Source organism: Candidatus Magnetaquiglobus chichijimensis (assembly GCF_045865675.1).
In the GTDB taxonomy this organism is placed as follows: domain Bacteria; phylum Pseudomonadota; class Magnetococcia; order Magnetococcales; family Magnetaquicoccaceae; genus Magnetaquiglobus; species Magnetaquiglobus chichijimensis.
This window is the reverse complement of record NZ_BAAFGK010000004.1, coordinates 1,038,085-1,089,615: the sequence shown is the minus strand read 5'-3', so window position 1 is coordinate 1,089,615 and position 51,531 is coordinate 1,038,085. Positions and strand designations below refer to the sequence as shown.

Here is a 51,531-nt window from a genome sequence, read left to right as displayed (position 1 = left end):
GCACTGCGGACGGCAAGGATTGCAGCAGGCCGCAATAAACTCTGCTCGAACCAACCTGAAAAGCGTGAGCCGGCCAAACAGGCCGGCTTGCCGCACCTTTAACGTGCACAATTCATACCTAATCCGTGGGCTGCTTCCCAGGCGATTTGGCTTGCGTCGGCGTTCGCAAGCCCCCGCAATCTGATGAGATCGTTTATTTTCCATGACAATTCTGGCCAGTCTGGAACGTTTTGGCAGCCAGTTTGGACGTAGGACATAATCAACGGCTCAAGAAGTTTTCGATACTCGGTTGCACTGTTACGGTGGCTTTGAATGCCATAAAACTCCGCGCCCGTCATGGCGTGGGCTGCGCTTGACGACAAAGTGACACATACGGCTGCAACGGCCAGTAATTTTTTCATGAATCCTCTCTGGAAGTGGTGTGGACGGGTGGTTCACGTCTACATCAGCCCGCCCACACCCGTCAATAGCTATTTTCCAGACAAGATTAGAATGTCCTGCGCACGCTCAAAATCCCGACGCTTGATGTCTTGAATTCGCCGCACGCCAAGATCTTTTTTCACCCGCTCCCACACCGCTTGGCGTGTTGATTTTGTGTTGCTGCTTGCCTCGCCGGCCAGGGCCGAGAGGGTGACGAGCTGTGTCTCGGTGAGTGGCAGGGATTGATAGTGATTCCATGCGACGATTCCGGAGATGATCAGAACGGCGGCTACCGGGGCGGCGATCATGGTGGCACGAAAACAAGATGCAAATCTTTTTTCAAAAGAAAGACTGCGGTGCTGCACGAATTGCTGCGGGTCGAGGCTGTTCAGCATGTGACGCTCCTTTGAAGGGGATGATTGGTTGTAAAACCGACCATCATTCTTCGTGAAGCGGAATGGGAAAGATTAATAGATTGAGAATATTAACCTTATTTTGTTTTAAACTGAAACAATTTCGCTACAGACAGTGGAATCATGAATACCCCTTGTTCAAGCGCCTGTAGCATCAGCCTGCGCTCCTCGGGGGTACTCTCCAGATAGGCGGTGAAAACCATCTCGGCTTTGGGTTTTGGTGGCACATCAGACCCTTCCCCCCTCAGAATGCTCTCGACAACATACAACACCCCCGCCACCTCTTCGGCGACGCGGCGCGGATTGCACTCGCCGGACCTCATGCCTGTCAGGATGTAATTCACATCCACACCGGCTGCCGCAATGGAGGCGAGATAGGTGGCATCAGGGATTCGCGTGTTTTTTTCGTAGGTAAACTGCGTATTCAGAACAACCCCGCCAATAGCAGCGAAATCAGTTTGATTCATTTTCAAACGTTTACGCTCTTCAAGAATCCGATCTCCAATATTTTCACTCATTTGCTTAAATTTCCATTGACTGATTAATGCGAACGCTTTAATCTAATACCCATGTCGAACACAGACAACAAACGCAGACACGAGAACAGGACAATGCGCAAACCCCAAAATTGGCCACGCTCGAAAATCAAAATGCACCTGGAGGATGCCGGTTGGAGCCTGCGTCGTCTCAGCCTGGCGCACGGTTTTTCGGCGCGCGTTGGCTCCAAGGCGCTTGATGGCCCGCTCATCCCCCGGATGGAGCTGATCATCGCCGAGGTCATCGGCGTGGAGCCACAGGTGATTTGGCCCCTCTACTACCCGGACGGCAAGCGCGCCCCCAGGAGCGCTCTGGAAAAGCATATCACGCCGCGTCGCAGACGCACAAATGGAGATGCCTTATGAACGCAGCAGGGACAGAGATTGGAGCGCGAACGGGTGCGCTGACCTTTGTCGGGTACGTCGAGGACGGCGATGACCGCTTGGCCGTTTATCAAGAAATCGTGCATGAGCAGCCCAGAACTTACCCTATCCGCTGGCCCGACCGCAACGATGTGATGAGCGGTTTTGGGGCGAATCAACCGCGTCGCAGACGCACAGACAAACAGGAGATCAACGCATGAAAGCGAAAGAGATGCAATTCATCTTGCCGCTGCTCGATCCGCCGAGCATGGAGCGGGAGTTGCCGGGGTTTTTGGATCTGGACTCCCAGATCCGCCACATCATCGGTGAGATGATCGTCAGCAGCCGCAAGGATCGCTACATCCTGGCTGCCGAGATGACGCGCGACACCGGGAAGGATATCTCCCATCACATGCTGTATGCCTGGACCAGCAGCAAGGAGAGTCAGCGGTTTCCGCTGGCCTACCTGGTTGCCTTCGAGAAGGCGTGCGGATCGTATGATCTGCTGGAATTTCTGGCGGCCAAGCGCGGGTGCGCCCTGTTGATCGGTGATCAGACCGAGGCGGCCAACCTGGGGCGCATCCAGATGCTGAAACAGGATCTGGATCGTGAAGAGGAGAAAATCCAGTCGCGCATCGAGCGCAAACGGCGGTTGGCTGAGTTGCAGGGGGTGCGGTGATGGAAAACGAAACCGGGGAGATCGAAGAGATGGCAATCGAGGGTGAGGTGATCCCGCCTCCGGCGGATGTGGCGACCACGGGGAGTGCGCGTGGCGTGGACTATTTTGCGAATTGGGTCAGTCAGTCCTGGCGCGATTCGATGGAGGGGATTTTCGAGACCGGGCGTCGGCTCTCCGAGGCCAGGAAGGCGCTTGGCAACGAATTTGAGACTCTGCTCAACAGGTTGCCGTTCGGCAGGGTGACCGCGTTGCGGCTTCGGCGGGTTGCCGAGAGCCCGCGTTTTGCAAACTGTTCACCGGTGAACAACCTGCCAAGCTCTTACTCCATTTTGCATGAGTTGCTCACCCTGCCTCAAGAGGTGTTCGACGACTTGCTTGACAAAGGGTTGATCAACAAAGACACGACCCGGCAGGAAATCGTTGATATCAAGACAGCTCTGAAAACCGGCCAGCACACCCATTCGGCGAAAACGACCGGCGGCACCACCACCTCGAGCGGCAAGGATGGTGGTGAGTCCGGCGGGCTTCCCACGCAACGCACCATCGACTATCCGAAGCGGGTCAAGCTGATTCTGACTGTCCCGGAAGCAACAATGCTTCAGGAGATGTTCGAATCAGCCAGCAAGATCGGCATGGTCACGCAGTGGATCAACAAGAATTTCACGGCCAAAGACAAGGAGCGTCCGGACCCGGACAAGCTGGCGAAGAAATTCGCCGACCTGAATTTGCCTGAAATTTTCTTCGCTACGAGGTAAGCGATGCTCGCCGCGCTTTCATCCTGGGCTGTTGCCTCCGAGCTGGCCGGGCTTCCCGGCCTGCCGGGCACGGTGCGCGGCATCTTGATGCGGGCCGAGCGTGACGGGTGGCTGAAACGGAAACTGCCGGTCGGCAAGGGGTTCGAGTTCCATATCGGCAGTTTGTCTGACGAGGCGCGCGCGGAGTTGAATAAACGGCGCGCGGCAGGGGTGAACGAAGAGCCGGACCCGGACCATGACTTGCCGGTGTTGGCGGATCCGATCGAAACGCAGTTGGCGGCGCGCTGGGATGTGCCGGAAACGCAGGGTTTGAAACAGTGGCAGAGGGAGATCATGGACGCCAGGGCGGTCATTTTGCGGGAGGTGGCGCGATGGGAAAACGAGATGCCCCTGGTTGAGGCGGTCCAGGTGGTCATGGCGCTGGCCAAGGATGGCACGCTCCCCCCTGATGTTCAGGCCGCCATCCCGTTTGCCCTGGCCAAAACCGGAAAAGGCAAGGAGTTGCTCTCGGCCAGCACCATTCACCGCTGGCGCGCCGCTGCCAAGCTGGGCGCGGGCGCCCTGGCCCCGGCGGCCATGGACGCGGGCGAAACGCCGGTCTGGGCCAATCCGTTCTTGAAATATTACCGCACCGCGAATCGCCTGACGGTCCCGGCGGTGATTGCCAAGATGCAGCGCGAAGGAGTGGATCCGGCCTGGATCCCATCTTACAGCCAGGCGCGGCGCTATCTGGCGCGGATCGGCGAGGTGGAGGCGAACCGGGGGCGGGTTTCTCGGCTGCAACTGACCGCGATGAAGCCCTTCACCCGGCGCGACACCTCGAAGCTTTACCCATTCGATATCGTCAATGGCGACGGGCATTTGTCCTACATGCTGGTCGAGCACCCCAACACCGGCAAGCCGACCAGGCTGGAGCTGACCGAGTTGTTCGACGTTGCCACCCGCATGCATGTCGGCTGGTCGATCAACTACGCGGAGAGCACCAAGGCTGTCATGGATGCCTTGAGGATGGCGGTGGAGTTTGGCGGGGTGCCCAAGGTGGTGCATTGGGACAACGGCTCCGGTGCGAAGAACAAGAACCTGCAAGACGAAGTGAGCGGCCTTAAAAAACGGCTCGGCTTCGAGTTTTATCACCAGACCGCTGGCAATCCCCAGGCAGGCGGCATCGTGGAGCGGGGTCATCAGCAGGTGTTCATCCCGGCGGCGCGCACGTTCGAGAGCTATGTCGGGCGGCGCGACAAGGATGACGGCCTGCTTCGGGTCCGGATGAAGGCGATTCGCGAGGGAAAGATTCGTCTGCCGACGATACCGGAGGTGGTGCGGGTGATCGATGCGCTGCGCGAGGAGTACAACAACCGCCCGCATCGCTCCCTGCCCAAGACCATCGACAAGATCACCGGCAAGGAGCGGCACGAAACCCCGGTTGAGGCGTGGAAGCGGCATGTGGATGCCGGGTGGAAGCCGGTCAAGGTGGTGGACAGCCTGGAGGAGTTTCGGCTGGAGGAGGTGCGGCATGTCATTCGCGGCGAGATTCGCTTCCACAAGATGTTTTACGCCAATAACGCGGAGTTGGCCGGGATGACGGGTCAGGTGCGGGTGCGGTTCGATCCTCGCGACGGCAGCAGGGTGTGGGTTTACAGCCTGGACAAGCACGACAGATTTATCTGCGAGGCGCTGCGGGACGGGAACAGGAAAGACTATCTCGTGGACAGCGTGCTCGATCATGCCGAGCAGATCCGGCTGCGTGGCCAACTGGCCCGCCTGGACCGCAAGAAGCTGGAAAAACAAGAGGAGTCGCGCCGGACTTTGGAGCTGGTCCGCGAGCCGGAGCGGCTCACGGTCGAGCAACAGGAGACTGCCAATCGCATGTCTGGTCTGCCGGTCGCCGAGGCCGCCGACTACACCGAGATGCTGGCGGTGCGTGATGAGCAGTTTTCGGACGGTCAGTCCGGGGGTCGCCCCATCTTTTCCGGTCCCTTCGCCGAGCGTGATTGGGGAGTGTGGGCGATGGGGCACATCGAAGAGCTGGACGAAGAGGAGTTGGATCGGCTGGAGGCCAGCCTGGAGGATCCGCGATTCCGGATGCTGGTCGGGGTTGACGGGGCGGACGCAGGCATAAAAAGAAAGGCCGGATCCGTGGCATGATCCGGCCCCGCAAAACACCAAAAGCAAGGGGAATATAGCATGAAAAACGTGTTGGTACAGACAGAAAATGTGCACCGTTTTTTAAGCGGTGTCGGGGAGCTGGAAAAGCGCGGGGCCCGCGAGGCGTCGATCATGCTGCTGATCGGCGATCCGGGTTTCGGGAAAACCGAGTGCGTGGAGCGCTGGGCGGACCAGGAAGACGCGGTTTATCTGTGCGGCTATCCCCGCGTCACTGCGCAGATGGTGCTGGGAGACCTGGTGCGCGAGCTGGGCGGGATCCCGGACGGGCGGTACGAGACGCGGCGGCAGCAGGCGGACCGGCTGTTGCGGAGCAGCCTGAACGACAAAGGCATGCCGCGCCCGATCATTCTGGATGAGGCGCAATTTTATCTGGAAAACAAGGCCGAGGCTCTTGAAGTGATTCGCAGCCTGACCGACCGGCACGAGAACTCTCTGGTGTTGGTCTCGATGGACGACATTCAAAAGCAGATCGCCAAGTACGACCAGATTTCGTCGCGGATCGCCAGCGTGGTGAAGATGCACCCCGCAAACATCGCGGATGTCGAAAAGCTCTGCGACGGGTTGAGCGAGGTGAAAATCTCCCAGCGGCTCGCCGAGGAGATTTTGCATCACACCGGAGGGCGGCATCGGGATGTGGTCAAATCCATCGCCCTGGCCGAGACGTTCGGCAAGCGAAACCGGAAAGAGTTGGTCAACTGCGTGATGATGAGCGGGGAGGTGATCGCGTATGACTGGCGCGACGAGACCCCGCGCAAAGTCCGCGAGGCCATGGCCGCGCGCGAGGCGCGGGAGATGAAGAAGCAGCAAGAGGAGTGCGCGAGGTCGGCGGCATGAGCGCGCGCTGGATCGCGGGCATCGTGCTGGACGAGTTGCGCAACGGGTCCGGAACGCGGGTTGAGCTGGCGGCGCGCATCCCGGATCTGAATCCGGAACAGATCAGCAACGCCTTGTGCACCCTGCAAAAGAATGAAATGGCGATCGTGATCGACCGGCGCAGGTGGTACATCACGGCGCACGGTGCGAGCTACGACGGTCAGGGATTTTTGTCCGGTGGAGCCGGTCAGGAGCGGGCCCGCAAAACACCGAAAAAGCGCACCCTGCGGCAGCGCGCCTGGGCTGCGCTGCGCCGCAAAAGGGGTGGCAAGGCGACCATCCCGGAGCTGATGAAGAGTTTGGGCACGGATCGGGAGATGGATGCCAACAACATCGGCTGCTATTTCCGGAGATTGGCCGATGTTGGCCTGCTGATCAATCCGGGCCGGCGCGTGACCGGGAGCGGACCGAACAGCCCTGGATTCCTGTTGTGGACCATTCCACTCGATGTCGGACCGAAAGCGCCGATCTGGCAGACCGCCAAGAACCAGGTCTACGACCCGAATACCGGCGAGACCTACAAATTGCCACCCAAAAAACAAGGAGTCACCCCATGAGCTGCGCCATTTTTATCAACAGCCGGGAAGAGCTTAAGGTCAGGCAAAACCGGCGGCGGGCGCGCGGGCATCATCAGCAGCCGACGCTGCGGTGTGACGCCATCCTGCTGCTGACGGTGCAGCACCGCTTTCGGCGCTTTGATCGCGGCTGCCCTGTGACGCAGAAAGCCTTGAAAGCGGCAAAACAGGAGATCCTGCGCATCCTTGTGGCTCGTCCTGGTCATAGGATCGTCGAGGGCGAGTTGCGCACGATGATGCATCACACCCCGCGCCAGGTGGTAACCGAGGCGCTGAAATCCCTGTCCCGTCTCGGGCGTATCATCCACGGCGGTACCTTGCGCATCAACGGCCAGCTGCATCCGTGCAGTGTGGTTCTTGTCAACCCTATTCGTTCAACCGATGGAATTTTGGAGAAAGATCATGTCTAGCAGCAGCAACATCGTCATTCCGGACGGCTTCTGGCAAGACCCGCAGGGGCGGCTGATTCCGGCGAGCATGGTCAAGCCGATTGACCAGCTCCGCGATCAGACCGTGCGCAAGCTGGTTCAGGCGGCCATGGATTTGAACGAGGACATGGCCGAGTTCAAATCCATGGCGTTCGATGAGGTGAGCGCGTTCATCGCCATCTCGGCATCGGATCACGGGGTGAGTGTCGGCGGCCTCAAGGGTAACGTTACGTTGACCACCTATGACGGTCAGTACCGTGTTCAGAGGGCGTTTTCGGCGGTTCTGGTCTTCGATGAGCAGGTGCAGATCGCCAAATCCCTGGTCGATGAGTGCATCAAGGGGTGGACCTCGGCTTCTCACCCGGCGGTCCAGGCGTTAATCAATGAGGTTTTTCGCGCGGACGCCCAGGGAGAGTTGCCGGTCAACAAGGTCTATGAGCTGCGCCGGCTACAGATCGACGATGAAAAGTGGCAGAAGGCCATGCAGATCCTGACCGACTCGATCCGCGTCGATCATACCCGCTCCTATCTGCGCTTTTACCAGCGCACGGATGAGGGAGAGTTCGTGCCGATTCCGCTCGATTTGGCGACTGTCCGGGTGGGACGGCTGGAAGAGAAAGTGCCACAGGAGATCATCTGATGGACGAGCAGCAGAAAGAAAAAATCGTTCGCGGGCTTCATGTTGCGATTCATGCGTGCAACGAAGCCATCGATCGAGTCAATGATGTGTTTGTAGATCTGGATGGTGATGAAGACCTTTCCGTGCAAGATTCCGAGGATCACTGGAACTTGCACGAAAAACTTCTAGAAGAGGCTGATAAGATCGTCGGACTCTGCGAATCGCTTCTGAAGAAATACACCAACAAGGGGTGACCGGTGGACCGCTCAACGCTTGAATTCTTCGCCAGGGCCACGGTCGAGGCGCGTTTCGTTCAGGGCTTCATGACCACCCGTCGAGGTTGGATGCCGTTTCTGGATGACCGTGGCGTGCTTTCGCGATTTACCGGCAAGGACGGGCTTTTTTCCGGCAAGGCGGAAGCGGAGCAGGCTGGGGAGCGGTTCAAGCGGGAGTGCCGGGAGAAGCTGGAAAATCAACAGCAAGACCAGGGCGCGCCGGTGTGGCGCGCAAGGGGTGCGTGATGTATACGACCGAGAAAGAGGCGGCTGAAAAATGGTGTTGTCAGGCGCGGCACGAGGCGGTAGCGCAGGCGGACCGCAAGATTATGGTGCCGTGCATCGGCTCTGGATGCATGGCGTGGCGGTGGAATTTTTCAGCGCTTGAAGAAGTCGATTTGAGCAAGCGACGCGGCTATTGCGGTTTGGCCGGAAGATTGGAGTGGTGACGATGAAACGCATCCAGTCACCCTCCGGATTCTGTCATAGCCGCCGCCTTTCGCTCTGGTGGCTGGTGTTGGCCGGCCTGGCGCTGGGCGTGTCGATCCCGGCGGCGGCCTGGATGGCGTATGAGTGGGTGGCGCGTGTGTGATCCGGTTTTCAAGCGCGTGATCATCCCACGCAATGCCAGGATCTGCTGGCACTGCCGGTACTGGGAGCGCCACGGCAAGTTCGGCACCGGCTGGTGCCGGGCTGGCGCTTTGCAAATCACCACGCTGGGCTGGGATTGTGCGCAGTTCGAGCGCAAAAGGGAGGATGCAAAATGAGTATGCGTGCCACAAAACTGATCGCAAAAATCCACATCGCCAAGGTGCAGCTCGGGCTGGATGACAACGCCTACCGCGCCCTGCTCGAATCCTGCACCGGCAAGGCGAGCTGCAAAGAGATGACGGATAGGGAGTTGCGCGGGGTGTTGCGGGAGTTCGAGCGGCGTGGCTGGAAACCGGCCCCGCCCAAGCCCGAGGCCCCGCCGGTTGGCATCGAGATCCCGCCGGGATCGCGCTGGATGGCGCGCCCTTCGAACTGGGATGACCCGGAAAAACGCGGGATGTACGCGAAGATCTACGCCATGATCTGCGCCAATAAAATCCATGATTGGAGCTGGGGTTATGTGCGTGGAACAGCGAAAAAGATGTTCGAGAAGACGCGCGGCGATGTGGTGCTGGAGTTTTTGTCGGTGGCCGAGCTGCACAAGCTGACCAGCGCCCTGGCGATCCACTCGTGGCGGCTCAAGCAGAGGCCGGCATGAGCGGTCTGGCCGAGGCCGATTTCGCGCTCTGCGAGCTGCCGCCGATGCTGCGGGAGCTGGTCGATGTGGCTGGTTTTGCGGCAACCGTTGCCCTGGCCGAGCGGTTCGGTGGCACCGAAATCGTTGTCCCGGCGCGCGAGCCGGGGCCGGAGTGGATCGTCTGGCAATGCGCCGGTGGCGAGGCTGCCGGCAAGATCTGGCGGCGTTATCAAGGGTTGCGGGTCTATATCCCGAAGGGCGATCGCGCGTTGCGCTGCGTGCGCAACCGGCAGATCGTCGAGGCGTATCGTGGTGATGCCACGGCGAACAGGCTGGCGCGCGAGTTCGGGCTTTCGTCGCGCCGGGTGAGCGATATTTTGAACAACCCGGATTCTGGTGGTGCTGGCGATGGTCGCCGGCGGCGGGATCCGAGACAGCTGGCGATGGAGATTTAGGGATGAACGGTGTGACGATCAGGATTGAGAGCAGCAACAATCAATTCACGGTAACGGTATATTTCGACAGAGGTTTCGACACAGCATCATCGGCGTATCGGGCAGCCATGGTTGCGGTGCAGGCAATGACTGATCTGGGAGAAACGGAAGTCAGCCTGGTCAAGAGGCCGACATGAAAGATGAGATGAAAATCTGGGTGTGGATCGGTGCGCTGTTTTTCGTGTGCGGGGTTGGATGGGCTGGGGTTATCGATTTGATTGATCGCCGCGATAAGCGTGTGATGCAGGAGACGCTGGATCGGATCAGGGCGGATACGAAAGGAACCGGCATCTATCATATCAAGGGCGGCGAGGTGAGTTGCGCCTGGGTCGGGGGCATAAATGTCGGTTCCTGTTGGCCGCATCAGTTGGAGCTGTGCCCGCGCCTGGAGCCGCTGGAATGAACGTCCCGTTCAAAAATGAAGCGGTCCATGTTCTGTCTGTCTCGGGAGGGAAGGACTCGACTGCGATGTACTTGCTTGCGCTTGAAAGTGGCGTGCCATTTCGGGCGGTTTTCGCGGACACAGGCAACGAGAACCAGATCACCTTGGACTATATCCGCGACTTACAATCGAAGACAGGAGGCCCGGAAATCGAATGGGTGAAAGCAGATTTCTCCGGTGATTTTAAGCGTAAAGCCGAGTTCATTCGTCAGAAGTGGCCGGAAGACGGCGTGTCGCCAGAGCGTGTTGAACAAGCGGCGTCGATGATGCATCCGCACGGTTCGGCATTTCTCGACTGCTGTCTGATGCATGGGTTGTTTCCCGGCAACAAGAAAATGCGGTTTTGCTCGTCCGATCTGAAATATTATCCGATTGACGCGCTCATTGATGAAATTCTGAACGCTGGGAATCGTGTTGTGTCGTGGGTTGGCGTTCGGGCGGAAGAGTCTCCATCTCGCGCAAAACTTCCAGAAGTAGAGCATGAACAAGACAGGGGATTGACCATCTTTCGACCACTGTTGAGATGGCATCTGCAAGATGTTATCGCGATTCATGCCCGTCATGGGATCGAATTAAACCCGCTTTACCAGCTCGGAATGCTTCGCGTCGGTTGCATGCCGTGCATCAACAGCTCGAAAGGCGAACTGCGGGTTATTGCGAAACGATTTCCGGAGCGGATTGAGATGGTGAAAAAATGGGAGGATGAGGTGCAGAAGGTCAGCAAGAGCGGCAAGATGATGCATTTTTTTCGTGTGGATAAAACACCTCTTGGCGAAAAAACAGGAGATCCATCCGTAGCGACGATCGATCACGTTGTGGCTTGGGCGAATAGTGGACCGGGCGGTGATCCGCGCCAGGGCACTTTTGATCTTGATGATCACTCGTGCATGTCGGCGCTGGGGGTGTGTGAATGAACCTCACCTGCCCATCATGTGGCGCCGAGGCGGCTGCGGAGGCTTGGCAGAACGATGCGGAGGCGCGCGCGGCATTCGCGACCCTGGCGGGTCTGCCCGCCGAGGTGCAGCGCGAGGCGATCCGTTATCTCGCTCTGTTCCGCCCGGCCAGGTCGCGGCTTTCGTGGGCGCGGGCGGGGCGCATCCTGGCCGAGCTGCATGCGCTGACGACAGCGGGCGTGGTGAAGCATGACCGGCAGGAGCGGCCCTGCTCGCCGGCGGTCTGGGGGGCGGCGATGGCGCAGATGATGGCACGCCGAGAGAGTATCAAGCGGCCTTTGGGCAATCACAACTACCTGGCCGCCGTGGCCTTCGAGCTGGCCGGTCAGGGCGGGACGGAGCGGGAATCGGCGCTGCCGGCGCCGGTGCGGCAGGTGTCTGGCGCGCCATCTAAAATGGCGCAAACCTTGACCACGCTTGCGGAGTTTGTGCGCGATGGGTGATGAGATGATGTGGTTGCGCCGCGAGATCGCGGTGGGGCTGGGCAGGCTGGCCACGCTGCGGCTGGCCGGGTTTCCGGCGGCGGACGACATTCAATACGTGGTTCGTTCGTGGTACGAGACGCTCCTGACCGAGCCAATCCAATGGGACGAGTCGCTTGATCAGGCCAGGATCCGCCACAGCTTCATGATGCTGGCCCGCGTCTGCGACCGGTGGCCAGCGCCGAAAACGTTTCTCGACCACCTTCCGCCGCGCCCGGCGCGTCCGAGCCTTCCGGAGCCGCCGATGCCGAAGGAGAAGGTGGCCCAGAACGTCGGGAAAATTCAAGAGCTTTTGAGATGGTTCAAGGGAAACCGGGAGTCGCAGAATGGATGATCTCGAAGCTGGCGGCGTGGTGTGCTGGGGGTTGGAATGGGGTCTGGACGACTGCCAACACATCGTGCCGCTGAACGACATGCGTCCGCATGACCGCACCGAAACATGCTGGTGCAGGCCGGTGGCAGACGATGACGGCCTGGTCGTCATCTGGGCACACAACAGCGCCGATGGCCGGGAGGATTTTGAAACCGGCAGGCGCAAGCCTTCGTAATACGGGAGATTTTCTAATGAACGATGAGGTTGAGATTTACGCAGAAGCGCTCGCGATCTACGGACCGACGGCGCAGATCATGATGATGCTGGAGGAGATGGCAGAGCTGCAAATCGCTCTGCTGGACCGGATTCGCGGGCGTGGTGATCTTGATCTTTGCCGACGCCAGATCGTGGAGGAGTTGGCCGATGTGAGCATCATGATCGGACAGATGCGTCACATGTTTTGCTCTGAAGCCGAGTTCGACAGACAGAAGAAGCTGAAGATTGATCGTCTGGGTGAGCGCATCAAAGCCAGGATGGCTAAACTGAAAGCTGAAACCGAATTGCTTGAGACGAGGTGATGCATGATGTTTTTCAGACACATCAAGACCGGACACATTTACCGTCTGCTGGCGCACGCCACCTACGAGACGAGCGCGCGGGCTGTGGAGGGGGTTGTGGTTTATTGCCCGCTCGACATCGAGCATGCGGTTTACGTGCGGGAGGAGCGGGATTTTGAAATGACGTTCGAGATGGTGACGAGCAAGGATAACGCCAGATTGAATCTGTAAACATCATTGCGCGGAGCATGTTCCCAATAGATAATACGCTAACAGTATCAATTTGATAGTTAGCCATACAGCAAATGGAGAGCTAAAATGCAAGATTGTAAACCAGATTTTCAAGATCCACCGCTGATGGAGGTCCTTGTTGATGGGAAACCAAAAATGAGGCGATATTCGATCCAGTGTGGCCCTATTTTCAATGGCCCCCTTGATCGTAAGGATTTTTCAGAAAAGATGGTTCCGGAAACCTTCGAGGGTGAAGAGGTTGTTTATCCGCTGAATGGCGGCGCCCCTATGATTTTTAAAGTTCGTTAAGAAAATGAAATCCTCTGTCTGCCCCAGAAAAAGCCAGTCTACCGCACGCCTCGCCGCCTGATCCAAACCACGGAGGGCCGCGCGCCCTCCGGTTCTTCCGCGATCCGGAAGCCCTTCCTGCATATTTTATCCCCCGCCTCATGCTTTCATGCGTCATCGTCTACTTTTTACAGAGACGCATGAAATGTTCGATCGCTTTCATGCGTCATCATCCACTCTCGCGGAGACGCATGAAATGTTCAATCGTCAACAAATCGAAAACGAAGTCATCGCCAAGGCGTGCCAGATCCTCGACATGGACTCCCCGGCGGCGCGTGCGCTGCTGTTGGGCACCATGGCCCAGGAGTCAGTCTTTGGCACCTACGTGCGCCAGATGGGTGGCGGTCCGGCCCTGGGGGTGTTCCAGATGGAGCCGGCCACCTTCCACGACATCCTGCACAACTGGCTGAATTACCAGCCGAACATCGCGGCCCGCTTGCGCGCGGTGTGGCCGGAGCTGCCCGGGCCCGAACGCCTGGTGACCGATCTGTTGTTCGCGGCGGTCATGTGCCGGCTGCACTACCGCCGCAAAACCGATCCTCTCCCCGCCGCCGACGACATCCCCGGCCTGGCCCGCTACTGGAAACTGCACTACAACACCCTGCTCGGCAAAGGCACCGAGGATGAGTTCGTCGCCAGCTTCAACCGTTACGTGAAGGGCGAGGTGAAGAAATGAGCGACAGCGACAAGCTCGACGAGGTGGCGCGCGTGATCGGGCGTTTGGAGGCTCGGCAAGAGCAGATGCACGAGACGATCAAGGAAAATGCCAGTCTGCTCATGGATCTGGACCGACGCACGGGCAAGCTGGAAAGCTCGGTGAAAGTGGGTTCGGCGGTGATCGGCGGCATCTCGGCGATGGTGATGTCGGTCGGGGTGGATCTCGCCAAGTCGATCCTGAAGGGCTGAAAAAAATGGCCCACTCGCCCACCACCCGCACCCTTGTTCGCGAAGCGTATGCCGCCGGGGCCGCGCTGGTGATCGCCTGCGAGCGACACAAGGTCCCGGAGGCTACGGCCAGGGCATGGAAGCAGCGCGACGCTGGCACCGATCTCGATTGGGACAAGTTGCGCGCCGCTCATGCCCTGGCCAATGGCGGTCATGTTGAGGTGGTGCAGCGCATCCTGACCGATTTTCTCGAAGCTCATGCCGAGGCGATCCGTCAGGTCAAAGAGGCGGAAATCGCGCCGGCGGATCGTGTCGAGCTGCTTTCGCGTCTGACCGATGCCCTCTCCAAAACTATGGCGGCTTTGAGCCGTGCGGCCCCGAAACTGTCGGAGCTCGGGGTGGCTATGGAGATCCTGACCCTGCTCGCCGAGTTCGTGCGCACCCGACACCCCAAAAGCGCGCCGGCCATTCTCGACATTCTCGAACCCTTTGGTGCGGAGTTGGTGAAAAAATATGGCTGAACAGACCAGCAAACGCGAGTTCCTGACCCGCCTTTCGGCGTTTGCCGACAGCTACCGGCGGCGCGTCGAAGCCGAGGTGGACGGGTTTGACCCGGACCCGGAAGCCTCGGCCAGGCGCGCCAAACGCGCCATGAAAGATTTCGGCTTTTTCGTCAAGACCTACTTCCCGCACCTGGCTATCGCCTCGCGGAGTGTGCTGCACCAGTACCTCTTCGAGCGCCTGCCAGAACTGGCGTCCGGCAAGGGCGCGCATGTGGCGGTTGCCGCCCCGCGCGGGGAGGCCAAATCCACCCTCGTTTCGCAAATTTTCACGGTGTGGCGCGTGATGACCGGTCGGAGTCATTACGTCTGTCTGATCATGGACGCCTACGACCAGGCGGCGATGATGCTGGAGGCGATCAAGGTGGAGTTGGAATCGAATCAACGCCTTGCCATGGATTTTCCCCAGGCCTTCGGCGCGGGGAGGTTGTGGCAGGAGGGCGTGATCCTGACGCGGGGCGGCGCAAAGATTCAGGTTTTCGGCTCGGGCAAGCGCATGCGCGGTCTGCGCCACGGCTCGTATCGTCCGGATCTGGTGATCTGCGACGATCTGGAGAACGATGAGAACGTCCGCTCCCGCTCGCAGCGCGACAAGCTGGAGAGTTGGTTCAAGAAGACCGTCTTGAAACTCGGGCCCCCGGACGACTCGATGCACGCGGTGGTGATCGGCACGGTGCTGCACCACGATTCCCTGCTTTCCCGGCTGCTGCGCGACCCGTTATGGGAGTCGCAACGCTTCTCGGCGATCATTCAATGGCCGGATCGCATGGATCTTTGGGAGCGGTGGGAGGGGATCTTGCGGGCGGACGGGGAGGAGGCGGCGGACCGGTTTTTTGCCGGGCAGAAAAAGGCCATGGAATCCGGCGCTGTCGTCTCCTGGCCGGCGATGCGGCCCCTGGTGACCCTCATGAAAATCAGGGCCCGCGATGGTCGGGACGCTTTTGATTCCGAGCTGCAGAACGCCCCCATGGCCGAGAATGCCACCTTTGCTGCGCTCCATTTCTGGCGCGAGACCCCACCCAACATGCTCTTTTTCGGGGCGGTGGATCCATCGCTGGGGCGGCTTGGCGGGCGCGGCGATCCGTCGGCGATTCTGGTGGGCGGGCTGGATCGGGAGACCGGCAAGCTCTACGTGATCGAAGCGGACATCCAGCGCCGCACCCCGGACAAGATCATCGAGCGGGTGGTGCAACTGCAAAAGGAGTTTCGCTGTGGCTTGTGGATCGTGGAGGCTGTGCAGTTCCAGGAGTATTTCAAAAACGAGCTGATACGCCAGTCCGCGCAAGCGGGTCTGCCGGTCCCGGCGCGTGGGGTGAAACCCTCGACCGACAAGGACTTGCGCATTCGCTCGCTGCAACCGCACATCGCCAACGGCCTGATTCTGATCCACCAAAGCCAGACCACGCTCGTGGAGCAGTTGCAGCACTACGGCGAATCGGACGCCCACGACGACGGCCCGGACGCTCTGCACATGCTCTGGGCGGCGGCGCTCGAAGGGCAACAGCGCATCGAGTTCATGTCCGGCGGGCGGCGGTTTGCGGCGGGCATGCCGGGCATGAATCCCGGCGGGCGCGGTTCGGCCACGGGTGCCGGGTTTGGCACGGTGTCTGGCGGTCTTGGCTGGATGAGAGGGTTCTGACGTGGCGACAACTCCGAAAAAAAACACCCCGCCCGATTTCAGTCTGATCGCCGCATCCCGCGACGGGCGCGACATCACCAAGGGTTTTCTCGATCCCTTGCTGCTGCAACCCAATCGCGACTCGATCTTGCTCGACTTCGGGGCGACGCTGGAGGTTTACGAGGAGGTGTTGCGCGATGACCAGGTGGCTGCGGTTTTTCAGCAGCGACGCCTGGCGGTCACGTCGGCGGAATGGAACGTGGCGCCAGGGGGTGCGGATCGGCAGTCGGTCATGGCGACTGATTTCGTTCGCGAGCAGTTGCATCACATCGGCTGGGACGCGGTGACCGACAAGATGCTTTACGGCGTCTTTTACGGCTACGCGGTGGCCGAATGCCTGTGGGCGCGCGACGGAGGCCGGATCGTGCTCGATGGGTTGCCGGTGCGTCGCCAGCGCCGGTTTGGGTTTGACGGCGAGGGGCGTATCCGGCTGTTGACCATGCAAACCCCGATGGGCGAGCTATTGCCGGAGCGCAAGTTCTGGCACTTCTCGACCGGGGCCGACAACGACGACGAGCCTTACGGGCTGGGCCTGGCCCACTGGCTTTACTGGCCGGTTTTGTTCAAGCGCGGCGGGCTGAAAATGTGGGCGACCTTGCTGGAAAAATTCGGCACGCCCACGGCCAAGGGGAGTTATCCGGCCAACGCCACGCGCGAGGAGCGCGATCGCCTGCTCCAGACCTTGATGGCCATTCAGTCGGATTCGGCGATCTGCGTGCCGGACACGATGCAGGTCGAGCTGATCGAGGCCACCCGCGGCGGAACGCCGGGGCATGGGGATTTTCTGGCGCGCATGGATGGCGCCATCGCCAAGGTGGTGCTCTCGCAGATCATGACCAGCGAGGCCGCCGGCGGCCAGAACAAGGCCAACGTGCAAAAGGAGGTGCGCAACGAGGTGGTGCGCGCCGACGCGGATCTGATCAACGAGACCTTCAACCGGTCAGTCGTGCGCTGGCTGACCGAGTGGAACTTTCCCAACGCCACCCCGCCGCGCGTGACCCGCGACACGCAAGAGCCGGAAGATTTATTGGCACGCAGCCAGCGCGACAAGAATCTCTACGACATGGGGCTTCGGCCCTCACAGGAGCTTGTAGACGAGATTTACGGCAAAGGATGGACCATCGCCCCAGAACCACCCCAAAACGCGCCCGTGGGGCTTCCCACGCGCCGGAATAACGATATCCAGGGTGCGACCTTTGCCGAGGCGACGCCCGACACCCCGATTGACAGGTATCTGGCCGAGGCGTTGCGGCGCTTCGGGCCGATTTTGCGCGAGATGTTGCGATCGGTTCGCGAGCTTGCGGAGCGCTCCGAAGGGTTGGAGGGTCTGCGCGACAAGATTTTCGATCTCTATCCCGTGATCGACTCCGGGCCGCTGGCCACTCTGATCCAGAACGCCACCCTGGTTGCGCACCTAGCCGGGCGGTACGAGGTGCTGCGCGAGATCGGGATGACCGGCGCGGAGCACGCCGAAAAATCTCCTTACGACGGCGTGACCTCATTCTCCCTGCCGTTCAAAGAGGCGATCGATCACTTTCGCGGCAAAGTGTCGGTTTCGACCGAGCACTGGGACGACCTGATGAACGAGCAGCACGATGTCGGTTTCATGGTGGCCGGGGCCACCAAGGCCGATGTGCTGGATGATCTGCGCGAGGCGGTGGACAAAGCGATTGCCGAGGGGACGACGTTGAAGGAGTTTCGCGAGGATTTTGATAAAACCGTGGCCGAGCATGGCTGGGACTATTTCGGCGGGCGCGACTGGCGCACACGCCTGATCTTCGAGACCAATTTGTTCAACGCCTATCAGGCGGGACGCTATCGGCAGATGAGCGATCCTGATGTGTTGGAGATGCGCCCTTTTTGGCAGTACAAGCACTATCCGCAGCCGCATCCGCGCGAGCAGCACGCGGCCTGGAATGGCCTGGTTTTGCCCGCGAAAGACCCCTGGTGGTCCACCCACTACCCGCCGAACGGTTTTCGCTGTCACTGCACGGTTTTTTCGCTCTCGGAAAGCGATGTCGAGCGCGAGGGGTTGAAGGTGAGCGGTGCGCCGTTTGATGCCGGCGGGGTGGACAAGGGCTTTGCCTACGCTCCCGGTGCGACCGGCATGAAAACCCAGGGGGCGATCGAGGAGAAGCTGAAGATTCTGCCGGCCTATCTGGCCGAGCTGGTCAAAAAAGAGCTGGGGATGGCGTGAGATGGGCGGGGTTAAACTGACAGTCGAGCGACAGAGTTTTCCGGCGTTGATGACTGCGCTCAATCGCCTGGAAGCGCGCACCAAGGATCTCACCCCGGCTTTCAAGAGCATGGGCCAACACCTGTTGCGCACCATCGATCAGCGGTTCGATGAACAAAAATCCCCGCACGGCCAGCCGTGGCAAGACATCTCGGAGTTCACGAAAGAGAAAAAAAGAGGGACGTTCGGACAGGATAAAATCCTGACCGACACCGGACGCATGCGCCGTTCGATCACTTATATCGCCAGCAGCGAGCGACTTGAGATCGGCACGAACGTGGTCTATGCCAAGAAGCACCAGTTCGGCGGAAAGACCGATATTCGCGGCCATTTTTTCATTCTGGCGGCGCGTCCGTTTCTCGGGCTTTCGACTGAAGAGCGGGAGGCGATCACGCGTATCGTTCTTGAATACCTGGCCAAGGCCGTTTCCGGAAGATCCGGAAGCCCTTCCTGAAGATCTCACAAGCGCACCGATCTAAAATCGCTGCATCGTCCCGCATGGTGCGGGGTGAAGCGATTTTAGATGAGGTGCCGCATGCCCGATTCCACCCGCAAGATCCGCATTTTCCGCGCTGGCCGGCACACCGACGGCGCCGGGGTGACGCGCGAATTTTCGACCTCCGATCTCGACACCATCGTCTCCGGCTACAGCGCCAAAGACCACCAGGCACCCCTGGTCATCGGTCATCCGGCCACCGACGCCCCGGCTTACGGCTGGGTGCAAAAGCTCTCGCGCACTGGGGATGAGCTTTACGCGCATCTCGAACAGCTCTCATCGGATGTGATCGAGATGGTCCAGAACGGCCATTTCAAGCACGTTTCCGCCGCTTTTTATCCCCCCGGATCACCCGGCAATCCCCAAACCTCTGGCTTCGCTTTGCGTCATGTCGGCCTGCTCGGCGCGCAACCCCCGGCGGTCAAGGGGTTGGGCGCGGTCAAGTTCGGCGACGGCGATGATGCCGTGGTGATCGAGAGCCGGGGTGATGCCGTTATCGCCTTTCACGAATCACAACCCCAAAAAAAGGAAAATCAGCCCATGCCCGATCAAGACCAGACCGCCGCATTCGCGGAGATGGACAAGCGCCAGAAAGATCTTGCCGCCCGCGAGGCGGACCTCGCGGCGCGTGAGAAAAAGATGCAGGACGACGAGCGCGACCGCCTGCGCCGCGCCCACGTCGAGTTCGCCGAAGCCCAGGCCAAGGAGGGACGCATCCTGCCGCGCGACAAGAGTGGCATCGTGGCCACGCTCACGGCCCTGGACAGTCTGGCCGCCGTGGAGTTCGCCGAGGGGGATGCGACGATCAAGAAAAGCCCGGTGGAGATTCTGAAAGGGTTCATCGCCGAGCTGCCGGCGCGCGTCGATTTTTCCGAGCGCTCCGCTCCCGACAAGACGCCGCCCGCGACCGGCTCTTATCGGGCCCCGTCCGGATTCAGCGTGGATCTGGCCCGTGCGGCGCTGCATCAGCGTGCCACGGCCTACGCCGCCGCCCACAACACCGACTACCTCACCGCCGTGCTGGTCATGGAGGGTTCCCGATGAGCCAACAGCACATCGCCCTGCTCACCCTCACCGCCGTGGCCGCCGGCAACATCGCCGCCGCCCGCGCCGTGGGTTTCGACAGCCAGCAAATCGCGACCCAGGGCGCCAAGCCGCTCGGGATCGCCCAAACCGCGTCCAGCATTGGCCAGGCTTTCCCGGTGATCACCCACGGCACCGCCATCGCCGAGACCGGCGCCGCGATCAATGCGGGCGCCGCGCTGATCGCGGACAGCCAGGGGCGCGTCATCCCGTCCACCGGCAACCTGGCCGTGGCCGCCGGGGCCACGGCGGTCACCAGCTCTGCGGCCAACGGGGCCATTCTCACCGGCGGCGACTCCCCGGAGTTCGTCATCGGCGATGCCTTGGCGAGCGCCACCGGGGCCGGCCAGTTCATCGAAATCCTTCTTCGTCGCTAAGGAGCGCATCACATGCCCATGAATTTGCAGCAAGTCCGGGTCGTCGATCCGGTTTTGGCCAACCTCGCCCAGGGGTATGTTCACCCGGAGCATGTCGGCCACAAGCTCTTTCCCGCCGTGCCGGTGCAGGTGTCGGGCGGTCAGGTGCTGGAGTTCGGACGCGAGTCGTTCAAGCTCTACAACGTCCGACGCGCGCCGGGGGCGGCGACCAAGCGGATCAGTTTCGGCTATCTCGGCAAGGCCTTCGCGCTCACGCAACACTCGATCGAGGTACCGGTGCCGCGCGAGCATCAGCGCGACGCCAGCCGTGTTCCGGGGGTCGATCTCGGTCAACGCGCCGTGAATCTCGGTATGCGCTCCCTCGCGTTGAATCTGGAGCACGAGCAGGCGCAGCTGGCCACCACTGCCGGGAACTACGACAGCAACCACAAGCTGGCCCTCACCGGGACCGACAAATGGAGCGACGGCGCGCACTCGAATCCCGGCGCGAACATCGAGGCCGGGCGCGAGGCGATCCGCGCCTCGGTGGGTATCTACCCCAACACCCTGCTGCTCTCCGCGTCGGCCTTTGCGGCGCTCAAATATCACCCCCAGGTGATCGAGCGCATCAAGTACACCGGACGCGATTCGGTCACTCCGGAGATGATCGGCACGCTGTGGGACATCCCGACCGTGGCGGTCGGCAAGGCCGTCGTCACCGACGACGCCGGCGTCAACACCGACGTTTGGGGCAACAACGCCATCCTCGCCTACGTTCCCGCCGCGCCCTCCGGCATGGAAGAGCCCTCCTACGGCTACACCTACACCATGGAGGGCCATCCGCTGGTGGAACAGCCCTACTACGAGAACAACGCCAAGAGCTGGATCTATCCGGTCACTTACGAGCGGGCGCCGGTGTTGAGCGGCATCCTCTCGGGCTACTTGATCCAGACCCCGGCGTGACGATGCGCTACCTCGACGCACAACAGATGATCGACAGCTACGGTCTGGAGGCCATCACCGACCTCACAGATCGCAGCGATCCGCCGCGCGGACAGATCGACATGGATCGACTGGTCGGGGCGATCGAGGCGGCGGAAGAGTTGGCAGAGGGATATCTCTTCCCGCGCTACACGCTTCCTTTGCCCGTTGCCCCGAAGAACTTCACGGCTCATGTGCGGGCCGTGGCGTTCTACAACCTGCACCGCAACCGCGCCTGTGGCATCGCCGATGAGGTGCGCTGGGCGCGGGATGAGGCCGAGGAGTTCTTCAAGCGCGCCGGCTCCGGGGTGATCGCGCTCAACATGCAGACCGGGCAAGGCTCACAGGAGATGGGCGCGGCCAGCACGCCGCCCCCGGTCTCTTTCGCCCCTCCTTCGGTTTTCGGCGCTCTGCTGGGGAGGTTTTGACGATGATCGGCCACGGTGAGATCGAGGACGCCATTCGCGAAGCGCTCATGCCGCTGCATCGCGACCAGGGCGGGCCGCTGCAAACGCTCTCGACAGCCGATATTTTCACCGTCGAGGAGGCGGTTGCTGCCGCCAAAAATACCCCGTCCCCGTCCTGTTCGGTGGTGGCCAGCTCGGCGGATTTCTCGGAGCTGCGTGCGAACGGTTATCACGATGCCGTGCATACGGTCGTGCTGCTGATCTCCGCGCGGTCTTACAAATCGCGCGGTGCGGCGGCGCGCGGGGGGGAGGATCGGGCCGGGGTTTATGATCTGCTGAAACAGACAAAACAGGCGCTGCTCGGGCGCGAGGTGCTCTCCGGGCATGGCTCGGAGTTGCGCATCGTGCGCGAGTGGCTGCTCGATACCGATCAAAATCTGATCATCTGGGCGCAGGAGTGGAAACTCCGCGTCTATCATGCGGGAGTGCAATAATGTCCGGATCGATTTCAACTTTGCGACAGATGCTGATCGCCAAGCGCGCGACGACTTACAAAGTCGTGCCTTCCAGTATGCTCGGCACCGGTTTTTTAAACTTTCAAAAACTTGACATCAAATTCGATCCCATGCGGATCGACAAGAACAACCAGGCGCGCCGCGTCTTCGGCAACACCAAGCCGCAATTCGATCCGGCGGGATCGGGACAGACCGTTTCGTTCGAAACCTCGCTCTATCGTGTCACGTCGCCCGGATCCCTGCCGACCGTGTCCGAGCTTTTGTGGGCATGCGGACTCAAAGAGACGGTCACCGGCGGGGTGAATGTCCAGTACACCCCGCAGACCGCAATCGATGTGATGCTCGCCCAGTCGTCGTATCTCGAAGTGCACAAGTCCGGGCACAACTACGTCATGAATGGTGCGCGCGGCACCTTCACGCTGACCGGCAATCCCAAGGATGGCCTGGTTTTCAAATTCGAGCTGCATGCCGGCTACACCGACCCGGTCGTCGATGCCGATTCGCAACCGCGCGTGGGTCCGCCCATGCTGCAACTGCCGTTTACCACCGGCACCCTGGTGACGCAGGCCGGATACGCGATCGATATCAGTTCGTTCGAGTTCAACTACGGCGGGAAAATCGACAAGGCCATCTCCAGCGGCGGCATGCATATTTTGCTGACGGATATCAAGCCGACCCTGAAAATCGATCCGCTCGCCCTGGCCACCCAGGCGGATGTTCAGCAGCTCATGGCGGCCACCGAGGTCTCGTTCAACCTCTCGGTCGGGAGCGGCGCATTCATTCTTCAGGCGGTCAAGTGCGTGCGCACCCAGACCGAGTTCAAGGAGCGCGAGGGCCGGTTCGCCAACGCCCAGACTTTCGAAATCATCGACAACGCCCCCAACGGCGACGACTGTTTCACCATGACCTTTGCATAAATAGGGAGAAAAAACATGGCTCGCTTTGCTTTCGACGGCGATCTTGAGTACATCCTGCAAGAAGATCGCGACAATCCAACCCCGACCGTTTTTGTCATCAAGACCTTCACGCTGCGCGACCAGGCCGCTTTTTCGAGCATCGCCAAGGAGATCCCCGCCGCGCTCGAGCGCGGCGATTATGGGGCGGCCATCGATTCGATGGTTGAGACTGTCAAGCTCGGCGTGAAAGCGGTGCGCGGTCCCGACATCCCGGAAACACTGACCGCGCCCGAGATCATCGATGCCGTCACGGATCGCGAGACGATCGCCGAGCTGGCAAACGTCATCATCAAGCACAATCGCATGAGTCCGGAGCAGGAAAAAAACTCGTCCGGGCGGTCCGCGCCGCCCACTCCGGACGCGATTGCGATCTCTGCTCCCGGCACCACCGTCGTCCCGACGGCTGCCGCGAAGAAGAAGAAACCGAGTGGATCGCGGGGGTAGAGCCGTCGCACGACTGCCCGATGCGGCTGATCCCGGATTTTGACCCGGTTTTTCGCGTCTGGCATCACCATCAAAAGGGACATCTTCCGGGGGTGGGCGGCATTCTCGATCAGCCGGCGATTTTGATGGATCAACTGGAGCTGATCGGTCGCACTTTGGAAGCGGTCAGACAAGAGAAAGAGCAGGCAAGTCATGAGCAGCAATGAACTCGATGTCGCGCTGGTGATCCGGGGTCAGAATGAAACAGGCCCGATGTTCGGCTCGCTCTCCGACGCTTTGAAAGCCGCCATGGCCGCCCTGGTGGCTTTTGGGGCGGCGAGCGTGGCCATGGCGGCGACGGCGGCCAAGGAGTTTGCGGAGTTCGAGCAGGGACTCTTGAATGTCCAGGCGGCCAGCGAGGGTACCAGGCGTGATTTCGAGCAGTTCAAGAAGGCCGCCCTGGAGGCCTCGGCGGCTTCGAAATTCAACCCCAAGGAGACGGTGGGCGCGCTCTACGATCTTTCGTCCGCCGGCCTGAAATCCTCGGAGGCCATCAAAGCCTTGGCCCCGGTCATGACCCTGGCCTCGGCGAGCAACGCATCCCTGGCGCGCTCGTCGGAGAATGTGGTGCAGGTCATGGGAATGTTCGGGCTGGGCGCGGAGAAGGCCGGGGCCATCGCCGACACCATGACCGCCGCCATTCAGGGTTCGACCATGGATGCGGACCGGCTTGCCGTGGCGTTTCGCAACTCCGGGGCCACGGCCAACGCCATGGGGCAGAGTTTTGAGACCACCACGGCGGTGTTGGCTGTGCTCACCAACTCGTTCATGAGCGGTGAGGCGTCGGGCACCGGATTGAAATCGCTGTTCGGCGAGCTGAACCAAAAATCATCCGCGCTCGGCATCAATATGCGCGATCTTTCCGGCAAAATGAAGCCTCTGCCGGAGATCGTCGAGGATCTGGCGCGCGCTGGATGGACGGCTGACAAAGCGGTGAGCGAGTTCGGCGCGGACGCCGGCCCGGCCCTCGCGGTGCTGCTCACGCAGGGTGCGGATGCGATCCGCGACATGGAGCGAAAGGTCCAGTCCAACGGCCAGGCCGCCAAAGCGGCGGCGATCCAGAACAGCGGCCTCAAGGGGGCGCTGTCGGAACTCTCGTCTGCCTACGATGTGCTCAAGCTCAAAATGGGCGAGGCGGTGGCTCCCGGCGAGCAGCTCGCCGCCAGGCAGCTCGCCTGGTTTCTGCAACTCCCCGGCGTGGTGCGCGCCGCCGAAGGGTTGGGATCGGCGGTCGGAAGCATGGGCCAATACGTCGTGCCGATTCTCTACTCGATCGGCGAGGCGGGCTATTGGGTCTATGGCAAGCTTCAGGAGTTCGGCAACACTCCTGGCATCCAGAAGCTTGGCTATATTTTGGGTTGGCTCTGGGGTGTCGCATCGATGGCGTTCAATGCCATCACGGAGGAGGCCGGCAAGACCGGCGGGATTTTCAATTCCGTCGTCCATGCTGTCGGCGGTGTCGTCGCTGAGATCGGCGGTTTCTTCGCGGAGATGATCGCGGGCGCGGTCGGCTGGGAGACGAGCAGTTACGATCTGGTCAAAGGCTCGGTCAGCGCTTACAGAATCATCCGGGATGCGGTTTTGGATATGTGGGATGGAGCACGCGGGGTTTTTGGCGCGTTCAAGGAGACCCTGAACGCCAACGGCGTCACCGCCCGCTCGACCGGCGAGGTGATCGGCGCCGCCTTCCGCTGGATTTTGCAGATGGCCGGCGAGCTGTGGAAGGGGGGCGAGAAAGCCCTGGGCGGCCTGGGCCAGGCGGCGGAAAAGAATGGTATCACGGTCCGGTCGGTCACGCAGAAGATCGTGGATGCCGTCAAGTGGGTCATCGCGGCTTTCAAGGGGGATAACGCGCAGGTCAACGGCTGGGTCGCGAGCATCGGTTCGGCGTTCTCCGAAGTAAGCGGTTTTGCGGGCACGTTATGGGAAGGGATCAAGGGCGGCGCAAAGCTGGTCTGGGAGTCGATCAAGCAGACCTTTGGCATGATGAAGCAGGAGTTTCTTGGCGTCACCGCGTCAGCCGACACGATCTCGCTTGAGCAGCTCATCACCCAGCTGAAGAACGTCAAGGCCGAGGATATCGCCAGCTGGATCAAAAAGCAGTTTGACGACTTCATCGCCACGATCAAGGAGACCTACAAGGAATGGAGCGAGAAAGCCAAGGCGTTCAAAGAAGGCTACGAGCAGATCAAGCAGACGCTGTCGGATGTCGGCGAGTGGATCGCCAGTCTGGATCCGCTGCTCACGGTGCTCAAATGGCTGGCGATCGCTGCCGGATTTTTTGTGGTGGCCTTCGTTACAGGCCTGAACGGAGTGATCAAAACCGGTTTTGTTCTGGCTGAAAAGATCGGCGAAGCGTTCGGCAAGATCAAGGCGTACTTCAAAACCCTGGCCCCCGCGTTCGAGGATGTCAAAAAAGGCCTGTCCGGCATCGCCGACGGCATCGTCGGTATCTTCAACAGCATGTACGACAAAGTCGCGGGCGTGGTGCAGTCGATTGTCAACGCCTGGAACCGGGTCACCGGCGGCGGAGGTGCGACCGTCGGAGCCGGTGGCGGCGCGAGCGGTGTTGCAGATGATGGCTGGCGCGATCCTTTCGGCGGCACCGATCCGTTTTTTCGGACTCCAGCTTTCAGCGGCGGCGATATGCCGGTCCAGGGTTACGCCACCGGCACCACCTACATCCCGCGCGACGGCCTGTACCGACTGCACCAGGGCGAGCAGGTCGTCTCCAACAGCTCCACCACCACCTTCGGGAATATCAGCCTGAACCTCGGCGGCAACGCGCCGCCCATTTCCCAAGCCGAATGGCGGCGTATCGTGCGCACCATCATCGCGCCGGAGCTGGTCTTGATGGGGAGGGCGGGTTGATGTCGATCCTGCTGGCTTACCCTTCCGTTGCCGCGCCTACCGCGCAAGTGATGTTGCCGGACGTTGAGCAGTTGCCCGCCTCGCGCCCGGTGCGCATGCGCCAGACCGCGCTGGAAACCGACTCCGGGGTCGTTTCTGTCTATTCGATCGGCAACCCGGCCATCGGTGTGTTCAACCTGCATCTCTACCCGCTCACTCTGTCCCAAGCCGCCGCCATCGTCAGCTTCTTTCGCTACGATATCGCCAACGTGGGTGTGGGCGGGCGTTCGAAAGTGTGGCAGCTGCAAGACACCAGCGGCACAGTTTACAACGTCCGGTTCGCCCAGGATACGCTTGAACCGATGCAACAGACGCCAACAACCTGGTCCGTCACCCTGACGCTGCGCCAGGAGGTGAGTTGATGCGCACCTTCTCAACCACCCTCGCCAGCTTTTTGCAGCGCACCGACGGGGCCGAATTTCGCGTGGTGCTGGCATTCGCCCCTTTCACGCCACCCTACACCACGACAGAGCTTCCCGGTTATTTCGCCAGCACGGCGGTTTTTTTGATCCCGACCCCTGACGATCCGCCTGGATTCACCTACGTGACCGATGCAGCCGTACTCTCTGTCTTAGGGTGTGATGAGAGCGTCGATCGGCTTGGCGATGTGAAAGTCGAGATGGTGGATTCCGCGCTTACCCTGCAACAGATTCATCTGAAACGCCGGGTTGCGATCTATCTGCGTCCTGTCTCGGGATCCTACCTGCTCGATCCGGCGGATATCGTGTTTCTGGGCGATATCGCCAACCCCATCGATCGCGCCCAGGGGAAAATCACTTTTGATCTCGCTTCGGCGGGCTATGCGCATAACCGGACTGTCCGGCATTTGATCCTGCAAAGCGCTTTCCCGGATATCGATCCGACGCTGGTCGGCGGAAATCTGCCAACCATCTACGGCACCGTGCCAAAGGTGCCGTGCGTTCTGGAAAATGCGGATATCAATGGGTTTATCGGTGAAGACTTAAGCGCGTCCGCCACCCAGGTGATTGCAATTTTCGAGAGAGCAATCCCAACTTCCGGCTATGTCAGAATTGGCGGTGAGTTGATCGGATACACAGACTGGGATGGGTTTCGGCTTAAAAATCTTCAGCGCGGTTTTGCTCCAAGTATCAGTCCGCCTCCCTCCGAACATAAGGGTGAGACGGAGGTGGTGCGCGTTTCTCAACAGCTTGTTTTTCGATTGGCATCGCACTGGGTCAAAAGCGTGACCAATGTGCGCTACGGGGGGGTATCGTATGGGTTCAGCCACAATCATGCGGGCCCTTTGTTAACCGTCACTCCCGCAAGCAACACGCTGCAACCCGCCAAAGACCTGGTGGCGGATATCTCCGGGCTGGAAGACGACGCCACGGGATCGATCACCGGCACCCCTTACGCTCTGATCGAGCGTCCGGACCACGTCGTCCGGCATCTGTTGCGCACCTACGGCGGCGCAACGAGCGCCGAGACGCGCGCCGAGGATTTCGATGCGTTTACTGACGAAGCCTTGGGAATCTATCTTCCCGACGAATTCCGGGTGTTCGATGTGCTGGCCGAGATTGCCCGGCAATGCAGCGCCGTCATCACTTATTCCGGCACGCGCTGGATCATGCGCAGGCAGCGCGTGATCAATATGATCGCCAGCGCAGGATTCACCGACGCATCAACCCTGCGCAATGAAGACGGCACCAGCAGTCTAGCCTTCTCGCATCGGGATATCAGCCTGATCAGCAACCGGACTTTGTATCGCTACGGGGCCATTCCGGATGGGTCCTGGGTGCAAATTCAGGAGCAGGAAGACCTGGAGAGTCAGGCGGTTTACGGGGTGCGCAGCGCGACTTTTGACTTCTCGTACTTCTACATGCCCGGTCAGGCCGCCCAAATCCTGTCCGATCTCAACAACCGGCGCACCGGCGGTTTCGGCTCTCTCGTCACGCTCTCCACGACGATCGCAAAACTCGCTGTCGAGATCGGCGATACCGTGACCGTTGCTCATTCCGGATTCGGACTCACGTTTCGCGGGTTCGTGACCTCGATCAAAAAAGATTTGACCGGGCGGATGTTTGGTGTTGTCCAGGTTGGCATTACAGGAAAGATCGCATGAAAAACCGCATCCAGCTTTCTGCCGGCGACAGCTTCCTCTCTCTGACCTTCACGCTGCGCGATCGGTTTGTTGCCCGGCCAGGGTTCCGGCTCGACCCCTACGACCCTTCGAGCATGCTGCCTGTCGATCTTGACAAGATCGAGACGGTGACTGTCTCCATCCGCAAGCGCCAGGCGGTTCTGGATCCAGCGATCCACGTCCAGGCGATCCGCTTGAGGCCGCGCGATGCGGGGGTGTGCGTGCTGCCGTGGACGCCCGATACTTTTGCGACACCGGGGGTCTACGAAGGCGAAATCACGTTGACAGATGCTGTTGGGGCAGTCGAAACCGTTGTCGAGAAGCTTGTTTTTGAAGTTCGGGAGCGACTGACATGACCGCGCCATCGCTTTCGCGCATCGTCATCACCGATGTACGGCTTGCGCTTTATCGGATCGTTCAGACCACGGATCATCTCGCCCTGGCCGACGAGGCGTCGATTACGCTGACCTCTGCCGCCTCGGATCAGCTCGCCCTGACCGACGATCTGACCTTCTCGCTGATCGCCGCCGCCACGGATCCGCTCGCCCTGACCGACGATCTGACCTTCTCGCTGATCGCCGCCGCGTCGGATCAGCTCGCCCTGGCCGACGATATAACCGTCTCTCTGACCTCTGCCGCCCTGGATCATCTCGCCATCACCGACACCCTGGATATCGAGCTGCGCGGCAGCAGCGTGCCGGGGGCCGCCCTGATCGGCGATGTCGTCATCGGATAACCCACGAAAAATGGAGAAAGAGCATGCCTGTCTTGAAAGAGAAAATCAAAATCTGTGACCGTCTGGAGATCTTCAAAAATGGCGCTTTGATCGATACCATCGATGATCTGATCACCACCGCCGGTCTGGACTGGATCATCTCCCGCCTGCGCGGCCTGTCCAGCGCCGCCAGTCATGTGGCGGTCGGATCCGGACAGACCGCGCCCGCTCTCGCCGATGAGGCTCTGCAAAGCGAGCTGGCCCGCGTGCCGCTCTCGATTCCTGGCGGGCAGCAGACCGGCAACGTCATCGTCTTCGAGGCCGATTTCCCTGCCGGGGTGGGCACAGGCACAATTTACGAAGTCGGCCTGTTCACGGCTGATACCGGTGGCATCCTGATCGCGCGCAACGCCAAGGGCCCTTACAAGAAAGACCCTGCCGACGCGATCACGACCCGTCTGACGATCACGATCAGCAACGCGGAGTAAGGCTATGTCCCTGAAAATTTCCGACAACTTTGCCACAACGCTCACGCTCGCCTGCGGTGCGTCGGATACCGCGATCGAGGTGGCCAGCACCGCCAACGCCCCGATTCTCGCTGTCGGAGAGTATACGGTGCTGACGATCCTGGGCCAGAACAGGCGCGAGATCGTCAAGGCTACCGCGATCTCCGGCACGACGATCACGGTCGAGCGCGGCTACGACGGCACCACGCCACAGGCGTTCAGCTTCGGAGATCGGGTCGAACTGCGTTTCTGTCGAGCGATCGTTCAGGAGTTGCGCGGCCCCCAGGGCGCAACCGGTCCGCAGGGTCTCGTCGGCCCTCAAGGTCTCGTCGGCCCCCAGGGAGCAACCGGCGCAACCGGCGCAACCGGTCCGCAGGGTCCGACGGGCGCAACCGGCCCGCAGGGTCCGACGGGCGCAACCGGCCCGCAAGGCATTCCGGGCCCGGCGCGCTGGTATAACGGCCCCGGCGTCCCGTCCGATGCGGTGGGCGGACATTATGATCTCTATCTGCGTCTCGACACCGGCCACATTTATGAAAAAGGCGTCTCGGCATGGAGCGATACCGGGCAAAGCATCATGGGGTCAGGGGCGCGCTGGCTCTATGGCGCCGGCGCTCCGTCGGATGTCTCCGGATCGCAGAATGACCTCTATCTGCGCGGCGACAACGGCCAGGTCTATATCAAAGGCGTTTCCGCCTGGAGCGACACCGGGATCAACATCAAGGGGCCGACCGGCATTGGATCCGGTGGGGTGAACAATCTGACGTCGGGTGGCGTGGTTTTCGGCGCGCCGGACGGCTTGATTGCGCAGGCTCCCACCACTCTGTATTACGATGCCGCGAATAAGCGGCTCGGATTCGGAACGGATGATGTTCAGGGTGTCATGCGTTTTCGGGTTCCGAACGCAACGGTTACTTATGAAGATGTTACCGCTCAAGCCAACGATGTGAATAAAATTGGGTCATTCGACACGGCGCCGACATTGGCCATGTTGAGAGACGGCAATACTCTGACGTATCTCGGTATAAACATATACAGTCAAAACATGGCGTTTGGTTACAATTTCCCGGTTTCAAAATTTGTTCGCACCGTTCATTTGCGGACATACAACTTGATGTCCAGTGTGAAGTTCAAGGTACAACGCTATTCTGGCGCATGGATTGATGTTCCCATCATCGCGTGGAACGAAGGCTGTGTACAATACAACACCACAGAAGCCCAAACGGTCAACACCACTTACGACATTACTGTCACGCTTTCCGGAACCGTATCGGCCAGCCAGTGGCGGGTCTATTTTCCAGCACAAAGCCAGGGGTATGTTTTTTTCAGCGCTCTGGACATGACGGCTGTCTCTGCCGGCTTGGGTGCCGATATCCTGGCCGCCGATTTGAATGGCAATATCGCGACAGGTCGCGTTGCGCCCACGGCTCGGTTCGATATTTTCAACCCGCACGATACGTTGAGTCTACTCGCGCATCGCTCCGGTACGACAGCCACCGATCCGATTGCCGAGTTCTCTTCGGATGTGACGGCGTTGGCATCGGTCAAATGCAGGATTCTCAACAATGGAAATCTGCTGAATACAAACAACAGCTATGGAGCCATCTCTGACGAGAAATTCAAGGAGAACATTGCCGATACCACGCCGAAATTGGCCGATCTCATGGCTGTGCGGGTGCGGAATTTCAAGCTCATCGGCGATCCTCTCCGTCAAATCGGGGTGATCGCCCAGGAATTGGAAGCGATCTTTCCCGGCCTGGTCGAAACCGTCGATGACTACGTGTTGATTCCGGATCCGGAGTGGATCTCCGGCGAGGGACAGACCGAGGCGGATCGTCCGCATGTCAAGCAGTACACGGGAACGCAGACAAAATCCGTGAAATACTCGGTCTTCGTGCCGATCCTGATCAAGGCGTTGCAGGAGTCGCACGGGCAGGTGATGGTGCTGGCAACGGCGCTGGAGACTCTGACCGGGCGCGTGGCGGCGCTGGAGAGTGGGTCATGAAGCAACTCGGTGATGTGCGGTTGCCGGACGGCACGACGTGGAATTTCGGGTTCAATCTCAAACCCAAGGTCGGCGATGTGATTGACCTGCGTATTGATGACGCTGATGCAATCGGTTTCGAGCAGATCTCTCGTCTGGCGCTGATGACCGTTCTGACAGACCTAACCTTCCCGCTCATCTTTAAAGAGTGGCACGGGACTGTGGTTTTCGCCACGCATCGCCGGCCAATTTTGGCGCGAGAGGTCTATCCGTGGTTCAGGCGATACACGGTTCAAATCTACCTCGAAGTGGTCTGAAATGGTGGCGTGATGAAAATTGAAAACATGTTCGGCGCTTTCTTGGCCTTCTGGATGCTGTGCTGCCTTGTCGCTCTCTTTTTGGCGGCTGCGGGTCAGTGGCCGCGTCTTGGTCCCATCGAAGGTGTAGGTTTTGTGTTTTTTAGCCGTCTCGGGCTCGATCTGATTACAGGGCTTCTTGATATGATGATCGATAACCACTGCTGGACACGCTCTGGAGGGAGGGAGTGGTGATGAGCTTTTCTATTTCTGATTTCGCTCCGACGCTCGCGAAGATCGTTGTGGGGGCTGTTCCCGGCGGTGATCTTGCGCTTAAAGGGGTGCGGGCTGTCATGAATGCGTTCGGGGTTTCGTCTCCGGAGCAGGTCAATTTGGACGATCTGTCGCGCCAGCTGGACAATCCAGAAATCCAGCTGAAATTCAAAGAGGCCGAGCGTCTGCTGAACAAGGATCTATTAGAACACGCGCGCGAGATGCGAGCGCTCGGCTTGGAGGAGTATAAAACCCAAACCGCCGATCTGGCCGACGTTCGGGCGATGATCCGCGAGACGCACGATCGCACCCCCGCCATCCTGGCCTACGCCTCGCTCGGCGGGTATATCGCGCTCGCGGCGGCCCAGCTTTTCATGATGTCGCATGGATTGGTGCCTCAAGATCCGAATCTGGCGATGCTGATGGGGCAGATGATGGGTGATGTCCGGGGATACGTGAGCCAGACCTTGGCGGTTTTCTGCGGCGCGGTACCCCCGGCACAGACGACCCGGAAGGCGGCGTAGCGCATCCTGTGGCGTCTTATTATAATGAGAACAATAAGTTTGTCGCATCATGGTTGCGTGAGCTGATGAGACGCGACCTGATTCCGCATGGAGATGTCGATGAACGGTCCATCGAAGATGTCCACCCTGACGACCTGCAAGGATATCACCAGCACCATTTCTTTGCCGGAATCGGAGGGTGGCCCTACGCATTGCGGATCGCCGGCTGGTCAGACGACAGGCCGGTCTGGACCGGCTCTTGTCCGTGCCAACCTTTCTCCCAGGCAGGCCAAAGAGCAGGGTTTGCTGACCAGCGGCACCTCTGGCCAGCCTGGCATTGGCTCGTTGAGCAGTGTCGTCCTGACACAATCTTTGGCGAGCAGGTTGGCCGCCGACTTGGGGCGGAATGGCTCGATCTTGTATTCAGCGACCTGGAAGTACTTGGTTACGCCTGCGGGGCGACGGCTCTTCCGGCTTGCAGTGTCGGTGCCCCGCACATCCGGGAAAGGCTGTTCTGGGTGGCCAATGTCCGGGTGGAGCACCCCGGCAGCCAGAGATTATCGCCATGCCAACAGGATGTCCTATCAAGATCGTGGGGGCGGCAGGAAAGGGGAACAGCTCAACAACCAGGCGGTTCATGCATCTGGGAACCATGCGAATGGATCGTTTGCCGAGACGGAAGAAGCAGGCCAGTTGAACCCGGAATTCGTCCGCTGGCTCATGGGATACCCTGCCGAGTGGGGACGCTGCGCGGGTATGGTAACGCCATTGTCCCCAACTCGCGGCGCGGTTCATAGCAGCGATGGGGGTGTGATGCTGGAAAGATGCCATTCTCAAGAGGGGCGAAATTTTTTACTATTCGGCCCTGCAATTCTCAAGAGAGTCGTTACTTGTTGTCAAGAGAGCCGTCATTTTACAAACTTGGCTGGGACAGGATCCGCGCAAGTACTGGAAGTGCCGGCGGAAATAGTATAACTTTGATTTCAGCCTGATGGAGGATAGGGCAATGCGGGGACGCAACCTGAGCGCTGGTCAGGGGCCGAAGCAGGAACTGGGCGGTCGTAAGACTTCCCGGTTCTGCCTTTTCTTTCTGTTTTGGCCAGTAAAACGAAAAATCCCAGGGGTGCGGGGACAGAGTCCCCGCGATTGTGAGGTCATTTGTATCGAATGAAAATCTTCAAAAACTCTATGTTTCGCTTAACCAATAAAAGTTACGATTACAAGAAAATTATCACTTCTATCCAAGATTTTAGTCATTTTATACAAAAAAAGCCGCCTGGAAAGGGCAGTTTTTGCGCTGAGAAAACCTGATAAAATTTTTATGGTGAGCCGTACAGGAGTCGAACCTGTGACCCGCAGATTAAAAGTCTGCTGCTCTACCAACTGAGCTAACGGCCCATCCCGCTTCGCGCCGAGGGGGATTCTGTCGGGGGACAGAATTGAAAAGGTTTCGGCGGAATCAAGAAACCATCATGATAGCACACGCTCGGGGGCATGTGAACCGGAAATGTGTGTTGCGGGCGATTTTTTTTCAGGCGTTCTCCAGATCGGGCGGTCGTGCATGCGGCGTGATCCGTGTTGCAACGGGACCGCATGGTTACATCTCGTCCATCCAGGCCATCTGTATCGCTTCCAGGATCTTTTCGTTGCACCGCTCCGGCGGCACGTCGATCAGTATGGCAGACCGTCGCGGTCCCTTGCCGGACGCAAGGTTACATCTCGTCCATCCATGCCATCTGTATCGCTTCCAGGATCTTTTCGTTGCACCGCTCCGGCGGCACGTCGATCAGTATGGCAGACCGTCGCGGTCCCTTGCCGGACGCATGGTTACATCTCGTCCATCCATGCCATCTGTATCGCTTCCAGGATTTTTTCGTTGCACCGCTCCGGCGTGTCGTGGAAGCCGGGCAGCTCCATCACCCATCCCATCAGCTCCGTGAAACGCACCGCCATCGGATCCTGGTCCGGCATCGAGTCGGCCAGCGCGATGGCGATCTCATGGGTATCGGTCCACTTCATGAACGGGCTCCCTTCTTGTCCACGCTGATGTTCACCGAATAGGGCGGTATGGTCACCACCAGACCGTCCAACGTCTCGTCCAACACGATCTGACATCCCAGACGACTGGTGGCGGTCAGACCGAACGCCTTGTCGAGCATGTCCTCCTCGCGTTCATCCGCCGGGTCCAGACGGTCGATCCACTCCGGGGCCACGATCACATGACAGGTCGAACAGGCCAACGCCCCCTCGCAGGCTCCCTCAAGGGGGATGTGGTGGTTGTGGGCCACCTCCAGCAACGTGTCGCCAGCTTCGGCCTCCACGGTGCGGTTGTCGGGAAGAAAGGTTACATGGATCATCGGTTCACCTCGCTCGTTCATGAAAAATCATCCGCCTCGCGACCGGTCAACATCGGACGACCGTATCCGCAATCATCCGCCTCGCGACCGGTCAACATCGGACGACCGTATCCGCAATCATCCGCCTCGCGACCGGTCAACATCGGACGACCGTATCCGCAATCATCCGCCTTGCGACCGGTCATCGTCGGACGACCTCATCCGAAGTCATCCACCTTGCGACCGGTCATCGCTTTCTGCAAGCTCCGATCCATCCGCCGTTGGGCAAAAAAGCGCGTCTGGACATCCATTCGGCTTACCCGTTCGTTGATGGCATCCGCCGATTCACCCTGAGTCGCTTCCCAAAGCGTCAGCATTGCCGTTTTCACCTGATGGGTCTCCGTTTCGTTCAACAGATCCCCATCCTCGCGCAGCGCCGCCTCCGCAGCGGCCAGCACCCGGTTCGCCTCCACCCGCGCCTCGTTGAGCAGACGGGCGAGCATGTCCGCTTCGCCATGGCGCATCGCATCCCGCAACATGTCGGCGATCTCGTCGTCCGTCAGGCCATAAGAGGGCTTCACCGCGATCGACTGCTCCACCCCGGTGGTCTCCTCGCGGGCCGAGACCGTCAGCAGTCCATCCGCGTCCACCTGATAGGTGACCCGGATCCGTGCCGCGCCGGCGGTCATGGGCGGAATGCCGCGCAATTCGAAACGGGCCAGCGAGCGGCACTGACTGGCCAACTCCCGCTCCCCCTGCACCACATGCACCGCCATCGCGGTCTGGCCATCCTTGAAGGTGGTGAACTCCTGGGCGCGGGCGGTGGGAATCGGCGTGTTGCGCGGCACGATCTTCTCCACCAGATCGCCCATGGTTTCGATGCCGAGCGACAAGGGGGTCACATCCAGCAGCAGCATTTCGGCGGGCTCGTTGCCGGCCAACACCTCGGCCTGATGGGCCGCGCCCAACGCCACCACCTGATCCGGATCCAGATCCACCAGAGGTTCGCGGGCGAAGAACTCCGCCACCATGCGCCGCACCAACGGCACCCGTGTCGATCCGCCCACCAGCACCACCCCTTGCAGGGCATCCGGGGCGACTCCGGCATCCTTCAACACCCGCCGGCAGATCGGAATCGTGCGCCACACCAGATCGCGGACGCCCTCCTCGAACGTCGCGCGGGTCAATGTTCTGTTTGGGATGGGGTGTGCGGGGTCGGGAAGCTCGAAGGTGACCTCGGTTTCGCTGGAGAGACGCTCCTTGATCTCCCGAGCCAGCTTGCGACACTTCTGGATCAGGGTGGGATCCGGATGGGTGATCTCCATTCCGGCGAGCAGCCGATCGACGATCCACTGATCCAGATCATCGCCGCCCAGAGCCGAATCCCCGCCTGTGGCCATCACCTGGAACAGCCCTTTTTCCAGTTTCAGCAACGAGATGTCGAAGGTGCCCCCTCCCAGGTCATAGATGGCGTAGAGTCCCTCGTGTCCCTTGTCCAGGCCGTAGGCCAGCGCGGCGGCGGTTGGTTCGTTGAGCAGACGCAGCACCTCCAGACCGGCCACGCGGGCGGCATCCTTGGTGGCCTGGCGTTGCGCGTCGTCGAAATAGGCCGGTACGGTGATCACCACACCCTGGAGTTTGCCACCCAGGGCCTCCTCGGCGCGGTACTTGAGCTGTTTGAGAATCTCCGCCGACACCTCCACCGGCGAAACCCTGGCCTCTCCCGCCAGGATGCGCACCATGCCACCTTCACCCGCTTCCAGGGTGTGGGGCAGGGCGCCGGAGCGGTTGAGGATCTCCTCCACCCCGCGTCCCATGTACCGTTTTACCGAGGCGATGGTGGATTCCGGGTGTTGGACCAGCCGTTCCCGGGCCGGCCAGCCGACGAGCACGCTGCCCTTGGGGCCGTAGTGGACCACCGAGGGGATGGCCTGGTCCCCGTTTTCGTCCGGGATGCACGACGGGTTGCCATCGATGCCGATGGCGGCCACCAGCGAGAAGGTGGTACCCAGGTCGATGCCGACCACCCGCTTGCGGCTGCCTGGTCCGCTTTCGTGGGGGAGCGGGGATTGGCCCGGTTCCATGATGTCCAGCAGAATGTCCATGGGTGTTTCGTTGCCTGCTCGTGACAAGGGTGACAACCGATCGGGGAGGGGGCGGGCGCGGTTGGCGTTCCCGACTTCCGGCGCGTGGATCCGCGACTACGGATCGAACGCCCGATCCTCCAGACGATCCAACTCCTCCAGATAGCGCCGATGATAGCGCATGCGATCCACATGACGGACGATTTCGGCCAGGGATGACTCCCCGTTGCCTCGGAACAGGTCCGCCACCCGCACCACTTCCGCATCCAGACGCCGCCGGGCATCGCTTTTCAGGGTGGCCAGGCGGGGGATGGCGTCGGCGGCGCGGGGGTCCACCGACTCCAGGGCCTCGCGCAGCTCCATCACCTCTTCGAGAAACGCCGGATCCACCGACGGACGCTCCGCATGCCAGCCGGCCAGCCGCAACAGGTAGCCGGCGCGTGCCACCGGATCGCTCAGGGTCTGCCAGGCTTCGTTGATGCGGGTGGTCCACTCCAGCGAGAGACGCCGTTCCGTGCCGGAGCGATGGGCGAAGAAGTCCGGATGGAGCTGTTTTTGCAAGTCGCGGTAACGCCGTTCCAGAGCGGAAAGATCCGGCTCGAAGCTGGGAGAGATGTCAAACAGCTGAAAAAAATCCTCGCCCGCCACGGGTGGCAGAATCGTCCGGCAGGTGGCGCAAAAGAGCCCCGCCGGGGTCGGACCCCGGCAGGACCAGCAGATCATGGGCGCGTTGGCGATCATCACACCTTGAAGGATTCGCCGCAGCCGCAGCGTTCCTTCTCCTTGGGATTGCTGAACTTGAAGCCGGACTTGAACGGCGTGGATTCGAAATCCACCAGCGTGCCGTCGAGGATCACCGCCGACTTGCCGTCGATCACCACCTTTACCCCGAACGATTCGTACACCTGATCGGATTCGGCCATCTGATCGGCATACTCCAGTTTGTAGGAGAATCCCGAGCAGCCCGCAGTGGAGGTGCCGATGCGGATCGCCGCATCCGGCGTGCCGCGTTTGGCCAGCATGGCCTTGGCCTGCCGGGCGGCCCGTTCGGTCAAAGAAACGCCTTCTTGTGTGGTGGTCATGGCATCATGCTCCTTTCTGTTTGCTCCGGTAGTCGGCCACCGCGGATTTGATGGCATCCTCGGCCAGCACCGAACAGTGGATCTTGACCGGTGGCAGGGCCAGTTCATCGGCGATGTCCTTGTTTTTGATCGCCAGCGCCTCGTCGATGCTTTTGCCCTTGACCCATTCGGTGACCAGCGAGGAGGCGGCGATCGCCGATCCGCAGCCAAAGGTCTTGAATTTGGCGTCATCGATGATCCCGTCCTCGTTGACGCGGATCTGGAGTTTCATCACATCGCCGCAGGCCGGCGCGCCCACCATGCCGGTACCTACCTGGGCATCGCCCTTGTCGAGGCTGCCGACGTTGCGGGGATTTTCGTAATGATCGAGCACTTTTTCATTGTATGCCATCTTGGTCTCTCCAATCGTCCCTTGTGAATGCCAGACGGTCAAATGATCACGATTAATGCGATGCCCACTGCAAGGTTTTCAGGTCCACGCCATCCTGGACCATCTCCCACAGCGGGGACATTTCGCGCAGTTTGTTCACGGCGCCGACCACGATGCCGATCACGTGTTCCACCTCCTCGGCGGTGGTGAAACGGCCCAGGCCGAAGCGGATCGAGGTGTGGGCCAGCTCCTCGTCCACCCCCATGGCGCGCAGCACATAGGAGGGTTCCAGCGATGCCGAGGTGCAGGCCGATCCCGAGGAGACCGCCACCTCCTTGATGGCCATCATCAAGGACTCTCCCTCGACGTAGGAGAACGAAATGTTCAGATTGCCGGCCACCCGTTGCACCGGGTCGCCGTTGAGGGCCACATGGGTCAACTGGCCCATGATCCCCTCTCGGAGTCGTTCGCGCAGGAGCAGCAGCCGTGTCGTTTCGCGGGTCATCTCCTCGTTCGCCAGACGGCAGGCTTCGCCGAGTCCCACCAGCAGCGGGGTGGGGAGGGTGCCGGAACGCATGCCGCGTTCGTGTCCGCCGCCATGCATGAACGGCTTGATGCGCACCCGAGGCTGACGGCGCACGTACAGGGCGCCGATCCCCTTGGGACCGTAGATCTTGTGGGCCGAGATCGACAGGAGATCGATGTTCATGGCATTGACATCGATCGGGATCTTGCCGACCCCCTGGGCCGCGTCGCAGTGAAAGAAGATTTTCTTCATCCGGCAGAGACGACCGATCTCCGCGATGGGTTGGATGACGCCCACTTCGTTGTTGACCGCCATGACCGAGACCAGAATGGTTTTCGGGGTGATGGCGGCCTCCAGGGTGGCCAGGTCGATCAGCCCGTTGGTGCCGACCGGCAGGTAGGTCACCTCGAACCCTTCGGACTCCAGATGGCGGCAGGTGTCGAGCACCGCCTTGTGTTCGGTGGTGGGGGTGATGATGTGGTTGCCCTTGTCGCGGTAGAACTGCGCCACGCCCCAGATGGCCAGGTTGTCCGACTCCGTGGCTCCGGAGGTGAAGACGATCTCGCGATGGTCGGCGCCGATGATCCCGGCGACCTGTTTTCGGGCGGTGGTCACCGCCTCGTCGGCCTCCCAGCCGTAGGCATGGGAGCGCGAGGCCGGATTCCCGAACTTCTCCACGAACCAGGGCAGCATGGCGGCCAGCACCCGTGGATCCACCGGGGTGGTGGCCTGATAATCCATGTAGATGGGTTGTTTCATGCGAATGCACTCCCTTTGCGCAGGCGGTCCACGGACCGCTGAAAGGCTGAAATGAAGGAATCCACCATCGTCCCGGTGGTCTCCCAGCCGAGACTGACGCGCACCATGCTCCGTGTCGCTTCCGGCGTCCATCCCATGGCCAGGGGGACATGGGATGGGTTGTTCTTGCCCGATGAGCAGGCCGCGCCGCTGCTGATGGCGAAGCCGGCCAGATCGAGGGTCATCACCAGGGTTTCGCCGTCCACGCCGGGGATGAGCATGGCGGTGGTATTGGGCAGACGCTCGGCGTCGGAGCCCAGGATGATCGCATCCGGCACGCTTTTCAACAGTTCTCTTTCCATTTTCTTTTGCAACGCCATGATGCGTTGGGATTCGTCTTCGATCTGTCCCGCCAGTTGGCCGGCCAGGAGGCCAAAGCCGGCGATGCCGGGGAGATTTTCGGTGCCGGAGCGGCGTCCGCGTTCCTGGCCGCCCCCCAGCAGGAGCGGGGCCAGAGGAAGCGCGGCGCCGGCGATCAGCGCTCCGCACCCCTTGGGACCACCGGACTTGTGGGCCGACAGGGTGATCAGTTCCGCGCCGATGGCATCCACCCCCAGGGGGAGCTTGCCGAACCACTGGGTGGCATCGCAGTGAAACGGCACCTTGGCCGTCCGACACAAGGCGCCGATGGCGGCGATCGGTTGCAGCACCCCGGTTTCGTTGTTGGCCGCCATGATCGACACCAGCCGGGTATCCGGCGTGAGCGCCCGTTCCACGTCCTGGGCATCGACCCGTCCCATGGCATCCACCGGCAGTTTGATCACCCGCATGCCGCGCGCCTGGAGTCGTTCCAGGGGGTTGAGCACCGAGGGGTGTTCGATGGCGCTGGTGAGGATGGTTCCACGGTGATCCGCCGCCTCGGCGAGACCGAGGAGGGCCAGATGGTTGGACTCGGTGCCGCCGCTGGTGAAGATCACCCGGCTCTCATGCACCCCCACCAGCCGCGCCACGGCGCGTCGCGCGTCGTCCAGGATTTGGCGGGCGCGCCGTCCCGGTCCGTGCACGGAGGAGGGGTTGCCATACGTGGCCGTCATGGCGGCCAGCATCGCCTCGGCGACCCCCGGACGGGGAGGGGAGGTGGCGTTGTGATCGAGGTAGATCATGCCGGGAATCCGTGTTCGGCGGCAGGTCTCAGGGTGCCGGAACGGATCTCCTCGATCAGGGTGTCCAGATGGATCGACTCCAGATAGCTGTTGATGTGGATGCCGACCCGCTCCCAGAGGTGATGGGTGATGCAGCGGGTCGATTTGCGGCACCCTTCCGGATCGTTCTCATCGCAGGAGGTGGCCTTGATCGGCTCGTCCACGGCGCGGATGATGTCGGCCACGCTGATGGTCGAGGGGGGCGCCATCAGCAGATAGCCCCCGCCCGGTCCGCGCACGCTGCGTACCAGTCCGCGCCGTCGCAATTTGGCGAAGAGCTGTTCCAGGTAGGAGAGGGAGATCTCCTGGCGCTTGGAGATGTCGATCAGCGCGACCGGGGTGTGGGCATCCTGGCAGCACAGATCCAGCATGGCGGTGACCGCGTAACGTCCCTTGGTGGTGAGTTTCATGGCGTCCCCCTTAGTTTTTTTCATCTGGCATGGTCTGGTGGCGTTCCATCAAAAGTTTCTTCTCGTGTTCGAGTTGCTTGACCCGCTCGTCCAGGTGGCGCACCTGATCCAGAAGGCAGGTGACCGCCTTGCCCACCGGATCGACCACCGCGCCGCTGTTCTGGCCGTAGGAGGAGAAGGAGTCGTTGGTCGCGGCGGTTTTGAATTTCGACATCACCAGCCGTCCCGGCACGCCCACCACGGTGGTGTCGGCGGGCACGTCGCTCACCACCACCGCGTTGGAGCCGACCCGCGCATTGGCGCCGATGGTGATCGGGCCAAGGATCTTGGCGCCCGCCCCGACCACCACGCCGTTGCCGAGGGTAGGGTGACGCTTGCCGACGTTCCAGCTCGTTCCTCCCAGGGTGACCCCGTGGTAGAGGGTGACGTCATCGCCGATGTGGGTGGTTTCGCCGATCACCACGCCCATGCCGTGATCGATGAAGAAGCGCTGACCGATCCTGGCCGCCGGATGGATCTCGATTCCGGTCAGAAGCCGGGTGAGATGCGCCAGAAAGCGGGCAGACAGTCGGAAGTTCCGATTCCACAGCCAATGGCACAGCCGATAGCCGAGTATGGCATGCAGACCCGGATAACAGAGCATGACCTCCCAGACCCCGGTGGCGGCTGGGTCCCGCTGGAAGATCACCTCAATATCCTGTTTGATTCGTTGAAACATGGGTGGATATCCCGCGGGCTTGGTGGTTCGGTTAGGAATCCAAATGCGGCTTATATGCGAAAATGCTCATACTCGGCGCGCGGGAGATTTTGTTAAATCCGATCCTTTCTGTCAAGTATTAGTTCCCCAATTGCACAAAAAAAAACCTGGACAAAAAGGTGGACAGCCGGGTGAAGGGTGTGATAGCCATATTTCGCAAAACGATAATGGAGATCGAAAAATCAACCAATCATACATAGAAACCATGTCAACGACTCAACATTCAGACAGGCAAACCGGGGGCAGAAGTATGGACGCCTTGCGCAAAGCAGGTAATAATGTTATTCTTTATTTGGAGTTTCTGCTTAACAAAGGATTTGAGAACCGGTTGAACCCGTTCTATCACCTCGGATCCTTGACATTCTTTTTCTTTTGGATCGTCCTGATTTCCGGCATCTACGTCTTCATCTTCTTCGAGACCAACGTTGCCGGGGCCTATCCGTCGGTGGAGTACATCACCCACGAGCAGTGGTGGCTGGCCGGCATCATGCGCAGCCTGCACCGCTACGCCTCGGACGCGGCGGTGATCTCCATCTTCATCCACATGTTCCGGGAGCTGTTTCGGGATCGTTACCGCGGGGTGCGCTGGTTTTCGTGGTTCACCGGCGTGCCGACCCTGTGGCTGGTGGTGGTGCTCGGGATCACCGGTTACTGGCTGGTGTGGGATCAGTTGGCCCAATACGTGGCCCTGGCCACCGCCGAAATGATGGACTGGATCCCGTTGATTCCGAGCGCCATGGTGTTCAACTTCCTGGATGGGCAGATCACCGACCGGTTTTTCACCCTGATGGCTTTCCTGCATCTGTTGGGTCTGCCGATCGCCCTGGTTTTTCTGCTCTGGACCCATGTCAGCCGCATCAGCCAGATCGATTTCAATCCGCCCCGCGCTCTGGCCACCGGCGCCTTTTTGACCCTGCTGGCCCTCTCCATCCTCAAACCGGCGGTCAGCCATGCCCCGGTGCAGGCCGGTCACGCGCCGGTGGTGCTGCATCTGGACTGGTTCTATCTCAACATCTATCCGTTGGTGGATGTGCTGGGGCCGGGCTGGGCCTGGTCGATCGCCACCGGCGTCACCGTTCTGCTGATGATGTTGCCGTGGCTCCCCTCCAAAAAGGAGAAACCCTGCGCCGAGGTGGAACTCACCCAATGTCACGGGTGCGGTCAGTGCGCCAAGGACTGCCCGTATGGCTCCATCACCATGCAGCCGCGCTCCGATGGCAAGAAGTTCCCGTTCGAGCCTACGGTCAATCCCACCTTGTGTACCGCCTGCGGCATCTGTAGCGGTTCGTGCGTCTCCTCGAGCCCCTTCCGTATGGCCAACACCACCTTGAAATCCGGCATCGAGATGCCCTGGTTCACGGTCGATTCCCTGCGCGAGGAGGTCAAAACCAAACTGGCCGCGTTGACCGGGGAGAATCGGGTGATTCTGTTCGGATGCGAGCATGGGGCCGATGTCACCACCATGGGAGCCTCGGGGGTGGCGGTGGTCAACCTGCCGTGCAGCGGCATGCTGCCGCCGTCGATGGTGGATTATGTGTTGAAGAACGGCGCGGATGGCGTGTTCATCACCGGGTGTCGCAACGGGGATTGCTATCACCGCATCGGGAACACCTGGACCGAGCAGCGTCTGGCCGGCGAGCGCGAACCGAAGCTGCTGAAACGGGTGGAGAAGAGTCGGGTGACCGAATTCCGCGTCTCCAACTCTTCGGGTGAGCGCGCCGAATTGGCGCGTCGGTTGGAAGCGTTCCGTCGCTCCCTGCAACCCTCGGCCTGAACCTTTTCACTGCGGAGCGTCCCGACATGCCCAAGACTTTTTCGGCTTTCATGGTGCAGTTCATCGCCTATGCCTGTTTTTTCGGCGTAATTTTCGTGCTCTCCACCTCGCCGGCTTACGAATATCTCAAGCCGGGCCAGGCCGAGGTGAAGCTGGCCTTCAAGCACACCTCCCAGCGCGAGGAGCCTTGCCAGGAGATTACCCCCGAGGAGTTGCAGAAACTCCCGCCCAACATGCGCAAACCCAAGAACTGTCCGCGCAAGCGTGCGCCGATCTACATCGAGCTGTTGCTCGACGACAATTTTCTGGCCACCCGCACCTTCATTCCGCCCGGCGTCAGCCAGGACATGTCCACCTTCGTGTATGCCAAGTTCAGTCTGCCCGCCGGCGAACACAAGCTGACGGTGCGCATGCGCGACAGTGCGCGCACGGACAACGGCTTTGATTTCATCGAGGAGACCCGGCGCGACTGGCGTCCGGGGCAGGGGATCCGCATCGAGTTCGACGAGAGCGTGGACCGGTTCGTGATCAACTGACGCCGCTCTTTACGGGTTTGATCCAGAATCCGGTTTGGTTCCAGAACCCTCTTGATCGCGCGCGGTCAAGAGGGTTCGCCCGTCCGCATCCCCCCCGACCTGCTCCGATCGGTCCGCCCCGGCGGCGACCGGAACCCCTATCCTTGCCAAAAATCGTTCCCACCTCACAAACGAAGTGTTGAATGTCCGGGCGACTCTGTTTCAGAATATCTTCAGAGGCTGTTTGGTGCGTCCATCCATGGAATCACCCAAGGCGCACGATTCAAAATTTTTTGAACCGTGCTTGATCAGATTGCTTCGCAATTTGGCGGACCATCCATGGCCCGCGTCGGCTGTTTGGCAAGTGCCAAACAACCTCGCAAGCCCCATGGACGGTTTCAGTCGGTCGGACCGTCTCCGGATCTCATGTCCGGAGCCGGTCGTGACCACGGCCTCTGTCGGCTCCGGGATTCTCAATTCAGAAGGTGGCCGATCATGTTATGGCGCATTCGCGACAGGATGAGTCGTTCGATCCGGCACGGGGTCGAGCCGTGGTTTCAACCTTGGCTGCGCCGTTCGCTACGCCGGGAACTCCTGGATCAGGAACTGGAAACCCTGAAACCGCTCATGACCGGGCGGGTGTTGGAGATCGGAGCCGGTCGCATCCGGCGACGGGGCGATTTCTTGCCGCCGGTGGAGTCGGTGTCGGCCTGGGTTCTGGTGGACATCTCCAGCGTCACCCGACCGCATCTGTGCGCGGATGTTGGATGCCTGCCCTTCGGGGCCGGGGCGTTCGACACGGTGATCTGCCTGGAGATGTTGGAATACGTCCCCGATCCGGTCGGGGCGCTGCGTGAGATGCGTCGCATCCTGCGTCCTGGTGGTCGATTGATCCTCGCCACCCCGTTCTTGCATCGTTGGGATACCCCCACCGATCTGTGGCGCTTCACGGCTCCAGGGCTGGTGCGGATCGTCACCCTGGCGGGATGGCGCGTCGAGACCCTGCGTGTCCAGGGCGGCATACTGGCCGTGTTGAACAACATCGTCCGCCATCTGCTGGTCAAGCATGCCAAAGGGTGGCGTTGGTGGCTGATGGCCCTGATCTTCACCCCGCTGCAACGCTGGTTGATACGCATGGATCCGATCGTCACCGCCCGTTCCCCGACCTTTGCCACCTTCACGACCGGACTGATTCTGGTCGCGGACAATCCCCTTGCAAACCTGACCCGTGATGATGACTTGTAGAAGGGCTTACCCATGAGAATAGCATTCATCGTTCCGTTGGAGCTTGGCGCCGTGGGGTGCCGTCTCCTCTCCAGCCATCTGCGCGCCCACGGTCATGAAACCCGCCTGATTTTCATTCCCGATCTGGTCACCTCCCTGGCGGAAAAGGCGAACCTTTCGGGCAATCCCGACCCCGGACCGGAACTCTGTCCGCTCCCGGTCAAGGAGCGGATTCTGGCGATGGTCTCCGATTGCGATCTGATCGGATTTCATGTCTTGAGTTTGTTTTTCAGTCCGTTGGCCGAGATATCCGCCTATCTGAGGGCGCATGCCGGGATACCGGTGATCTGGGGTGGCGTGCATGCGACCATGGCCGTGGATCTGTGCATGCCCTATACGGATTTTGCCTGCATCGGGGATGGTGAAGCGTTGTTGCTGGAACTTCTGGAGCGTCTTGCCAGCGATCAGACGTACACCGCCATCCAGGGGTTGGTCTATTGGGATCAGGGGGTCGTGCGGCATAATCCGCATCGAGCCGGTCAGGACAACCTGGATGCCTACCCGTTTCCGGATTATTCGTTTCAGGAGCACTATCTTCTTTTCGCGCATACGGACGGGGAACCGCGCGCCATCCCGGTCACACCGGACAATTACGGCCAGTATCAGAAGAGGTATCCATCCCTCGAGGGTGGGGTGACCCTGGTTCCCTACAAGACGGTCAGCACGCGCGGATGTCCGTTTGTCTGCACCTATTGCTCCATGGGCACGCAGGGCGGAGAGCAATACCCTTTCCGTACCCGCTCACCGGAGAATATCGTCGATGAACTCGTGGAGGTTCTGAACCGTTTCGGCGACAAGATCGACGTGATCAGCATCAGCGACGACACGTTCTTGTCCCATTCTCAAACGTGGCTGAAACGATTTGCCGCCGAATACAAGCGACGCGTCAAGAAACCGTTCCGAATCCTCGGTTTCCCCCTGAACATTCACCGCGAGGCGATCGAGGATCTGGTGGAGGCCGGCTGCATGCATATCGGGGTTGGCGTGGAGAGTCTGAGCAGGCGAATCCTGTTCGATGTCTACAAACGCAGAACCAAACCGGAGAGCGTGATCGAGGCGGCCAATGTTCTGGTGGAAATATCCAGACGTCATGGAGTTTTGCCGCCGACCTTCGATGTGATCTACTCGAATCCCTACGAGACTCTGGAAGACATGCTCGCGTCGATACGCGGGATGTCACGCATACGGCACCCGTTCAAGATCGTCCTGTTCAAGCTCTCGTTCTTCCCGAACACGGAACTGTTCCAAATGGCGGTGCGGGATGGCTATATACGCCCGGATGATCCGGCATGTTACAATCAATGGGTGGGTGAGATGGATGGGAATCAGACCTTTGTCCCCATTCTCTACGAAACGATCTGGAAAGGTCAGGCGTCCGAACGGTTCGTGGCGTTCTTCATCCGTCCCGCGGTATTCACCGCCCTGAACAAACAGTGCAATCAACATCCGCGTTTCCAGCGATGGCTGCGGTCGTTCCTGCCCGGTTTGGCGCGCGCCGTGACACATCGCTATGTGTTTTGGTTCCTGCGCCAGGAAATCCTCAAATCTTTCCGAAGATGATCATGTCGAAACTTAAACGCATCCTGTTGATTGCCGGACGTTACCGGGCAGAAAACCCGTACATCGATCTGGGCGTCAAACGACGATTCGAAGCCCTGGGGATTCGGGTGATCCTGGCCCTTCCCATGCGATCGTTTCATGAGGCCGGATTCCGTCCGGAGGATCTGGCTGATCCGGTTTTCGTGCGCGAAGGGGCTATTCCGCTGCAAGATCAACAAGATTTCATGCGCGCCCTGCGCGGTTGTCAGGTCGTGGTGTTCAGTTCCTGGAAAAAACAGATGCAACTGGCGGAAGTGGCGCGTCGATACGGCAAGGTTTCGGTGGATTTCAATGCGTCCGTCGGTTTTGACCACTTTTTCAGCGGTCACGATCTCTCTCTGGTGAAAAGCGATATCGTTCTGAGAATGTTTACGCAAGAACCGCGGCGCATGACGAGATTTTTTCTGACCCCCAATAAAATGATCGTGACCGGATCCGTGCTTTACGAAGACCCGGAAGATCTTGTTGCCCAGGATGGCATGGATAAGCGGGAACGGTTTTGCCGCTTTTACGGCTTTGATCCCGACCGACCTGTGGCCGTGCTGTTTCCCAAGGCGATTCTGGGCTTTCGGAAAAAGGCCCGACTCTGGTTTTCCGACTGGAGCGACGCGCAGGTGGATGACTACTGTCAGCGACTGCGGGATCTGCAAATCGCCATCTGCGAGAAGGTTCGTGACAGCGGCTGCAATCTGTTGGTGAAACTCCATCCCTCCAGCTACGCATCCTACTGGAGCAAGGTTGAGGATGAATATGAATATTGGAATCAATTCCCTTGGATCAAAATTCTCGTCAACACCCATACGCAGGCCATGTTCCGCCATCTGGATGTCGGTTTGGGCATCAACAGCCACTCGGCCATGGATACGGCCTATTTCGGAAAACCGTTCATCTATGTGGATTCCGATCTGATTCCACCCCCTCCCTTGCCTGGATTCCATGCCAGTGACCAGAGTTGCCTCCTGCCGCGCGGTCCGTCGAGCCACTGGGATCAGAACCTGTCAACCTATCCCAACCCCTGGTTTGCCTCCTGGATCGGGTGGTTTGCCCGGCAGGAGGAGCTGTCCGCGCTGTTGAAGGATCCCGCCACCTATCGCGTCGATCCGGAACAGCTTCAACGGTACATCGACGAATTCTGGCTGCACAACGACGGTCTCACCTCCCGGCGCGTTGTCGATCTGGTGCGGTCGGAATACGAACAGATCGCCGCGCACCGATCCGAGTGGGCTTCTCTGGCCAGATGGCGGGGACGGTATCAGGATTTCCTGGGACTGTTTTCGAGACGGGTCGGGGCCAAACCGTTTCACCACGCTTGAATCGTCGCTTCCGATCCGTTGGCGCGGCGTATCGTTTGCGCCTCCCGGCTTGAGTCGCTCAGGGCGATTTGGGCGGGGTGGGTTGGGGGGCTTCCGGCTGGAGTGGCCGGCTTTTCTCCATTCCGGCTTCTTCGGGCGCGTCGGTCAGAAAACGGATCGCCGAGAAGGTGCCCATGGAGAGGGAAAAGATGATCGCGAAGAAGATCACCGACCGATAGGGGAGCAACGCCCCGCGCGCCTGTTCGATGCGACTCAAGATGCGCTCCGAGATCAGATAGAGCGCCCCGCCGATGACCGTGAAGTAGATCAATTCCATGTTTTTCGTCCATGTTGTTTCATATTGAAGGCTGATTGTGTGGGTAGGCGTTGCCGCGTCGTGCCAGCGGCCCGTCGATCTGCATGTCGGTTCGGGTATCCGCTCCCCATGTCCGCGCGCTTGATCGCGGTATCTATACGATTATTCAATCGGTTTCTTCTAGTCCAAATCCGCGACCAGATAAATTGATTAAGGTCAATTTATTAAAATTTCTTTATCAAGCTCAAAAAAAATCGTCAAACTTGATCAAGGTCAAGTCATTATGTGGACGACATCGCTACAGTCCACGCTGACCACCTGGATGAATGTCGAACGGAGTGCCTGGAATGAAGACTCCGAACACGCGCAAGGCTAACGTGGATGCCCGGGATTCGGGAATCCACCAGGATGTGGACTCCAAACCTCAATCGGGAAAGATTCCCACATGGGAAACCAAGAAAATCAACAAAATCAGCCTCGTTCCTACGGACTTCAGACTCCGGGCAGCAAGGGCGTCAAGGGCAAGAAACGCTATGCCATGGTCATCGACCTGCGCAAATGCATCGGCTGCATGTCCTGTTCGATCGCCTGCAAGGCCGAATACGGTCTGCCTCTGGGGGTCTGGCGCACCTGGGTGAAGGTGGTGGACAAGGGGATCTACCCCACCACCAAGCGCATCTTCATGCCGCGCCTGTGCAACCACTGCGACTACCCGGTCTGCGTGCGCAACTGTCCGACCCAGGCCACCTACAAGCATGAGGACGGCTTTGTCCTGCAACGCTACAACCGTTGCATCGGCTGTCGCACCTGCATGGTCGCCTGCCCCTACAACGCGCGTCACCTGCTTCCGGAAAAACGGACCGATGGCAACCTGCCGCGCATGGTGGTGGATAAATGCACCTTCTGCATCCACCGCGTGAAGAAGGGGTTGGTTCCCTCCTGCGTGCAGGCCTGCGTGGGTGGGGCGCGCCTTTTCGGCGACATGAACGATCCGCAGAGCGAGGTTTCGCGTCTGATCGCCACCGAAACCGTCACCGTGCTCAAGCCCGAACTGGGCACCAGTCCCACCGTCTACTACATCGGCGCCGACTGGGAGATCATGGACGAACCCCACAGCTACACCAACCGGACCCGCCAGGTCGTGGAAGAGTTCAACGACTTCAAGCGCAATCACAAGGGCGACGCCTTCGCCGACATCATCGAGGGTGAACCCTTGATGACCGAGGTCGGCAAGAACTGGATCGGCTATCTCAAGACGATCCCCCATAAGGCCAAAGAGACCTTGAACGCCTTCAAGATCTTTCTCTTCGACTAAAGGATCCGCGCATGGAAGAGAGCATCGTCACCTTCAATGCCTTTCACCACGTCGCGTGGGGCACGACCATTTCGGTCTATTTCTGGTTGGTGGGCGCCAGTGCCGGATCGTTCGTGATCTCGAGCTTCGGCTGGGTGTTCGGCATCAAGCGCTACAAACCGCTGACCATGACCGCCTCGGTCACGGCCATCATCATGCTGCTGCTGGTTCCCTTCCTGTTGACCTGGGACCTGGGAAAACCGATCCGTTTCATCTATCTGCTGATTCCCGGCTACTGGCACAGCACCGGTCCCATGGCCTGGGGCACGCTGCTGATCTGTCTGTATCCGATGTCGATGATGGTCTACAGCTACTTCGTGCTCAAGCACGACCAGACCTTCGCGCGGATTTTCGGCATCGTGGCCATCGTGCTGGCTCTCTCCACCCACTGGTACACCGGTGTGGTGATGGAGTTGAATCCGGGGCGTTTCCTCAACCATACCGCGCTGGCGCCGTTGTTGTTCCTGACCGGCGCCTTCATTTCCGGCATCGGGCTGATGAACGTCATCGTCTTCATCCGCAACGGGTTGGTGCGCGCCGAGAACCGCTACGACTGGGCCTTGGTCCACGAGATGGCGCAATTCATGATGTATGGAATCGTTTTCGACATCTTTCTGTTGTTTCTCGACTTCATGCAGACCACCTATGGAAATCAGAACGAGGTGATGGGCCATACGGTCGTGTTGATGCAGGTTTTCAGATTTCCCTATCTCTGGCTTGAGCTGGTGATTGGACTTGTTATTCCACTGGTCATTCTTGTCTCACCGCTGAAACATACAAAGTTAGGCGCTTTCGTGGCTTCCGTGTTGGTCATCGTC

Annotated in this window: 74 protein-coding genes, 1 tRNA gene and 1 pseudogene (2 of these 76 cut by a window edge); 58 read left to right on the top strand and 18 right to left on the bottom strand. The window is 60.1% G+C overall.

Annotated elements, in window-relative coordinates; all coding sequences use genetic code 11:
- Positions 1-38, top strand: partial view of a hypothetical protein gene (locus ACOY6C_RS09055; protein WP_420905147.1) — the end only. 502 nt of this gene lie to the left of the window's left edge; only the last 38 of its 540 coding nucleotides appear in the window; the start codon falls outside the window, past its left edge; its stop codon occupies positions 36-38.
- A 60-nt stretch (positions 39-98) separates the two neighbouring features.
- On the opposite strand, the gene ACOY6C_RS09050 is transcribed toward ACOY6C_RS09055, so the two are convergent.
- From ACOY6C_RS09050 to ACOY6C_RS09040, 3 genes are all read right to left on the bottom strand, one after another.
- Positions 99-401, bottom strand: a complete 303-nt coding sequence (locus ACOY6C_RS09050) for a hypothetical protein (RefSeq protein ID WP_420905146.1) — start codon at positions 399-401, stop codon at positions 99-101.
- Positions 402-470: 69 nt separating this feature from the next.
- Positions 471-815, bottom strand: a complete 345-nt coding sequence (locus ACOY6C_RS09045; protein WP_420905145.1) for a hypothetical protein — start codon at positions 813-815, stop codon at positions 471-473.
- A gap of 95 nt (positions 816-910) precedes the next feature.
- On the bottom strand, positions 911-1,351 hold the full coding sequence (locus tag ACOY6C_RS09040) for a helix-turn-helix domain-containing protein (RefSeq protein WP_420905144.1): 441 nt from the start codon (positions 1,349-1,351) through the stop codon (positions 911-913).
- 93 nt (positions 1,352-1,444) lie between these two features.
- Here ACOY6C_RS09040 and ACOY6C_RS09035 point away from each other — a divergent pair, with 93 nt between their 5' ends.
- From ACOY6C_RS09035 to ACOY6C_RS08790, 50 genes are all read left to right on the top strand, one after another.
- The gene (locus ACOY6C_RS09035; protein ID WP_420905143.1) at positions 1,445-1,735 is read left to right on the top strand and encodes a helix-turn-helix domain-containing protein; all 291 of its coding nucleotides are present in this window, start codon (positions 1,445-1,447) and stop codon (positions 1,733-1,735) included.
- Complete coding sequence (locus ACOY6C_RS09030; protein WP_420905142.1) at positions 1,732-1,953, top strand: hypothetical protein; 222 nt, start codon at positions 1,732-1,734, stop codon at positions 1,951-1,953. The genes ACOY6C_RS09035 and ACOY6C_RS09030 overlap by 4 nt, the downstream gene beginning before the upstream one ends.
- Positions 1,950-2,411, top strand: a complete 462-nt coding sequence (locus ACOY6C_RS09025) for a hypothetical protein (RefSeq protein WP_420905141.1) — start codon at positions 1,950-1,952, stop codon at positions 2,409-2,411. Before ACOY6C_RS09030 ends, ACOY6C_RS09025 begins: the two co-directional genes overlap by 4 nt.
- Complete coding sequence (locus ACOY6C_RS09020; RefSeq protein ID WP_420905140.1) at positions 2,411-3,166, top strand: hypothetical protein; 756 nt, start codon at positions 2,411-2,413, stop codon at positions 3,164-3,166. Before ACOY6C_RS09025 ends, ACOY6C_RS09020 begins: the two co-directional genes overlap by 1 nt.
- Positions 3,167-3,169: 3 nt before the next feature.
- Complete coding sequence (locus ACOY6C_RS09015) at positions 3,170-5,311, top strand: Mu transposase C-terminal domain-containing protein (RefSeq protein ID WP_420905139.1); 2,142 nt, start codon at positions 3,170-3,172, stop codon at positions 5,309-5,311.
- Between the two features lie 39 nt (positions 5,312-5,350).
- Positions 5,351-6,166: an AAA family ATPase gene (locus ACOY6C_RS09010; RefSeq protein WP_420905138.1), complete on the top strand. Its 816-nt coding sequence runs from the start codon at positions 5,351-5,353 to the stop codon at positions 6,164-6,166.
- On the top strand, positions 6,163-6,762 hold the full coding sequence (locus tag ACOY6C_RS09005) for a hypothetical protein (protein ID WP_420905137.1): 600 nt from the start codon (positions 6,163-6,165) through the stop codon (positions 6,760-6,762). The genes ACOY6C_RS09010 and ACOY6C_RS09005 overlap by 4 nt, the downstream gene beginning before the upstream one ends.
- Positions 6,759-7,190 carry a hypothetical protein gene (locus ACOY6C_RS09000; RefSeq protein ID WP_420905136.1) on the top strand — a complete coding sequence of 144 codons (432 nt, stop codon included), beginning with the start codon at positions 6,759-6,761 and terminating at the stop codon, positions 7,188-7,190. Before ACOY6C_RS09005 ends, ACOY6C_RS09000 begins: the two co-directional genes overlap by 4 nt.
- Complete coding sequence (locus tag ACOY6C_RS08995) at positions 7,183-7,848, top strand: DUF3164 family protein (protein ID WP_420905135.1); 666 nt, start codon at positions 7,183-7,185, stop codon at positions 7,846-7,848. The genes ACOY6C_RS09000 and ACOY6C_RS08995 overlap by 8 nt, the downstream gene beginning before the upstream one ends.
- A complete protein-coding gene (locus ACOY6C_RS08990) occupies positions 7,848-8,081 on the top strand; it encodes a hypothetical protein (protein ID WP_420905134.1) in 234 nt (77 codons plus the stop codon). Before ACOY6C_RS08995 ends, ACOY6C_RS08990 begins: the two co-directional genes overlap by 1 nt.
- 3 nt (positions 8,082-8,084) lie before the next feature.
- Positions 8,085-8,348 carry a hypothetical protein gene (locus tag ACOY6C_RS08985; protein WP_420905133.1) on the top strand — a complete coding sequence of 88 codons (264 nt, stop codon included), beginning with the start codon at positions 8,085-8,087 and terminating at the stop codon, positions 8,346-8,348.
- A complete protein-coding gene (locus ACOY6C_RS08980) occupies positions 8,348-8,551 on the top strand; it encodes a hypothetical protein (protein ID WP_420905132.1) in 204 nt (67 codons plus the stop codon). Before ACOY6C_RS08985 ends, ACOY6C_RS08980 begins: the two co-directional genes overlap by 1 nt.
- A 2-nt stretch (positions 8,552-8,553) precedes the next feature.
- Positions 8,554-8,694, top strand: coding sequence for a hypothetical protein (locus tag ACOY6C_RS08975; RefSeq protein ID WP_420905131.1), 141 nt, complete (start codon positions 8,554-8,556; stop codon positions 8,692-8,694).
- The gene (locus ACOY6C_RS08970) at positions 8,672-8,869 is read left to right on the top strand and encodes a hypothetical protein (RefSeq protein WP_420905130.1); all 198 of its coding nucleotides are present in this window, start codon (positions 8,672-8,674) and stop codon (positions 8,867-8,869) included. The genes ACOY6C_RS08975 and ACOY6C_RS08970 overlap by 23 nt, the downstream gene beginning before the upstream one ends.
- Entirely contained in the window at positions 8,866-9,351 is a 486-nt protein-coding gene (locus ACOY6C_RS08965) for a phage protein GemA/Gp16 family protein (RefSeq protein ID WP_420905129.1), read from the top strand. The genes ACOY6C_RS08970 and ACOY6C_RS08965 overlap by 4 nt, the downstream gene beginning before the upstream one ends.
- The gene (locus tag ACOY6C_RS08960) at positions 9,324-9,785 is read left to right on the top strand and encodes a Mor transcription activator family protein (RefSeq protein WP_420905128.1); all 462 of its coding nucleotides are present in this window, start codon (positions 9,324-9,326) and stop codon (positions 9,783-9,785) included. The genes ACOY6C_RS08965 and ACOY6C_RS08960 overlap by 28 nt, the downstream gene beginning before the upstream one ends.
- A 2-nt stretch (positions 9,786-9,787) precedes the next feature.
- Positions 9,788-9,961 (top strand): hypothetical protein, encoded by a 174-nt coding sequence (locus ACOY6C_RS08955; protein WP_420905127.1) that lies wholly within the window; start codon positions 9,788-9,790, stop codon positions 9,959-9,961.
- A complete protein-coding gene (locus ACOY6C_RS08950) occupies positions 9,958-10,227 on the top strand; it encodes a hypothetical protein (RefSeq protein ID WP_420905126.1) in 270 nt (89 codons plus the stop codon). Before ACOY6C_RS08955 ends, ACOY6C_RS08950 begins: the two co-directional genes overlap by 4 nt.
- Positions 10,224-11,180: a phosphoadenosine phosphosulfate reductase family protein gene (locus ACOY6C_RS08945; RefSeq protein ID WP_420905125.1), complete on the top strand. Its 957-nt coding sequence runs from the start codon at positions 10,224-10,226 to the stop codon at positions 11,178-11,180. The genes ACOY6C_RS08950 and ACOY6C_RS08945 overlap by 4 nt, the downstream gene beginning before the upstream one ends.
- Positions 11,177-11,662 (top strand): hypothetical protein, encoded by a 486-nt coding sequence (locus tag ACOY6C_RS08940; RefSeq protein WP_420905124.1) that lies wholly within the window; start codon positions 11,177-11,179, stop codon positions 11,660-11,662. Before ACOY6C_RS08945 ends, ACOY6C_RS08940 begins: the two co-directional genes overlap by 4 nt.
- Entirely contained in the window at positions 11,655-12,035 is a 381-nt protein-coding gene (locus ACOY6C_RS08935) for a hypothetical protein (protein ID WP_420905123.1), read from the top strand. The genes ACOY6C_RS08940 and ACOY6C_RS08935 overlap by 8 nt, the downstream gene beginning before the upstream one ends.
- Complete coding sequence (locus tag ACOY6C_RS08930; protein WP_420905122.1) at positions 12,028-12,249, top strand: hypothetical protein; 222 nt, start codon at positions 12,028-12,030, stop codon at positions 12,247-12,249. The genes ACOY6C_RS08935 and ACOY6C_RS08930 overlap by 8 nt, the downstream gene beginning before the upstream one ends.
- Before the next feature lie 16 nt (positions 12,250-12,265).
- The gene (locus ACOY6C_RS08925; protein WP_420905121.1) at positions 12,266-12,592 is read left to right on the top strand and encodes a nucleoside triphosphate pyrophosphohydrolase family protein; all 327 of its coding nucleotides are present in this window, start codon (positions 12,266-12,268) and stop codon (positions 12,590-12,592) included.
- Between the two features lie 3 nt (positions 12,593-12,595).
- Positions 12,596-12,802: a hypothetical protein gene (locus ACOY6C_RS08920; RefSeq protein ID WP_420905120.1), complete on the top strand. Its 207-nt coding sequence runs from the start codon at positions 12,596-12,598 to the stop codon at positions 12,800-12,802.
- 87 nt (positions 12,803-12,889) lie between these two features.
- Entirely contained in the window at positions 12,890-13,111 is a 222-nt protein-coding gene (locus ACOY6C_RS08915) for a hypothetical protein (RefSeq protein ID WP_420905119.1), read from the top strand.
- Positions 13,112-13,346: 235 nt separating this feature from the next.
- Positions 13,347-13,826 carry a hypothetical protein gene (locus tag ACOY6C_RS08910; protein ID WP_420905118.1) on the top strand — a complete coding sequence of 160 codons (480 nt, stop codon included), beginning with the start codon at positions 13,347-13,349 and terminating at the stop codon, positions 13,824-13,826.
- Positions 13,823-14,056, top strand: coding sequence for a hypothetical protein (locus ACOY6C_RS08905; protein ID WP_420905117.1), 234 nt, complete (start codon positions 13,823-13,825; stop codon positions 14,054-14,056). Before ACOY6C_RS08910 ends, ACOY6C_RS08905 begins: the two co-directional genes overlap by 4 nt.
- A 5-nt stretch (positions 14,057-14,061) precedes the next feature.
- The gene (locus ACOY6C_RS08900) at positions 14,062-14,556 is read left to right on the top strand and encodes a DUF1804 family protein (RefSeq protein WP_420905116.1); all 495 of its coding nucleotides are present in this window, start codon (positions 14,062-14,064) and stop codon (positions 14,554-14,556) included.
- A complete protein-coding gene (gene terL / locus ACOY6C_RS08895; RefSeq protein WP_420905115.1) occupies positions 14,549-16,234 on the top strand; it encodes a phage terminase large subunit in 1,686 nt (561 codons plus the stop codon). The genes ACOY6C_RS08900 and terL overlap by 8 nt, the downstream gene beginning before the upstream one ends.
- A gap of 1 nt (position 16,235) precedes the next feature.
- Entirely contained in the window at positions 16,236-18,470 is a 2,235-nt protein-coding gene (locus tag ACOY6C_RS08890; RefSeq protein WP_420905114.1) for a phage portal protein family protein, read from the top strand.
- Position 18,471: 1 nt separating this feature from the next.
- Positions 18,472-18,963, top strand: coding sequence for a phage virion morphogenesis protein (locus ACOY6C_RS08885; RefSeq protein WP_420905113.1), 492 nt, complete (start codon positions 18,472-18,474; stop codon positions 18,961-18,963).
- An 81-nt stretch (positions 18,964-19,044) separates the two neighbouring features.
- Positions 19,045-20,049, top strand: coding sequence for a YciI family protein (locus ACOY6C_RS08880; protein WP_420905112.1), 1,005 nt, complete (start codon positions 19,045-19,047; stop codon positions 20,047-20,049).
- A complete protein-coding gene (locus tag ACOY6C_RS08875; protein ID WP_420905111.1) occupies positions 20,046-20,465 on the top strand; it encodes a capsid cement protein in 420 nt (139 codons plus the stop codon). Before ACOY6C_RS08880 ends, ACOY6C_RS08875 begins: the two co-directional genes overlap by 4 nt.
- 12 nt (positions 20,466-20,477) lie before the next feature.
- Entirely contained in the window at positions 20,478-21,407 is a 930-nt protein-coding gene (locus ACOY6C_RS08870; RefSeq protein WP_420905110.1) for a major capsid protein, read from the top strand.
- Positions 21,408-21,409: 2 nt separating this feature from the next.
- Positions 21,410-21,853: a phage protein Gp36 family protein gene (locus tag ACOY6C_RS08865; protein WP_420906110.1), complete on the top strand. Its 444-nt coding sequence runs from the start codon at positions 21,410-21,412 to the stop codon at positions 21,851-21,853.
- Positions 21,854-21,855: 2 nt separating this feature from the next.
- A complete protein-coding gene (locus ACOY6C_RS08860) occupies positions 21,856-22,326 on the top strand; it encodes a hypothetical protein (RefSeq protein ID WP_420905109.1) in 471 nt (156 codons plus the stop codon).
- Positions 22,326-23,264: a hypothetical protein gene (locus ACOY6C_RS08855; RefSeq protein WP_420905108.1), complete on the top strand. Its 939-nt coding sequence runs from the start codon at positions 22,326-22,328 to the stop codon at positions 23,262-23,264. Before ACOY6C_RS08860 ends, ACOY6C_RS08855 begins: the two co-directional genes overlap by 1 nt.
- Before the next feature lie 15 nt (positions 23,265-23,279).
- Positions 23,280-23,747: a hypothetical protein gene (locus ACOY6C_RS08850; protein ID WP_420905107.1), complete on the top strand. Its 468-nt coding sequence runs from the start codon at positions 23,280-23,282 to the stop codon at positions 23,745-23,747.
- A 20-nt stretch (positions 23,748-23,767) separates the two neighbouring features.
- Complete coding sequence (locus tag ACOY6C_RS08845) at positions 23,768-23,953, top strand: hypothetical protein (protein WP_420905106.1); 186 nt, start codon at positions 23,768-23,770, stop codon at positions 23,951-23,953.
- Complete coding sequence (locus ACOY6C_RS08840) at positions 23,940-26,657, top strand: phage tail tape measure protein (RefSeq protein WP_420905105.1); 2,718 nt, start codon at positions 23,940-23,942, stop codon at positions 26,655-26,657. Before ACOY6C_RS08845 ends, ACOY6C_RS08840 begins: the two co-directional genes overlap by 14 nt.
- Complete coding sequence (locus tag ACOY6C_RS08835; RefSeq protein WP_420905104.1) at positions 26,657-27,058, top strand: hypothetical protein; 402 nt, start codon at positions 26,657-26,659, stop codon at positions 27,056-27,058. The genes ACOY6C_RS08840 and ACOY6C_RS08835 overlap by 1 nt, the downstream gene beginning before the upstream one ends.
- On the top strand, positions 27,058-28,779 hold the full coding sequence (locus ACOY6C_RS08830; RefSeq protein WP_420905103.1) for a hypothetical protein: 1,722 nt from the start codon (positions 27,058-27,060) through the stop codon (positions 28,777-28,779). The genes ACOY6C_RS08835 and ACOY6C_RS08830 overlap by 1 nt, the downstream gene beginning before the upstream one ends.
- Positions 28,776-29,153, top strand: coding sequence for a hypothetical protein (locus tag ACOY6C_RS08825; RefSeq protein ID WP_420905102.1), 378 nt, complete (start codon positions 28,776-28,778; stop codon positions 29,151-29,153). The genes ACOY6C_RS08830 and ACOY6C_RS08825 overlap by 4 nt, the downstream gene beginning before the upstream one ends.
- Positions 29,150-29,533, top strand: coding sequence for a hypothetical protein (locus tag ACOY6C_RS08820; RefSeq protein ID WP_420905101.1), 384 nt, complete (start codon positions 29,150-29,152; stop codon positions 29,531-29,533). The genes ACOY6C_RS08825 and ACOY6C_RS08820 overlap by 4 nt, the downstream gene beginning before the upstream one ends.
- A gap of 23 nt (positions 29,534-29,556) precedes the next feature.
- Positions 29,557-30,000: a phage tail-collar fiber domain-containing protein gene (locus ACOY6C_RS08815; RefSeq protein ID WP_420905100.1), complete on the top strand. Its 444-nt coding sequence runs from the start codon at positions 29,557-29,559 to the stop codon at positions 29,998-30,000.
- 4 nt (positions 30,001-30,004) lie between these two features.
- Complete coding sequence (locus ACOY6C_RS08810; protein WP_420905099.1) at positions 30,005-32,023, top strand: tail fiber domain-containing protein; 2,019 nt, start codon at positions 30,005-30,007, stop codon at positions 32,021-32,023.
- Positions 32,020-32,319, top strand: a complete 300-nt coding sequence (locus tag ACOY6C_RS08805; RefSeq protein ID WP_420905098.1) for a hypothetical protein — start codon at positions 32,020-32,022, stop codon at positions 32,317-32,319. Before ACOY6C_RS08810 ends, ACOY6C_RS08805 begins: the two co-directional genes overlap by 4 nt.
- A gap of 12 nt (positions 32,320-32,331) precedes the next feature.
- Entirely contained in the window at positions 32,332-32,553 is a 222-nt protein-coding gene (locus ACOY6C_RS08800) for a hypothetical protein (protein ID WP_420905097.1), read from the top strand.
- A complete protein-coding gene (locus ACOY6C_RS08795; protein WP_420905096.1) occupies positions 32,553-33,095 on the top strand; it encodes a peptide chain release factor 1 in 543 nt (180 codons plus the stop codon). The genes ACOY6C_RS08800 and ACOY6C_RS08795 overlap by 1 nt, the downstream gene beginning before the upstream one ends.
- Positions 33,096-33,160: 65 nt before the next feature.
- Positions 33,161-33,871, top strand: a complete 711-nt coding sequence (locus ACOY6C_RS08790; RefSeq protein WP_420905095.1) for a DNA cytosine methyltransferase — start codon at positions 33,161-33,163, stop codon at positions 33,869-33,871.
- Positions 33,872-34,396: 525 nt separating this feature from the next.
- Here ACOY6C_RS08790 and ACOY6C_RS08785 read toward each other — a convergent pair.
- The 14 genes from ACOY6C_RS08785 to cysE all read right to left on the bottom strand — a co-directional run bounded on the left by ACOY6C_RS08785 (position 34,397) and on the right by cysE (position 42,540).
- Positions 34,397-34,472 (bottom strand) — tRNA-Lys (locus ACOY6C_RS08785).
- A 199-nt stretch (positions 34,473-34,671) separates the two neighbouring features.
- Entirely contained in the window at positions 34,672-34,740 is a 69-nt protein-coding gene (locus tag ACOY6C_RS08780; RefSeq protein WP_420906109.1) for a Fe-S cluster assembly protein IscX, read from the bottom strand.
- A 46-nt stretch (positions 34,741-34,786) separates the two neighbouring features.
- A complete protein-coding gene (locus ACOY6C_RS08775; protein ID WP_420906109.1) occupies positions 34,787-34,855 on the bottom strand; it encodes a Fe-S cluster assembly protein IscX in 69 nt (22 codons plus the stop codon).
- A 46-nt stretch (positions 34,856-34,901) separates the two neighbouring features.
- Positions 34,902-35,093, bottom strand: coding sequence for a Fe-S cluster assembly protein IscX (iscX, locus tag ACOY6C_RS08770; protein ID WP_420905094.1), 192 nt, complete (start codon positions 35,091-35,093; stop codon positions 34,902-34,904).
- Positions 35,090-35,431: a 2Fe-2S iron-sulfur cluster-binding protein gene (locus ACOY6C_RS08765; RefSeq protein ID WP_420906108.1), complete on the bottom strand. Its 342-nt coding sequence runs from the start codon at positions 35,429-35,431 to the stop codon at positions 35,090-35,092. Before ACOY6C_RS08765 ends, iscX begins: the two co-directional genes overlap by 4 nt.
- A gap of 17 nt (positions 35,432-35,448) precedes the next feature.
- Complete coding sequence (locus ACOY6C_RS08760) at positions 35,449-35,616, bottom strand: hypothetical protein (protein WP_420905093.1); 168 nt, start codon at positions 35,614-35,616, stop codon at positions 35,449-35,451.
- Between the two features lie 12 nt (positions 35,617-35,628).
- Complete coding sequence (hscA, locus tag ACOY6C_RS08755) at positions 35,629-37,515, bottom strand: Fe-S protein assembly chaperone HscA (protein ID WP_420905092.1); 1,887 nt, start codon at positions 37,513-37,515, stop codon at positions 35,629-35,631.
- Between the two features lie 96 nt (positions 37,516-37,611).
- A complete protein-coding gene (gene hscB, locus ACOY6C_RS08750) occupies positions 37,612-38,235 on the bottom strand; it encodes a Fe-S protein assembly co-chaperone HscB (RefSeq protein ID WP_420905091.1) in 624 nt (207 codons plus the stop codon).
- Complete coding sequence (locus ACOY6C_RS08745) at positions 38,235-38,576, bottom strand: HesB/IscA family protein (protein ID WP_420905090.1); 342 nt, start codon at positions 38,574-38,576, stop codon at positions 38,235-38,237. The genes hscB and ACOY6C_RS08745 overlap by 1 nt, the downstream gene beginning before the upstream one ends.
- Positions 38,577-38,580: 4 nt before the next feature.
- Positions 38,581-38,967, bottom strand: coding sequence for a Fe-S cluster assembly scaffold IscU (gene iscU, locus ACOY6C_RS08740; protein WP_420905089.1), 387 nt, complete (start codon positions 38,965-38,967; stop codon positions 38,581-38,583).
- 52 nt (positions 38,968-39,019) lie between these two features.
- On the bottom strand, positions 39,020-40,231 hold the full coding sequence (locus tag ACOY6C_RS08735) for an IscS subfamily cysteine desulfurase (RefSeq protein WP_420905088.1): 1,212 nt from the start codon (positions 40,229-40,231) through the stop codon (positions 39,020-39,022).
- Positions 40,228-41,373: a cysteine desulfurase family protein gene (locus ACOY6C_RS08730; RefSeq protein ID WP_420905087.1), complete on the bottom strand. Its 1,146-nt coding sequence runs from the start codon at positions 41,371-41,373 to the stop codon at positions 40,228-40,230. The genes ACOY6C_RS08735 and ACOY6C_RS08730 overlap by 4 nt, the downstream gene beginning before the upstream one ends.
- Complete coding sequence (locus tag ACOY6C_RS08725) at positions 41,370-41,822, bottom strand: Rrf2 family transcriptional regulator (protein WP_420905086.1); 453 nt, start codon at positions 41,820-41,822, stop codon at positions 41,370-41,372. Before ACOY6C_RS08725 ends, ACOY6C_RS08730 begins: the two co-directional genes overlap by 4 nt.
- Positions 41,823-41,832: 10 nt before the next feature.
- Positions 41,833-42,540 carry a serine O-acetyltransferase gene (cysE, locus tag ACOY6C_RS08720; protein WP_420905085.1) on the bottom strand — a complete coding sequence of 236 codons (708 nt, stop codon included), beginning with the start codon at positions 42,538-42,540 and terminating at the stop codon, positions 41,833-41,835.
- Positions 42,541-42,907: 367 nt separating this feature from the next.
- On the opposite strand from cysE, the gene ACOY6C_RS08715 reads away from it, so the two are divergent.
- The 5 genes from ACOY6C_RS08715 to ACOY6C_RS08695 all read left to right on the top strand — a co-directional run bounded on the left by ACOY6C_RS08715 (position 42,908) and on the right by ACOY6C_RS08695 (position 49,064).
- On the top strand, positions 42,908-44,353 hold the full coding sequence (locus ACOY6C_RS08715) for a cytochrome b N-terminal domain-containing protein (protein WP_420905084.1): 1,446 nt from the start codon (positions 42,908-42,910) through the stop codon (positions 44,351-44,353).
- Positions 44,354-44,379: 26 nt separating this feature from the next.
- Positions 44,380-44,889, top strand: coding sequence for a hypothetical protein (locus ACOY6C_RS08710; protein ID WP_420905083.1), 510 nt, complete (start codon positions 44,380-44,382; stop codon positions 44,887-44,889).
- A 474-nt stretch (positions 44,890-45,363) separates the two neighbouring features.
- Positions 45,364-46,113, top strand: a complete 750-nt coding sequence (locus ACOY6C_RS08705; protein WP_420905082.1) for a class I SAM-dependent methyltransferase — start codon at positions 45,364-45,366, stop codon at positions 46,111-46,113.
- A gap of 12 nt (positions 46,114-46,125) precedes the next feature.
- On the top strand, positions 46,126-47,712 hold the full coding sequence (locus ACOY6C_RS08700) for a B12-binding domain-containing radical SAM protein (RefSeq protein ID WP_420905081.1): 1,587 nt from the start codon (positions 46,126-46,128) through the stop codon (positions 47,710-47,712).
- A gap of 2 nt (positions 47,713-47,714) precedes the next feature.
- Positions 47,715-49,064, top strand: coding sequence for a hypothetical protein (locus tag ACOY6C_RS08695; protein ID WP_420905080.1), 1,350 nt, complete (start codon positions 47,715-47,717; stop codon positions 49,062-49,064).
- Between the two features lie 58 nt (positions 49,065-49,122).
- Here the strand turns inward: ACOY6C_RS08695 and ACOY6C_RS08690 are convergent, their stop codons facing one another.
- Positions 49,123-49,380: a hypothetical protein gene (locus ACOY6C_RS08690; RefSeq protein ID WP_420905079.1), complete on the bottom strand. Its 258-nt coding sequence runs from the start codon at positions 49,378-49,380 to the stop codon at positions 49,123-49,125.
- Positions 49,381-49,804: 424 nt separating this feature from the next.
- On the opposite strand from ACOY6C_RS08690, the pseudogene dsrO reads away from it, so the two are divergent.
- Both dsrO and nrfD read left to right on the top strand, forming a co-directional pair.
- Positions 49,805-50,461: pseudogene (gene dsrO, locus ACOY6C_RS08685) on the top strand (sulfate reduction electron transfer complex DsrMKJOP subunit DsrO); the annotation flags it as partial.
- A 224-nt stretch (positions 50,462-50,685) separates the two neighbouring features.
- Positions 50,686-51,531 carry the 5' portion of an NrfD/PsrC family molybdoenzyme membrane anchor subunit gene (nrfD, locus tag ACOY6C_RS08680; protein WP_420905078.1) on the top strand. 63 nt of this gene lie beyond the right edge of the window, so the window shows 846 of its 909 coding nt (coding positions 1-846); the start codon lies at positions 50,686-50,688; its stop codon lies off the right edge, out of view.

Excerpts from the sequence above, each read along its gene's own strand:
- ACOY6C_RS09050 (WP_420905146.1), bottom strand. The coding sequence starts at position 401 with ATGAAAAAATTACTGGCCGTTGCAGCCGTATGTGTCACTTTGTCGTCA.
- ACOY6C_RS09045 (WP_420905145.1), bottom strand. The coding sequence starts at position 815 with ATGCTGAACAGCCTCGACCCGCAGCAATTCGTGCAGCACCGCAGTCTT.
- ACOY6C_RS09040 (WP_420905144.1), bottom strand. The coding sequence starts at position 1,351 with ATGAGTGAAAATATTGGAGATCGGATTCTTGAAGAGCGTAAACGTTTG.
- ACOY6C_RS09035 (WP_420905143.1), top strand. The coding sequence starts at position 1,445 with ATGCGCAAACCCCAAAATTGGCCACGCTCGAAAATCAAAATGCACCTG.
- ACOY6C_RS09030 (WP_420905142.1), top strand. The coding sequence starts at position 1,732 with ATGAACGCAGCAGGGACAGAGATTGGAGCGCGAACGGGTGCGCTGACC.
- ACOY6C_RS09025 (WP_420905141.1), top strand. The coding sequence starts at position 1,950 with ATGAAAGCGAAAGAGATGCAATTCATCTTGCCGCTGCTCGATCCGCCG.
- ACOY6C_RS09020 (WP_420905140.1), top strand. The coding sequence starts at position 2,411 with ATGGAAAACGAAACCGGGGAGATCGAAGAGATGGCAATCGAGGGTGAG.
- ACOY6C_RS09015 (WP_420905139.1), top strand. The coding sequence starts at position 3,170 with ATGCTCGCCGCGCTTTCATCCTGGGCTGTTGCCTCCGAGCTGGCCGGG.
- ACOY6C_RS09010 (WP_420905138.1), top strand. The coding sequence starts at position 5,351 with ATGAAAAACGTGTTGGTACAGACAGAAAATGTGCACCGTTTTTTAAGC.
- ACOY6C_RS09005 (WP_420905137.1), top strand. The coding sequence starts at position 6,163 with ATGAGCGCGCGCTGGATCGCGGGCATCGTGCTGGACGAGTTGCGCAAC.
- ACOY6C_RS09000 (WP_420905136.1), top strand. The coding sequence starts at position 6,759 with ATGAGCTGCGCCATTTTTATCAACAGCCGGGAAGAGCTTAAGGTCAGG.
- ACOY6C_RS08995 (WP_420905135.1), top strand. The coding sequence starts at position 7,183 with ATGTCTAGCAGCAGCAACATCGTCATTCCGGACGGCTTCTGGCAAGAC.
- ACOY6C_RS08990 (WP_420905134.1), top strand. The coding sequence starts at position 7,848 with ATGGACGAGCAGCAGAAAGAAAAAATCGTTCGCGGGCTTCATGTTGCG.
- ACOY6C_RS08980 (WP_420905132.1), top strand. The coding sequence starts at position 8,348 with ATGTATACGACCGAGAAAGAGGCGGCTGAAAAATGGTGTTGTCAGGCG.
- ACOY6C_RS08975 (WP_420905131.1), top strand. The coding sequence starts at position 8,554 with ATGAAACGCATCCAGTCACCCTCCGGATTCTGTCATAGCCGCCGCCTT.
- ACOY6C_RS08970 (WP_420905130.1), top strand. The coding sequence starts at position 8,672 with ATGAGTGGGTGGCGCGTGTGTGATCCGGTTTTCAAGCGCGTGATCATC.
- ACOY6C_RS08965 (WP_420905129.1), top strand. The coding sequence starts at position 8,866 with ATGAGTATGCGTGCCACAAAACTGATCGCAAAAATCCACATCGCCAAG.
- ACOY6C_RS08955 (WP_420905127.1), top strand. The coding sequence starts at position 9,788 with ATGAACGGTGTGACGATCAGGATTGAGAGCAGCAACAATCAATTCACG.
- ACOY6C_RS08950 (WP_420905126.1), top strand. The coding sequence starts at position 9,958 with ATGAAAGATGAGATGAAAATCTGGGTGTGGATCGGTGCGCTGTTTTTC.
- ACOY6C_RS08945 (WP_420905125.1), top strand. The coding sequence starts at position 10,224 with ATGAACGTCCCGTTCAAAAATGAAGCGGTCCATGTTCTGTCTGTCTCG.
- ACOY6C_RS08940 (WP_420905124.1), top strand. The coding sequence starts at position 11,177 with ATGAACCTCACCTGCCCATCATGTGGCGCCGAGGCGGCTGCGGAGGCT.
- ACOY6C_RS08935 (WP_420905123.1), top strand. The coding sequence starts at position 11,655 with ATGGGTGATGAGATGATGTGGTTGCGCCGCGAGATCGCGGTGGGGCTG.
- ACOY6C_RS08930 (WP_420905122.1), top strand. The coding sequence starts at position 12,028 with ATGGATGATCTCGAAGCTGGCGGCGTGGTGTGCTGGGGGTTGGAATGG.
- ACOY6C_RS08925 (WP_420905121.1), top strand. The coding sequence starts at position 12,266 with ATGAACGATGAGGTTGAGATTTACGCAGAAGCGCTCGCGATCTACGGA.
- ACOY6C_RS08920 (WP_420905120.1), top strand. The coding sequence starts at position 12,596 with ATGATGTTTTTCAGACACATCAAGACCGGACACATTTACCGTCTGCTG.
- ACOY6C_RS08915 (WP_420905119.1), top strand. The coding sequence starts at position 12,890 with ATGCAAGATTGTAAACCAGATTTTCAAGATCCACCGCTGATGGAGGTC.
- ACOY6C_RS08910 (WP_420905118.1), top strand. The coding sequence starts at position 13,347 with ATGTTCAATCGTCAACAAATCGAAAACGAAGTCATCGCCAAGGCGTGC.
- ACOY6C_RS08905 (WP_420905117.1), top strand. The coding sequence starts at position 13,823 with ATGAGCGACAGCGACAAGCTCGACGAGGTGGCGCGCGTGATCGGGCGT.
- ACOY6C_RS08900 (WP_420905116.1), top strand. The coding sequence starts at position 14,062 with ATGGCCCACTCGCCCACCACCCGCACCCTTGTTCGCGAAGCGTATGCC.
- terL (WP_420905115.1), top strand. The coding sequence starts at position 14,549 with ATGGCTGAACAGACCAGCAAACGCGAGTTCCTGACCCGCCTTTCGGCG.
- ACOY6C_RS08885 (WP_420905113.1), top strand. The coding sequence starts at position 18,472 with ATGGGCGGGGTTAAACTGACAGTCGAGCGACAGAGTTTTCCGGCGTTG.
- ACOY6C_RS08880 (WP_420905112.1), top strand. The coding sequence starts at position 19,045 with ATGCCCGATTCCACCCGCAAGATCCGCATTTTCCGCGCTGGCCGGCAC.
- ACOY6C_RS08875 (WP_420905111.1), top strand. The coding sequence starts at position 20,046 with ATGAGCCAACAGCACATCGCCCTGCTCACCCTCACCGCCGTGGCCGCC.
- ACOY6C_RS08870 (WP_420905110.1), top strand. The coding sequence starts at position 20,478 with ATGCCCATGAATTTGCAGCAAGTCCGGGTCGTCGATCCGGTTTTGGCC.
- ACOY6C_RS08865 (WP_420906110.1), top strand. The coding sequence starts at position 21,410 with ATGCGCTACCTCGACGCACAACAGATGATCGACAGCTACGGTCTGGAG.
- ACOY6C_RS08860 (WP_420905109.1), top strand. The coding sequence starts at position 21,856 with ATGATCGGCCACGGTGAGATCGAGGACGCCATTCGCGAAGCGCTCATG.
- ACOY6C_RS08855 (WP_420905108.1), top strand. The coding sequence starts at position 22,326 with ATGTCCGGATCGATTTCAACTTTGCGACAGATGCTGATCGCCAAGCGC.
- ACOY6C_RS08850 (WP_420905107.1), top strand. The coding sequence starts at position 23,280 with ATGGCTCGCTTTGCTTTCGACGGCGATCTTGAGTACATCCTGCAAGAA.
- ACOY6C_RS08845 (WP_420905106.1), top strand. The coding sequence starts at position 23,768 with ATGCGGCTGATCCCGGATTTTGACCCGGTTTTTCGCGTCTGGCATCAC.
- ACOY6C_RS08840 (WP_420905105.1), top strand. The coding sequence starts at position 23,940 with ATGAGCAGCAATGAACTCGATGTCGCGCTGGTGATCCGGGGTCAGAAT.
- ACOY6C_RS08835 (WP_420905104.1), top strand. The coding sequence starts at position 26,657 with ATGTCGATCCTGCTGGCTTACCCTTCCGTTGCCGCGCCTACCGCGCAA.
- ACOY6C_RS08830 (WP_420905103.1), top strand. The coding sequence starts at position 27,058 with ATGCGCACCTTCTCAACCACCCTCGCCAGCTTTTTGCAGCGCACCGAC.
- ACOY6C_RS08825 (WP_420905102.1), top strand. The coding sequence starts at position 28,776 with ATGAAAAACCGCATCCAGCTTTCTGCCGGCGACAGCTTCCTCTCTCTG.
- ACOY6C_RS08820 (WP_420905101.1), top strand. The coding sequence starts at position 29,150 with ATGACCGCGCCATCGCTTTCGCGCATCGTCATCACCGATGTACGGCTT.
- ACOY6C_RS08815 (WP_420905100.1), top strand. The coding sequence starts at position 29,557 with ATGCCTGTCTTGAAAGAGAAAATCAAAATCTGTGACCGTCTGGAGATC.
- ACOY6C_RS08810 (WP_420905099.1), top strand. The coding sequence starts at position 30,005 with ATGTCCCTGAAAATTTCCGACAACTTTGCCACAACGCTCACGCTCGCC.
- ACOY6C_RS08805 (WP_420905098.1), top strand. The coding sequence starts at position 32,020 with ATGAAGCAACTCGGTGATGTGCGGTTGCCGGACGGCACGACGTGGAAT.
- ACOY6C_RS08800 (WP_420905097.1), top strand. The coding sequence starts at position 32,332 with ATGAAAATTGAAAACATGTTCGGCGCTTTCTTGGCCTTCTGGATGCTG.
- ACOY6C_RS08795 (WP_420905096.1), top strand. The coding sequence starts at position 32,553 with ATGAGCTTTTCTATTTCTGATTTCGCTCCGACGCTCGCGAAGATCGTT.
- ACOY6C_RS08790 (WP_420905095.1), top strand. The coding sequence starts at position 33,161 with ATGAGACGCGACCTGATTCCGCATGGAGATGTCGATGAACGGTCCATC.
- iscX (WP_420905094.1), bottom strand. The coding sequence starts at position 35,093 with ATGAAGTGGACCGATACCCATGAGATCGCCATCGCGCTGGCCGACTCG.
- ACOY6C_RS08765 (WP_420906108.1), bottom strand. The coding sequence starts at position 35,431 with ATGATCCATGTAACCTTTCTTCCCGACAACCGCACCGTGGAGGCCGAA.
- ACOY6C_RS08760 (WP_420905093.1), bottom strand. The coding sequence starts at position 35,616 with ATGACCGGTCGCAAGGCGGATGATTGCGGATACGGTCGTCCGATGTTG.
- hscA (WP_420905092.1), bottom strand. The coding sequence starts at position 37,515 with ATGGACATTCTGCTGGACATCATGGAACCGGGCCAATCCCCGCTCCCC.
- hscB (WP_420905091.1), bottom strand. The coding sequence starts at position 38,235 with ATGATCGCCAACGCGCCCATGATCTGCTGGTCCTGCCGGGGTCCGACC.
- ACOY6C_RS08745 (WP_420905090.1), bottom strand. The coding sequence starts at position 38,576 with ATGACCACCACACAAGAAGGCGTTTCTTTGACCGAACGGGCCGCCCGG.
- iscU (WP_420905089.1), bottom strand. The coding sequence starts at position 38,967 with ATGGCATACAATGAAAAAGTGCTCGATCATTACGAAAATCCCCGCAAC.
- ACOY6C_RS08735 (WP_420905088.1), bottom strand. The coding sequence starts at position 40,231 with ATGAAACAACCCATCTACATGGATTATCAGGCCACCACCCCGGTGGAT.
- ACOY6C_RS08730 (WP_420905087.1), bottom strand. The coding sequence starts at position 41,373 with ATGATCTACCTCGATCACAACGCCACCTCCCCTCCCCGTCCGGGGGTC.
- ACOY6C_RS08725 (WP_420905086.1), bottom strand. The coding sequence starts at position 41,822 with ATGAAACTCACCACCAAGGGACGTTACGCGGTCACCGCCATGCTGGAT.
- cysE (WP_420905085.1), bottom strand. The coding sequence starts at position 42,540 with ATGTTTCAACGAATCAAACAGGATATTGAGGTGATCTTCCAGCGGGAC.
- ACOY6C_RS08710 (WP_420905083.1), top strand. The coding sequence starts at position 44,380 with ATGCCCAAGACTTTTTCGGCTTTCATGGTGCAGTTCATCGCCTATGCC.
- ACOY6C_RS08705 (WP_420905082.1), top strand. The coding sequence starts at position 45,364 with ATGTTATGGCGCATTCGCGACAGGATGAGTCGTTCGATCCGGCACGGG.
- ACOY6C_RS08700 (WP_420905081.1), top strand. The coding sequence starts at position 46,126 with ATGAGAATAGCATTCATCGTTCCGTTGGAGCTTGGCGCCGTGGGGTGC.
- ACOY6C_RS08695 (WP_420905080.1), top strand. The coding sequence starts at position 47,715 with ATGTCGAAACTTAAACGCATCCTGTTGATTGCCGGACGTTACCGGGCA.
- ACOY6C_RS08690 (WP_420905079.1), bottom strand. The coding sequence starts at position 49,380 with ATGGAATTGATCTACTTCACGGTCATCGGCGGGGCGCTCTATCTGATC.